The organism is Paraburkholderia sp. BCC1876, assembly GCF_902833695.1.
GTDB lineage: Bacteria > Pseudomonadota > Gammaproteobacteria > Burkholderiales > Burkholderiaceae > Paraburkholderia.
On record NZ_CADFGI010000014.1, the window covers coordinates 1 to 57,671 of the forward strand.

47 protein-coding genes (1 of these 47 running past the window's edge) are annotated in these 57,671 nt (G+C 62.6%); 32 read left to right on the plus strand and 15 right to left on the minus strand.

The genetic code is table 11. The annotated features are described in order from the left end of the window. The 3 genes from HWY05_RS33280 to HWY05_RS33290 all read right to left on the minus strand — a co-directional run. The coding region (locus tag HWY05_RS33280) for a citrate/2-methylcitrate synthase (protein ID WP_279614194.1) at nucleotides 1–377 on the minus strand (377 nt) is incomplete at its 3' end. Between the two features lie 160 nt (nucleotides 378–537). Continuing rightward, nucleotides 538–1,554, minus strand: a complete 1,017-nt coding sequence (locus tag HWY05_RS33285; RefSeq protein WP_176061027.1) for an aldolase/citrate lyase family protein — start codon at nucleotides 1,552–1,554, stop codon at nucleotides 538–540. A 209-nt stretch (nucleotides 1,555–1,763) separates the two neighbouring features. After that, the gene (locus tag HWY05_RS33290; protein ID WP_176061028.1) at nucleotides 1,764–2,747 is read right to left on the minus strand and encodes a malate dehydrogenase; all 984 of its coding nucleotides are present in this window, start codon (nucleotides 2,745–2,747) and stop codon (nucleotides 1,764–1,766) included. Between the two features lie 504 nt (nucleotides 2,748–3,251). Here HWY05_RS33290 and HWY05_RS33295 point away from each other — a divergent pair. The 10 genes from HWY05_RS33295 to HWY05_RS33340 all read left to right on the plus strand — a co-directional run bounded on the left by HWY05_RS33295 (nucleotide 3,252) and on the right by HWY05_RS33340 (nucleotide 12,642). Beyond that, nucleotides 3,252–4,052 (plus strand): GntR family transcriptional regulator, encoded by an 801-nt coding sequence (locus HWY05_RS33295; protein WP_035560980.1) that lies wholly within the window; start codon nucleotides 3,252–3,254, stop codon nucleotides 4,050–4,052. A 156-nt stretch (nucleotides 4,053–4,208) separates the two neighbouring features. Next, nucleotides 4,209–4,625, plus strand: coding sequence for a succinate dehydrogenase, cytochrome b556 subunit (gene sdhC / locus HWY05_RS33300; protein ID WP_035560982.1), 417 nt, complete (start codon nucleotides 4,209–4,211; stop codon nucleotides 4,623–4,625). A gap of 4 nt (nucleotides 4,626–4,629) precedes the next feature. Then, a complete protein-coding gene (gene sdhD, locus HWY05_RS33305; RefSeq protein WP_035560984.1) occupies nucleotides 4,630–4,998 on the plus strand; it encodes a succinate dehydrogenase, hydrophobic membrane anchor protein in 369 nt (122 codons plus the stop codon). Between the two features lie 4 nt (nucleotides 4,999–5,002). Next, nucleotides 5,003–6,778: a succinate dehydrogenase flavoprotein subunit gene (gene sdhA / locus HWY05_RS33310; protein ID WP_035560987.1), complete on the plus strand. Its 1,776-nt coding sequence runs from the start codon at nucleotides 5,003–5,005 to the stop codon at nucleotides 6,776–6,778. Nucleotides 6,779–6,802: 24 nt separating this feature from the next. Next, the gene (locus tag HWY05_RS33315) at nucleotides 6,803–7,507 is read left to right on the plus strand and encodes a succinate dehydrogenase iron-sulfur subunit (protein ID WP_035560990.1); all 705 of its coding nucleotides are present in this window, start codon (nucleotides 6,803–6,805) and stop codon (nucleotides 7,505–7,507) included. Nucleotides 7,508–7,511: 4 nt separating this feature from the next. After that, entirely contained in the window at nucleotides 7,512–7,787 is a 276-nt protein-coding gene (locus tag HWY05_RS33320) for a succinate dehydrogenase assembly factor 2 (protein ID WP_035564031.1), read from the plus strand. A gap of 72 nt (nucleotides 7,788–7,859) precedes the next feature. Next, nucleotides 7,860–9,161: a citrate synthase gene (gltA, locus tag HWY05_RS33325; RefSeq protein WP_035560993.1), complete on the plus strand. Its 1,302-nt coding sequence runs from the start codon at nucleotides 7,860–7,862 to the stop codon at nucleotides 9,159–9,161. Between the two features lie 258 nt (nucleotides 9,162–9,419). Further along, nucleotides 9,420–10,127: a hypothetical protein gene (locus HWY05_RS33330; protein WP_156126782.1), complete on the plus strand. Its 708-nt coding sequence runs from the start codon at nucleotides 9,420–9,422 to the stop codon at nucleotides 10,125–10,127. A gap of 50 nt (nucleotides 10,128–10,177) precedes the next feature. After that, the gene (locus tag HWY05_RS33335) at nucleotides 10,178–10,807 is read left to right on the plus strand and encodes a hypothetical protein (protein ID WP_176061029.1); all 630 of its coding nucleotides are present in this window, start codon (nucleotides 10,178–10,180) and stop codon (nucleotides 10,805–10,807) included. A gap of 32 nt (nucleotides 10,808–10,839) precedes the next feature. After that, on the plus strand, nucleotides 10,840–12,642 hold the full coding sequence (locus tag HWY05_RS33340; RefSeq protein ID WP_176061030.1) for an enterotoxin A family protein: 1,803 nt from the start codon (nucleotides 10,840–10,842) through the stop codon (nucleotides 12,640–12,642). 22 nt (nucleotides 12,643–12,664) lie between these two features. Here HWY05_RS33340 and HWY05_RS33345 read toward each other — a convergent pair whose 3' ends face one another. After that, nucleotides 12,665–13,759 carry an AraC family transcriptional regulator gene (locus HWY05_RS33345; protein WP_176061031.1) on the minus strand — a complete coding sequence of 365 codons (1,095 nt, stop codon included), beginning with the start codon at nucleotides 13,757–13,759 and terminating at the stop codon, nucleotides 12,665–12,667. Between the two features lie 153 nt (nucleotides 13,760–13,912). Here HWY05_RS33345 and HWY05_RS33350 point away from each other — a divergent pair, with 153 nt between their 5' ends. The 18 genes from HWY05_RS33350 to HWY05_RS33435 all read left to right on the plus strand — a co-directional run bounded on the left by HWY05_RS33350 (nucleotide 13,913) and on the right by HWY05_RS33435 (nucleotide 34,771). Continuing rightward, a complete protein-coding gene (locus tag HWY05_RS33350; RefSeq protein ID WP_176061032.1) occupies nucleotides 13,913–15,163 on the plus strand; it encodes a DUF1479 domain-containing protein in 1,251 nt (416 codons plus the stop codon). Nucleotides 15,164–15,337: 174 nt separating this feature from the next. After that, entirely contained in the window at nucleotides 15,338–16,747 is a 1,410-nt protein-coding gene (gene leuC / locus HWY05_RS33355) for a 3-isopropylmalate dehydratase large subunit (RefSeq protein WP_035561001.1), read from the plus strand. 8 nt (nucleotides 16,748–16,755) lie between these two features. Next, the gene (locus HWY05_RS33360) at nucleotides 16,756–16,911 is read left to right on the plus strand and encodes an entericidin A/B family lipoprotein (RefSeq protein WP_035561004.1); all 156 of its coding nucleotides are present in this window, start codon (nucleotides 16,756–16,758) and stop codon (nucleotides 16,909–16,911) included. An 86-nt stretch (nucleotides 16,912–16,997) separates the two neighbouring features. Further along, nucleotides 16,998–17,651: a 3-isopropylmalate dehydratase small subunit gene (leuD, locus tag HWY05_RS33365; RefSeq protein ID WP_035561007.1), complete on the plus strand. Its 654-nt coding sequence runs from the start codon at nucleotides 16,998–17,000 to the stop codon at nucleotides 17,649–17,651. A 43-nt stretch (nucleotides 17,652–17,694) separates the two neighbouring features. Further along, entirely contained in the window at nucleotides 17,695–18,762 is a 1,068-nt protein-coding gene (leuB, locus tag HWY05_RS33370; protein ID WP_035561011.1) for a 3-isopropylmalate dehydrogenase, read from the plus strand. A 364-nt stretch (nucleotides 18,763–19,126) separates the two neighbouring features. Next, the gene (gene asd / locus HWY05_RS33375) at nucleotides 19,127–20,248 is read left to right on the plus strand and encodes an aspartate-semialdehyde dehydrogenase (protein ID WP_027805102.1); all 1,122 of its coding nucleotides are present in this window, start codon (nucleotides 19,127–19,129) and stop codon (nucleotides 20,246–20,248) included. 139 nt (nucleotides 20,249–20,387) lie between these two features. Beyond that, entirely contained in the window at nucleotides 20,388–23,087 is a 2,700-nt protein-coding gene (locus HWY05_RS33380; protein WP_176061033.1) for a FimV/HubP family polar landmark protein, read from the plus strand. Beyond that, nucleotides 23,084–23,896, plus strand: a complete 813-nt coding sequence (gene truA, locus HWY05_RS33385; RefSeq protein ID WP_176061034.1) for a tRNA pseudouridine(38-40) synthase TruA — start codon at nucleotides 23,084–23,086, stop codon at nucleotides 23,894–23,896. The genes HWY05_RS33380 and truA overlap by 4 nt, the downstream gene beginning before the upstream one ends. Continuing rightward, nucleotides 23,893–24,606: a phosphoribosylanthranilate isomerase gene (locus HWY05_RS33390; RefSeq protein ID WP_176061035.1), complete on the plus strand. Its 714-nt coding sequence runs from the start codon at nucleotides 23,893–23,895 to the stop codon at nucleotides 24,604–24,606. The genes truA and HWY05_RS33390 overlap by 4 nt, the downstream gene beginning before the upstream one ends. A 60-nt stretch (nucleotides 24,607–24,666) precedes the next feature. Continuing rightward, complete coding sequence (gene trpB, locus HWY05_RS33395) at nucleotides 24,667–25,860, plus strand: tryptophan synthase subunit beta (RefSeq protein ID WP_035561023.1); 1,194 nt, start codon at nucleotides 24,667–24,669, stop codon at nucleotides 25,858–25,860. Between the two features lie 11 nt (nucleotides 25,861–25,871). Then, nucleotides 25,872–26,786 (plus strand): site-specific DNA-methyltransferase, encoded by a 915-nt coding sequence (locus HWY05_RS33400; protein ID WP_035561026.1) that lies wholly within the window; start codon nucleotides 25,872–25,874, stop codon nucleotides 26,784–26,786. A 69-nt stretch (nucleotides 26,787–26,855) separates the two neighbouring features. Beyond that, a complete protein-coding gene (gene trpA / locus HWY05_RS33405) occupies nucleotides 26,856–27,668 on the plus strand; it encodes a tryptophan synthase subunit alpha (protein WP_035561029.1) in 813 nt (270 codons plus the stop codon). 80 nt (nucleotides 27,669–27,748) lie between these two features. Then, entirely contained in the window at nucleotides 27,749–28,621 is an 873-nt protein-coding gene (gene accD / locus HWY05_RS33410; RefSeq protein WP_035561032.1) for an acetyl-CoA carboxylase, carboxyltransferase subunit beta, read from the plus strand. Between the two features lie 173 nt (nucleotides 28,622–28,794). Further along, nucleotides 28,795–30,105 (plus strand): bifunctional tetrahydrofolate synthase/dihydrofolate synthase, encoded by a 1,311-nt coding sequence (gene folC, locus HWY05_RS33415; protein WP_176061036.1) that lies wholly within the window; start codon nucleotides 28,795–28,797, stop codon nucleotides 30,103–30,105. A gap of 29 nt (nucleotides 30,106–30,134) precedes the next feature. Next, nucleotides 30,135–31,070, plus strand: a complete 936-nt coding sequence (locus tag HWY05_RS33420; protein WP_176061037.1) for an SPOR domain-containing protein — start codon at nucleotides 30,135–30,137, stop codon at nucleotides 31,068–31,070. A gap of 7 nt (nucleotides 31,071–31,077) precedes the next feature. Beyond that, nucleotides 31,078–31,572: a CvpA family protein gene (locus HWY05_RS33425; RefSeq protein ID WP_035561040.1), complete on the plus strand. Its 495-nt coding sequence runs from the start codon at nucleotides 31,078–31,080 to the stop codon at nucleotides 31,570–31,572. Nucleotides 31,573–31,704: 132 nt separating this feature from the next. Next, nucleotides 31,705–33,255, plus strand: coding sequence for an amidophosphoribosyltransferase (purF, locus tag HWY05_RS33430; RefSeq protein WP_035561042.1), 1,551 nt, complete (start codon nucleotides 31,705–31,707; stop codon nucleotides 33,253–33,255). A 325-nt stretch (nucleotides 33,256–33,580) separates the two neighbouring features. Further along, on the plus strand, nucleotides 33,581–34,771 hold the full coding sequence (locus tag HWY05_RS33435) for an O-succinylhomoserine sulfhydrylase (protein ID WP_035564035.1): 1,191 nt from the start codon (nucleotides 33,581–33,583) through the stop codon (nucleotides 34,769–34,771). Between the two features lie 58 nt (nucleotides 34,772–34,829). Here the strand turns inward: HWY05_RS33435 and HWY05_RS33440 are convergent, their stop codons facing one another. Both HWY05_RS33440 and HWY05_RS33445 read right to left on the minus strand, forming a co-directional pair. Next, a complete protein-coding gene (locus tag HWY05_RS33440; protein WP_035561045.1) occupies nucleotides 34,830–35,609 on the minus strand; it encodes an AraC family transcriptional regulator in 780 nt (259 codons plus the stop codon). A 52-nt stretch (nucleotides 35,610–35,661) separates the two neighbouring features. Continuing rightward, nucleotides 35,662–36,003, minus strand: coding sequence for an FKBP-type peptidyl-prolyl cis-trans isomerase (locus tag HWY05_RS33445; RefSeq protein ID WP_035561048.1), 342 nt, complete (start codon nucleotides 36,001–36,003; stop codon nucleotides 35,662–35,664). Between the two features lie 188 nt (nucleotides 36,004–36,191). Between HWY05_RS33445 and HWY05_RS33450 the strand changes: the two genes are divergently transcribed. The 3 genes from HWY05_RS33450 to HWY05_RS33460 all read left to right on the plus strand — a co-directional run bounded on the left by HWY05_RS33450 (nucleotide 36,192) and on the right by HWY05_RS33460 (nucleotide 39,259). Continuing rightward, nucleotides 36,192–36,998, plus strand: a complete 807-nt coding sequence (locus tag HWY05_RS33450) for a HAMP domain-containing sensor histidine kinase (RefSeq protein ID WP_176061038.1) — start codon at nucleotides 36,192–36,194, stop codon at nucleotides 36,996–36,998. Nucleotides 36,999–37,111: 113 nt separating this feature from the next. Beyond that, nucleotides 37,112–38,458 (plus strand): hemolysin family protein, encoded by a 1,347-nt coding sequence (locus HWY05_RS33455; protein ID WP_035564037.1) that lies wholly within the window; start codon nucleotides 37,112–37,114, stop codon nucleotides 38,456–38,458. A 78-nt stretch (nucleotides 38,459–38,536) separates the two neighbouring features. Further along, a complete protein-coding gene (locus HWY05_RS33460) occupies nucleotides 38,537–39,259 on the plus strand; it encodes a sulfite exporter TauE/SafE family protein (protein WP_176061039.1) in 723 nt (240 codons plus the stop codon). A gap of 10 nt (nucleotides 39,260–39,269) precedes the next feature. Here the strand turns inward: HWY05_RS33460 and HWY05_RS33465 are convergent, their stop codons facing one another. Both HWY05_RS33465 and HWY05_RS33470 read right to left on the minus strand, forming a co-directional pair. Then, entirely contained in the window at nucleotides 39,270–40,736 is a 1,467-nt protein-coding gene (locus tag HWY05_RS33465) for a membrane dipeptidase (RefSeq protein WP_176061040.1), read from the minus strand. Nucleotides 40,737–40,771: 35 nt separating this feature from the next. Continuing rightward, nucleotides 40,772–41,407, minus strand: coding sequence for a TetR/AcrR family transcriptional regulator (locus HWY05_RS33470; RefSeq protein ID WP_176061041.1), 636 nt, complete (start codon nucleotides 41,405–41,407; stop codon nucleotides 40,772–40,774). Between the two features lie 160 nt (nucleotides 41,408–41,567). Here HWY05_RS33470 and HWY05_RS33475 point away from each other — a divergent pair, with 160 nt between their 5' ends. Next, nucleotides 41,568–42,020, plus strand: coding sequence for a nuclear transport factor 2 family protein (locus HWY05_RS33475; protein ID WP_176061042.1), 453 nt, complete (start codon nucleotides 41,568–41,570; stop codon nucleotides 42,018–42,020). Nucleotides 42,021–42,135: 115 nt separating this feature from the next. On the opposite strand, the gene treY is transcribed toward HWY05_RS33475, so the two are convergent. The 7 genes from treY to HWY05_RS33510 form a co-directional block, all read right to left on the minus strand. Further along, the gene (gene treY / locus HWY05_RS33480) at nucleotides 42,136–45,006 is read right to left on the minus strand and encodes a malto-oligosyltrehalose synthase (RefSeq protein WP_176061043.1); all 2,871 of its coding nucleotides are present in this window, start codon (nucleotides 45,004–45,006) and stop codon (nucleotides 42,136–42,138) included. Continuing rightward, a complete protein-coding gene (gene malQ, locus HWY05_RS33485) occupies nucleotides 45,003–47,231 on the minus strand; it encodes a 4-alpha-glucanotransferase (RefSeq protein WP_176061044.1) in 2,229 nt (742 codons plus the stop codon). The genes treY and malQ overlap by 4 nt, the downstream gene beginning before the upstream one ends. Next, entirely contained in the window at nucleotides 47,228–49,153 is a 1,926-nt protein-coding gene (gene treZ / locus HWY05_RS33490) for a malto-oligosyltrehalose trehalohydrolase (protein WP_176061045.1), read from the minus strand. The genes malQ and treZ overlap by 4 nt, the downstream gene beginning before the upstream one ends. Before the next feature lie 119 nt (nucleotides 49,154–49,272). Next, nucleotides 49,273–51,492 (minus strand): glycogen debranching protein GlgX, encoded by a 2,220-nt coding sequence (gene glgX / locus HWY05_RS33495; RefSeq protein ID WP_176061046.1) that lies wholly within the window; start codon nucleotides 51,490–51,492, stop codon nucleotides 49,273–49,275. A 100-nt stretch (nucleotides 51,493–51,592) separates the two neighbouring features. Continuing rightward, nucleotides 51,593–53,803 carry a 1,4-alpha-glucan branching protein GlgB gene (glgB, locus tag HWY05_RS33500; protein WP_176061047.1) on the minus strand — a complete coding sequence of 737 codons (2,211 nt, stop codon included), beginning with the start codon at nucleotides 53,801–53,803 and terminating at the stop codon, nucleotides 51,593–51,595. After that, the gene (treS, locus tag HWY05_RS33505) at nucleotides 53,796–57,260 is read right to left on the minus strand and encodes a maltose alpha-D-glucosyltransferase (RefSeq protein WP_035561072.1); all 3,465 of its coding nucleotides are present in this window, start codon (nucleotides 57,258–57,260) and stop codon (nucleotides 53,796–53,798) included. The genes glgB and treS overlap by 8 nt, the downstream gene beginning before the upstream one ends. Continuing rightward, a protein-coding gene (locus tag HWY05_RS33510) for a maltotransferase domain-containing protein (RefSeq protein WP_176061048.1) crosses the window boundary here: on the minus strand, nucleotides 57,257–57,671 show its final stretch. It continues 3,038 nt past the right edge of the window; the window shows 415 of its 3,453 coding nt (coding positions 3,039–3,453); the start codon falls outside the window, past its right edge — the gene reads right to left on this strand; it ends in the stop codon at nucleotides 57,257–57,259. Before HWY05_RS33510 ends, treS begins: the two co-directional genes overlap by 4 nt.

A 57,671-nucleotide genomic window follows, 5' to 3' on the forward strand; every position in this document is an offset into this window, starting at 1 on the left:
ACGGTGCCGAGCACCGAGACGCCGGTGCGCATCACGTCCATCGGGTGGGCGGCGGCCGGAATCCATTCGAGCGCGGCTTTCACGTTCGCGGGCAGGCCGCGCATGCCTTTGAGTTTGGTCTTGTACGCGGTCAGTTCGGCTTGGGTCGGCAGCTTTTCGTGGACCAGCAGATAGGCGATCTCTTCGAATTCGCACGCGCCGGCAATGTCGAGAATGTCGTAGCCGCGGTAATGCAGGTCGTTGCCGGTCTTGCCGACCGTGCACAGGGCGGTGTTGCCCGCCGTCACGCCCGACAGCGCAACGGATTTCTTCGGCTTGAAGCCGCTCTTGGGTTCGTCGCCGCTTTGTGCACCGGCGTTTTGCGTTGTCTCGCTCATCTCCCGCAATCTCCTTTGTGCCTGCTCGTTGCTTCAGGTTGAACCGCGTGTTCGACGTGTGCTGCGTGCTGCCTGATCTGATCCTGCGAGCCGCTTGCCCGGCGCCGCATGCCAGCGTGGTTCCGCGACGCGAGGCCGACGGTATGACGTGGCGTCAAGCTCATGATGCGGCGTGCGCGTTAGCGCCCACTTCCGCGAAGAGCGGCGCGGCGTCTTGTGCGATCGCGCGGCCCGTGGCTCGCGCACGGCGCAGCACCGACCAGTAGTAGCGGTAGCTGGCGCGATCGTGCAGCGTGTCGTGATGGCGCGTCGGCCCCCATTGGGCGGACTGCGCGGCGAGCAGGATCTCGGTGGCCGTGGCGATTTCTTCGTCGCGCGGGGCGAACGCGGCGACGATCGCCTCGATCTGCGCCGGATGGATGCTCCACATGCGCGTGTAGCCGAATTCGTTGCGAGCGCGCGCGGCGTCGTTCGCCACCACGCTCATATCGCGCACTTCCGTGCTGACGTTATGCGACGGCACCTTGCCGTAAGCGTGACACGCGGCCGATATCTCCAGCTTGGCCCGCCGCACCAGCGGATGATCGAACTGACCGGGCGAGCGCATCGCAGTATCGGGAATCGCGCCGTTGTGCGCGGACACGAAATCCATCAGGCCGAAGCTCAGGGCTTCGACGCCCGGCAGCGCGGCCAGATCGAACACGCGCGTGAGCGCGCCGTGCGTCTCGACCAGCAATTGCACCGGCACCGGTTGCGCGATGCCCAGCTCGCGGCGCATCGCCTCGATGTACGCGACCATTTCGGCGGCGTCGGCGACGTGACGGATCTTGGGCAGCGTGATGTAAGCAGGCGCTCGCTTCGCGGCCCGCAGAATGAGACGGACGTCGTCGCGCCAGTGCGCGTGATCGAAGTCGTGAATCCGCACGCCGACGCGGCCAAAGTGGTCATGCTCGCTGCCCAGCAGCGACGCGACCAGCTCCGCGTGTTCCGCTTCGCGACCCACCTGAGCGCCGTCTTCGCAATCGAGCGTGATGTCGAACACCGGCCCGAGTTGCTGCTGCAACGCGAGCGATTTCAGCATCAGCTTTTCGCTGCCGGCGTAGTGATCGCAGGCAGGCAGCACAGCGGGCGGCACTTCGCCGTCAAACAGCACTTCGGCGGGTGTGAGGGCGCGCATCTTCGGCGTCAGGAGCGTGGGAAATGTTGAGAGAAAGCTGATTCGGACGCGCTCTGCTCGCTGTACAGCTTGTCATGCCGTGAAGCAGCGGCGCAAAACGCGTTCGAATCAGGTGCGAACCGCCGTGTCGGCATCATCATTCGCACGTAAAAAACCGGAACCCGCCGCGGTGTTACTACGGAGGAGTTCCGGCTCATCTGCATGGGCGCTTAGCCGAGCAGGTGTTGAACGCCTTCGCGCTCTTCCAGCAGTTCGTTCAGCGTGCCGTCCATCTTCTCGCGCGAGAACGCGTCGATTTCCAGGCCTTCCACACGCTTGTATTCGCCGTTTTCGCACGTAACCGGCACACCGTAGATGATGTCTTCCGGAATGCCGTACGAACCGTCCGACGGGATACCCATGGTGACCCACTTGCCGTTCGTGCCGAGCACCCAGTCACGCACGTGGTCGATCGCAGCGTTAGCCGCCGACGCTGCCGACGACAGGCCGCGCGCTTCGATGATCGCTGCGCCGCGCTTGCCGACGGTCGGGATGAACGTGTTGCGGTTCCATTCTTCGTCGTTGATCAGCTTGGTCAGGTCTTGACCTTCTGCCGTTGCAATGCGGAAGTCCGGGTACATGGTCGGCGAGTGATTGCCCCACACGGCCAGCTTTTCGATCGACGCGACCGGCTTGCCCGACTTGGCGGCCAGTTGCGACAGTGCGCGGTTGTGGTCTAGGCGCAGCATGGCGGTGAAGTTCTTCTTCGGCAGATCCGGCGCCGACTTCATGGCGATGTAGGCGTTCGTGTTGGCCGGGTTGCCGACCACCAGCACCTTCACGTCGCGGCTCGCGACTTCGTTCAGCGCCTTGCCCTGAACCGTGAAGATTTCAGCGTTAGCCGACAGCAGGTCTTTACGCTCCATGCCTTTCGAACGCGGGCGGGCGCCGACCAGCAGGGCCACGTCGGCATCCTTGAATGCGACCTTCGGGTCGTCCGTGATCACGACGCCCGACAGCAGCGGGAATGCGCAATCATCCAGTTCCATCACGACGCCTTTGACGGCGCCTTGCGCTTGCGGCAGGTCGAGCAGTTGCAGGACAACCGGTTGGTCCTTGCCGAGCAGGTCGCCATTGGCGATGCGGAACAGCAGGGAGTAAGCGATTTGACCTGCGGCGCCGGTGACGGCAACGCGCTTTGCGGGCTTAGCCATTGAGAAATCTCCAGGACGATGCGTTAGACGCTAGGGAAAACGCCATTCTATATGTGCGTTCAGCGAAGCGTTGTGAAACACGGCGGAATTCACTGTTCGCGGACGACCTCGTAATCGTGACGAGGCCGGGTGGCGCGCTGCGACAAGACCGCCATGCCGGAAACCTGATTCTGTTACACCGAGCGGGGGAGCGGAATAATGAGGCGCCGAGTAGCCGCTGCACGGTGCGGGCTCCTGCAAACAGCGCGTTTCGGCAAGCGTCTGACCAACGAATGGCGGGCGGATCGAAACCTGAACTGCGAGGGAACAGCATGGTGCAGAGTGGCTGCCGGTGCGTCGCGGCGCTGCCTTCAGCAGCCTCCGAAAAACCCGCAAACCCTTGCTCGACAAGGAGTGTAGGAGTCGTCAGACACAAAGTCAACATTATCTTATGTCTTATATAAGACATATCTGTTGCGGGGAAAACCCTAGACGCGGCCTAGGCCTTTATGATGAAATGCGCGCATGAATTCGAACCCGGCGAACACAACGAATCCGAGCGGCCAGGCGGCCGCGGGCGAAGGTGTGCCCGCGGCCGTTCCCGCCACGTCGCCGACTTTCAGCCCCTTGTATCAGCAGATCAAGGGCTTGATTACGCAGAGCCTGGAAAGCGGCGAATGGAAGCCGGGCGAGATCATTCCTAGTGAAGTCGAATTGGCGGCCAGATACAAGGTCAGTCAGGGCACGGTGCGCAAGGCGATCGACGAACTTGCCGCGGACAACCTGCTGGTCCGTCGCCAGGGCAAAGGTACGTTTGTTGCAACGCACAACGAAGACCGCGCCCAGTTTCGCTTCCTCAGATTACTGGCCGATGACGGCGCGGAGCATCCGCACGTCAGCCGCCTGCTGGAGTGCCGGCGTTTGCGCGCTTCGGCGGACATCGCGCGGCAACTCGATCTCAAGCCCGCCGATCCGGTGGTGTTGATCAAACGTCTGCTGCAGTTCGACGGCGAAGTCACCGTGCTCGACGAAATCTGGCTGCCCGGTGCGGTGTTTCGCGGCCTCACGCTCGAACGACTGTCGGAGTATAAAGGTCCCCTCTACGCGATGTTCGAGACGGAATTCGGCACGCGCATGATCCGCGCCACGGAGAAGATCCGTGCGGTGGCGGCGGAACCCGCCGTGGCCGATCTGCTGAATGTGCCCGCTGGTTTTCCGCTGTTATCGGTCGAGCGCGTGTCCTATACATATGGTGACCGGCCGGTTGAGGTGCGCCGTGGTTGGTATGTCACAACCGGGTATTACTATCAGAACGATCTAAGCTGAACAGGCTGGAAAAAGGCGCGGCGTCCCACACCCGCGCCTGTTTGAAGGCGTCTTTATCGCGTGTGCTGTAACGGACCTGTCGTGGTTTTCGCTGCAGCGCGATATAAAAAGGCGCTAAAATTGCGGATTAGTGTGACTACATAGTAGGGGTCTAGCATGGCTGAAGCCGTAAAAAAACCGAGGCCGGAATTCCGGAACATCGGTATCGGGCAGATTTTGACGGCATACCGTCTCCCGCTAGCGGGGCGAGTGTCGATCTTGCACCGCTTGAGCGGTGGTCTGCTTTTTGTTTTTCTTCCGTTCCTGCTGTACCTCTTTGATCAGAGCCTGACGTCCGAACTCAGTTTCGATGTCTTCAAGGGCTTCCTCTCCAACATCATCGTCAAGCTCATCACGCTCGTTCTCGCGTGGGCCTTCCTGTTCCATTTCTGCGCAGGTGTGCGTCACCTGATCATGGACACGAGCCACGGCCTCACGACCAAAGAGAAGGGCAAGCAAACCTCCATCGTCGTACTGGTCGTTTCGTCGCTCCTGACGATTGTCTTCGCGCTCAAACTCTTCGGAGCATTCTAAAAAAATGGCAAGTAATAACCGAATTGGTCCGAAGCGTCTCGTCGTCGGCGCGCATTACGGTCTGCGCGACTGGCTCGCGCAACGCATCACCGCTGCCATCATGGCGGTCTATACGGTCATCCTGCTCGCCTGGTTCTTCGGCGCGCACGATTTCTCGTACGACGGCTGGGCGTCGATCTTCGCGACGCAATGGATGAAGCTCGCCACGTTTGTCACGCTGCTCTCGCTGTTCTATCACGCGTGGGTTGGTATCCGGGACATCTGGATGGACTATGTGAAGCCCGTTGGCACGCGCCTGCTGCTTCAAGCGCTGACGATCGTCTGGCTGCTCGCGTGTGCGGGCTACGCTGCGCAGATTCTCTGGAGAGTGTAAAAGAATGGCTGCAATCAAGAATTCTCTGCCGCGTCGCCGTTTCGACGTGGTTATCGTCGGTGCAGGCGGCTCGGGAATGCGCGCCTCGCTGCAACTCGCGCGCGCCGGTCTGTCGGTTTGCGTGCTGTCCAAAGTGTTCCCGACGCGTTCGCACACGGTGGCTGCTCAAGGCGGCATCGGCGCTTCGCTCGGCAACATGAGCGAAGACAACTGGCACTATCACTTCTACGACACGATCAAGGGTTCCGACTGGCTCGGCGACCAGGACGCGATCGAGTTCATGTGCCGCGAAGCACCGAACGCTGTCTACGAACTCGAACATTTCGGCATGCCGTTCGACCGTAACGCCGACGGCACGATTTACCAACGCCCGTTCGGCGGCCACACCGCGAACTACGGCGAAAAGCCGGTGCAACGCGCTTGCGCGGCCGCCGACCGTACCGGTCACGCGCTGCTGCACACGCTGTATCAGAAGAACGTCGAAGCCAAGACGCAGTTCTTCGTCGAATGGATGGCGCTGGATCTGATCCGCGACGCCGAAGGCGACGTGCTCGGCGTGACCGCGCTGGAAATGGAAACCGGCGACGTCTACATTCTCGAAGGCAAGACCACGCTGTTCGCTACGGGCGGCGCGGGCCGGATTTTCGCGGCCTCCACGAATGCGTTCATCAACACCGGTGACGGCCTGGGCATGGCCGCGCGTTCGGGCATCGCACTGCAAGACATGGAATTCTGGCAATTCCACCCGACCGGCGTGGCCGGCGCGGGCGTGCTGATTACCGAAGGCGTGCGCGGCGAAGGCGGCATTCTGCGTAACTCGAACGGCGAGCGTTTCATGGAACGCTACGCACCGACGCTGAAGGATCTGGCGCCGCGTGACTTCGTGTCGCGTTCGATGGACCAGGAAATCAAGGAAGGCCGCGGCGTGGGTCCGAACAAGGACCACGTGCTGCTCGACCTGTCGCACATCGGCGCCGAGACGATCATGAAGCGTCTGCCGTCGATCCGCGAAATCGCAATGAAGTTCGCGAACGTCGATTGTATTAAAGAGCCGATCCCGGTCGTGCCGACCATCCACTATCAGATGGGTGGCATTCCTACGAATATTCACGGCCAGGTCGTGGGTACGTCGAAGGGCGCGGAAGATCCGGTCAACGGTTTCTACGCCGTGGGCGAATGCTCGTGCGTGTCGGTGCACGGTGCGAACCGTCTCGGCACGAACTCGCTGCTGGACCTGGTGGTGTTCGGCCGCGCGGCCGGCAACCACATCGTCAAGCACGTGAAGGAAATCAAGGAGCACAAGCCGCTGCCGGCCGACGCTGCCGATTTCGCGCTGTCGCGTCTGGCCAAGCTGGATAGCTCGTCGTCGGGTGAGTACGCGCAATCGGTCGCGAACGACATTCGCGGCACGATGCAGAAGCACGCTGGCGTGTTCCGTACGTCGGCTCTGCTGTCGGAAGGTGTGGAGCGCATTCGCGAAGTGGCTGAACGCGTCGACAACATCCATCTGAAGGACAAGTCGAAGGTGTTCAACACCGCGCGTATCGAAGCGCTGGAAGTGGCGAACCTGATCGAAGTGGCCCGCGCCACGATGGTTTCCGCCGACGCTCGCAAAGAAAGCCGTGGCGCGCACGCGCAGAACGACTTCGAACATCGCGACGACGAAAACTGGCTGCGCCATACGCTGTGGTTCAGCGAAGGCGATCGCCTCGACTACAAGCCGGTTCACATGCAACCGCTGACGGTCGAATCGGTCCCGCCGAAAGCGCGGACCTTCTAAGGCACAAGCTAAAGGAATTCAGAAATGGCAAAGCGTACATTTGAAATTTATCGCTACGACCCGGACAAGGACGCAGCGCCGCGCATGCAGTCGTACGAGATCGAAATCGACTCGCACGAACGCATGCTGCTCGACGCGCTCCTGAAGTTGAAGGAAGTCGATGAAACGTTGTCGTTCCGCCGTTCGTGCCGTGAAGGCGTGTGCGGTTCGGACGCAATGAACATCAACGGCAAGAACGGTCTGGCTTGTCTGACGAACCTGAACGATCTGCCGCAAAAGATCGTGCTGCGTCCGCTGCCGGGTCTGCCGGTGGTGCGCGACCTGATCTGCGACTTCACGCAGTTCTTCAACCAGTACCACTCGATCAAGCCGTACCTGATCAACGACACGCCGCCGCCGGAAAAGGAACGTCTGCAGTCGCCGGAAGAGCGCGACGAGCTCGACGGCCTGTACGAATGTATTCTGTGCGCTAGCTGCTCGACGTCGTGCCCGAGCTTCTGGTGGAATCCGGACAAGTTCGTCGGCCCGGCTGGCCTGTTGCAAGCCTATCGTTTCATCGCGGACAGCCGCGACGAAGCAACGGGCGAGCGCCTCGACAACCTGGAAGATCCGTACCGTCTGTTCCGTTGCCATACCATCATGAATTGCGTCGACGTGTGCCCGAAGGGCCTGAACCCGACCAAGGCGATTGGCAAGATCAAGGAATTGATGGTACGTCGCGCTGTCTAGGATGATGAACCCAGAAACACCGCATCAGTCCGACCCTCTTCGCCGCGCGCGCCTTCGCTGGCGCGCGCGGCGCGGCCTGCTGGAAAACGATCTGATCTTTGAACGTTTTTTCGGCCGATATGAGCATGACCTCAGTGATGCCGACGTGGGCGCCCTTACGCGCCTGCTCGAGCTGAGCGATAACGACCTGATGGACTTGCTGCTGGCTCGCAAGGAACCGGAAGGCGACCTCGCGGACCCGGATGTGATCCGGGTGCTGGAGCTGCTGCGCAACGCTTGAGCGCCGCTAGTCCGTTGTTCCAGGCGTGCAATTATCGAAACCCTGTTTCCATACTTCGATTGAGGATGTGCTATGACCCCGTCAGATGTTAAAGCCACGCTATCGTTCAGCGACAATTCGCCGAGCGTTGAAATGCCGATTTACAAGGGCACTCTCGGCCCGGACGTGATCGACATCCGCAAGCTGTACGGCCAGACCGGCAAGTTCACGTACGACCCGGGCTTCATGTCGACGGCGGCTTGCAATTCGGCGATCACCTACATCGACGGCGACAAGGGCGAGCTCCTGTACCGCGGCTACCCGATCGACAACCTCGCGCAAAACGCGGACTTCCTCGAAACCTGCTATCTGCTGCTGAAAGGCGAACTGCCGAACGAACAGCAGAAAGAAGAGTTCGTGAACACCGTCACGAAGCACACGATGGTGCACGAGCAAATGCACTTCTTCTTCCGTGGCTTCCGTCGCGACGCACACCCGATGGCGATTCTGGTCGCGGCTGTCGGCGCGCTGTCGGCGTTCTATCACGACTCGCTCGACATCAACAATCCGCGTCACCGTGAAGTGTCGGCCATTCGCATGATCGCGAAGCTGCCGACGCTGGTCGCGATGGCGTACAAGTACAGCATCGGCCAGCCGTTTGCGTACCCGAAGAACGACCTGTCGTACAGCGCGAACTTCATGCACATGATGTTCTCGAACCCGTGCGAAGAGTACCAGGTCAACGACGTGCTGGTGCGCGCGCTCGACCGTATCCTGATTCTGCACGCGGATCATGAACAGAATGCGTCGACCTCGACCGTGCGTCTCGCCGGTTCGTCGGGCGCGAACCCGTTCGCGTGTATCGCGGCGGGTATCGCCTGTCTGTGGGGCCCGGCGCACGGTGGTGCGAACGAAGCCGCACTGAACATGCTGGAAGAAATCGGCTCGGTCGACAACATTCCTGAGTTCATCAAGCAGGTGAAGGACAAGAACTCGGGCGTGAAGCTGATGGGCTTCGGTCACCGCGTGTACAAGAATTACGATCCGCGTGCGAAGCTGATGCGCGAAACCTGCCACGAAGTGCTGGAAGAGCTGGGCCTGCACGACGACCCGCTGTTCAAGCTGGCCATGGCGCTGGAAAAGATCGCACTGGAAGACGAATACTTCGTGTCGCGCAAGCTGTACCCGAACGTCGACTTCTACTCGGGCATCGTGCAACGCGCGCTGGGCATCCCGACGTCCATGTTCACGTGTATCTTCGCGATGGCACGTACGGTGGGCTGGATTGCGCAGTGGAACGAAATGATCGCCGATCCGGAACAGAAGATTGGCCGTCCGCGTCAACTGTTTGTTGGCGATACGGAACGCGAAGCCAAGCCGATCACGCAACGTTGATCGACTGGTTTTAGCAGGATCGAAGCCCCGGCAATTGCCGGGGCTTTTTTGTTTGTGCGTCGGAAAAGACGCGTTTTTATTTGCCTGCGGTGCAATGCCTCAGGATGGTCCCGTTATTCAACGACTCGTTGAAACCGCGCTCTTTGCGCTTCCCGTAAAGAAGCATCTCCGGAACATGATGAAAATGTCATCGGCAGATCACGGGAAAGTAGACGGGACGTACGTACTATCAATTCACGAACCGACCTCGAAGCCGGAATGAGTTGGCAAGCCGGACTTAATCGGTTTCTGACGCGTCGTGACCTGAGGCGAGCAATTGCCTGCACCAAGGAGGGCAAGATGACGACAAAAGAAAAGTTCGGATTCGCAACCATACTCAATGCGGCCCTATGCGTTCTTCTTTTCTTGATGGTTGCGCGGAATGCGAGAGCGGAAGCGCCTACCCTTAGTACGATTATCGATTTTTCGGAATATTTTGCGAAAAAGTATGATTTATCTTACTACGACGGAAATGCATGGATTCCGTTGAGAAATTCGGCAACCACGGTGTCTTCAAGGCCGCGCTTCTCGTTCGAACAATCTCCGCCTCACGTATCTTCGTACAAGTATGCAATTTACGTGAAGGAAAAGAATAATACGAACGCGGACTTTTATTTATTTATTTCGACAAACAAAGACCCGTGCATCGTGCAGATGGCAAGGTCCGGCAACCTGGCAGGCGAAGTGTTAGGGGTTGTCTACAACGTGACGACCCAATATACGGACCTCTCGATCGGTCATGTTTTCAATTCCAATGTTTCGACGTCTTATTCTGTTTGCAGTCGCGATAATACGCTTGCGGTACGGTTTTTCGATCCGCTGACTAGCGGTGTACCGATTGCAATAGGATCGTACGCGAATATGAATGAGCGGATTTCAGAAACCTATATTTTTTTAAACACCGAGGGCATCCTGTATCCACGATAGTGGTCTGATTCAATGCCAACCAGAATTGAACGTTCATTGAGGAGGGCAAGGTGAGGCTGAGACGAAAGCTGAGATTCGCGGCTGCAACACTTGTGATTCTGTCAGTGCTCGGTTTCGCGACGTCGCCGATTGCAATTGCCGCGAACGGACCCGTGCTTTACATAAACGTCAGTTTCACGCCGATCTTTGCGCAGCGATACGGGCTATCTTATTACAAGGATAGCAACTGGTCTTCATTGGCGAATTCAGGGGGCACAGTACAACTGAATCCGCGCTTTTCGTTCGAGAAACCGATCCCGGAGAAATCCATCTACAAATATGCGATTAGTCTGGCCGACAAGAATAACTCGAATATCGACCTCTATCTGTTTATTTCCACCAGCAAGAAGCCCTGCATCGTCCAGAAAACAACCGCCAGTCAATTGAATGACAGTACGTTAGGATTTTATTACGATGTGGTCGCGCAATACGTCAATCTATCGATTGAGAGAAATTTTAATTCAAATGTTTCGGTTAGCTATTCCGTTTGTAGCCGTGAAAATTCGCTTTCTCTGAGATTTTTCGACCCGATCGCCGGCGGGATACCGATCGGCATAGGATCTTATGTGATGGGCGAGCCGGACGAGCGGGTTTCTGAAACCTATATTATTTTCAATACAGAAGGAATCCTGTATCCCTAATGCTTCAGGGGCGACTCAAAATAGGTGGATATATGAGGATATCGGCGAGCGTTGGCGCTTTATGCGTGCTGCTATTTTGTGCAGTCGGAAATGTCGTTGCGCAGCCAGCGCAAATACCGGATCTGGTTTATCGGGCTGACACGCGCACGCCAAACGAAGTAAGACGCGCAGGCGGATTCGTTGCGAGGGGCGTCGACACATCGCGTCCCGGAACGATTGCCAACATGAGTCTCTTCAATCACGCAACCGGGCATGCCGGGCCGGACAATGACTATTCAGGTTACGTTGCCACGAGCAGTGATTTTATTCGGGCTTACCGCTGGTTGTGGGACCACGGGGGAGGTTTTCGGACCGGTTATGTCTACACGATCCGGCCGACGGCAAATTTCATCGACGTCAACGCCAGTCTTGGAAGGTTTCTAGACCCAGTGCTGCGTGCGGAGAATGAATGGGCCGCAATGGGACGAATCCATTGGTATCAGGTTGTCGGTTGGCGGTCCGCGGCCGAAGCTCCTTCCACGCCGATGACACCCAATCCTCAATACAATCCCAATCATATTGCTTTCACGTTACCGCCCCCGGGATCGCAACCGCAGCTTGCCCATTTCCCCGTGGGGCATGCAGCGTGGAACGAAATGCCGTGGACGGAATACACCAGTTGCGGAAGGCTATCCACACCCGCTGCGCGGCAGGCTGCAAGATCCGCGGCGGATCAATGTATCCCGTTCGAAAATGGAGCAATGGACCACGATTACTACACGGGATATCTGGCGGCTTTAAGTTCGACCGCCTGTGGCGGCCCATGCCTGGAAGGGGAGCGCAGCGCAAATCAGGAAGCGGATTTTTACGCGACGGTGAATATTATTGTGGATGGTGCAGGGCACGGATACTGTAACGGCAGTTGGGAGGAAATGCCGGAGAGCATCGCGGACATCTATAAAGAATCGCTATGCGCGCGCATGGACGTGGGCGACAAATTTCGCACTCGTGGAGGCTACTTGCTAAAAAGTGCCGATTCAAGCTGCATGATTATATATAACCGGGATACGGAGTTAACCAACGGCGAAATATGCACAACCTCAAAGCATCCGATACACATGACAAATAGTCCGGTTCCCGGATGTCCCACCGGCTATCAACTCGTGACGGCAGAAGACATTGAGAAAGATTCGAGTATCTGTTCGACGCATCTCGAGTTGCATTCCTTTGCCAGACTTGCCGGAAAAAACGTAGTGTCGGGAAGCGAGAACGTACCCTGTGTAATAACAAAAAGCACTAACCAAACCGAAACGTCTTTATGCAAGAAAATCTCTCGCGTAACGTCTGAAGTGGTGGTTTCCTCTGAATCGCCACAAGGCTCGGCGTGCTGGGGAAATTATTCGCCGGTCAACGTGAGGCAGGCAATGGCGCATCAATCGGAGTTGTGCTCCATGCTGTCTCATTCGGCGGGCGGTGTTAGAGAAATCGGCCTGGCTGACGGCTGGTTCAGCACGGTGACCTGCAATGTTTGGCAGGGAACGCTTCAGCGAAAACCGGCGCTCACGTTTTGCAATAACGGTATCGGTCAAGGGAACAAGTTTCTTTCAACCACTAAAGTGGCGAAAGGTGGAGAAACCTGTCCCGCCGGGTTCGAATTAATGCCGGAATGGGAACTGCTGGCAGATCCCCGCATCTGCTGGGAAGCCTTGCCGCCCGGATCGACGGCACGTCTGGCTAACGCCGCCTCCGTGACGGTGCCGGGTCCTAACGAAACTAATCAGAGGTGCACGACAAAAGAGTCCGACCCGTCAACGTTGACAATGGCCGTCTGCAAAGCGGTTCGGCCTGTTCACTAGACGATTCACCCGCAACCTGACCTCATTGACGAGGCATGCGCTGCGATCGACGTCCTGATCGCTCCAGCGAAGTGGGGCGCGTGTCCAGCTCAGCCGAGGTGGCATCTTTCGGCGCATGCCCGTGTGCTTCGAAGAATTGCCGATAAGCACTAGGCGTCATGCCGCGCGACGCAAGAAATTGCCGGTTGAAATGGGCGAGGCTTGGAAATCCCGCTTTCGTTGCGATCAATGAGATCGGCCACGCCGTGGCGGTCAATTGCCGCGCGGCGTAACCAATGCGCAGGCGGTTCAGATATCGTCCAACACTTTCGCCCACATGCCGCACGAAGTACCGGTGCAACGAGCGCTCCGAGAGGTTTGCCACGGAACACAGTTCGGCGATCCGCAGCGGTTCGTGAAACCGCCGGTCCAACAGATCGAGCACCCGATTCAGGCGCTCCGCTTGTGATGCACTGCCGCCGGGCGCGACAGCGGGCGTGAGGCTGGAACGTTGCCCGCTTGACGCGAGCGGAGGTGGTTGCGTTGTTTGCGCCCCGTCCATCGGCCATTGCCCCTGATTCGACCGCGCACCGCGAACGCTCGAAGGCTGCGCCGCCTGTCGATGTATCACGGGTGACGCCAGCGGCTCGGCCTCCGCATCCGAGAGGTCAGCCAGCACCTCCAGCACCGCGCCGAGCCGCACACGCGGCGACTGATCGTCCAGCAACGCATCCATGCGGCCGCGCATCAGGGCGGCGGCTTCGCTCGCGAATCGCAGCCCTGGCGCGCCACGCCTGAGCAGCGTGCGCAATGCCGCGAACTCCGGGCAGCAATCGGCGATACGCCGCACCCAATCGCCACTGAACCAGATCACGATCGCCACCTGCGGCTCGCGCGGGTCGATCGGTTCGACGGAGGCCCACGTGTGTGGCATATCCGGCGGCACCAGCACGAGATCGTCGCCGTCATATTCGGCGCTGTGATCGCCGATAAAGCGGCGGCCACGGCTATTCATGGTCAGCGTCAGTTCGTATTCCGGGTGGTGATGCCATTCGAACGGAATCTGCGCGAGTTGGCGATGATAAACGCGCACAGAACAGCCATCGGGAATGGTGACGCGTTCGTATTGAGGTTTCACGTGAGGCAACCTGGTCGCGAGAGGGAGAACACGGCGAATGTCCAAATTGTATCGATACTTGGCCGGATAGGATGCATGCGGGCTGGTAAAGGTCCTTAATCTGGCAGCGAGTCAACACACAAAAACCGATCCAGCGATTCAAGGAGACACGCCATGCCGCTCGTTATCGACAATCTTCCCGAGGCGATTCGCGCCACGAAACGTGCTTTGCGCGCCGCGTTGCCCAACTACAAGCAGGTGTTCAACGAAGTGGAAGGTGCGATCCGTCAGCAGGTCGACGCCATTCGACGCGACCGCGAGCAGGGGCGCGAAGCGATTCCAGTGTTCGACTATGCGTCGATCGTTTCCGGCGACGTCGATCCGCGCACGATCGCCAGTATCAAGACCCGCGGCGCCTGCGTGGTGCGGCGCGTGTTCGACCCGCAGCAAGCGGGCGACTGGAACGACGAAATCGCCGATTACGTCGAGCGCAACAACCTCGACGGCAAGCTCGCACATCGCGCCGAAGACAAATACTTCGGCAACCTGTCCTCCAGCAAGCCGCAGATTTACGGCGTCTACTGGTCGAAGCCGCAAACGGCCGCGCGGCAGTCCGAACAACTGACTCACACGCAGGTGTTTCTGAACCGCCTGTGGACCTCGGAAAGCGAGGGCAAGACCCACTTCGACCCTGAGCGAGTGCCGGTCTACGCGGACCGGATTCGCCGTCGACTGCCAGGATCGGAATCGCTGGGTTTGTCGCCGCACGTCGACGGCGGGTCGGTCGAGCGCTGGCTCGATCCGAATTTTCAAAAGGTCTACCGGCACGTGGTGTCGGGCAACTGGCGCGCCTACGATCCGTTCGACGCCGCGTTTCGCCCCGATGTGCAGGAGATTGCTTCGCCGGCGGTGTGTTCGATGTTCCGCACGTTTCAAGGCTGGACCGCGCTCACGCCGCAAGGCCCCGGCGACGGTACGCTGCAACTGATCCCGATCGCCAGCGCGATGGCCTACGTGGTCCTGCGCGCGTTGCAGGACGACGTGCCCGACGACGAACTGTGCGGCGCGCAACCGGCCCGCGCGCTGTCGATCCAGCCGGCGTGGCACAGCCTGCTGCTCGAGGCGGTCACGCCGATCCCTCACATGCAACCCGGCGACGCCGTGTTCTGGCACAGCGACGTCGTGCATTCCGTTGAAGACACGCATCGGGGCAGCGGCTACAGCAACGTGATGTACATCGCGTCCGCGCCGTGGTGCGCAAAAAACGACGCGTATCTTAAGCGGCAACTGCCGAGCTTCCTGCGCGGCGACAGCCCGCCGGACTTCCCCGCCGATCACTTCGAAACCGACTTCACGGGACGCGCGCAGGAGAGCGATCTGACGCCGCTGGGACGCGTGCAACTCGGATTCGACCTCGAACGCTGAGGCGAGCCGGAGCGCGGCCCCGGCTGCCGGGTGGCGTCGATACAGGTATCGTCACTACCACCCAACTCCCTGTTTTTTATCGGTTTTCTCCGTGGATGTGCGGCCCAAAGGGAAGCGCTGCGTGGCATAATCGACCGACACAGTCAGCCCGCAGTCAACTATCCCGCATACACCATGGCACAGACTCTCTACGACAAATTGTGGAACACGCACGTGATCCACACGGAAGAAGACGGTACGACGATTCTTTATATCGACCGTCATCTGCTGCACGAAGTGACCAGCCCGCAGGCATTCGAAGGCCTGAAGCTGGCTGAGCGTCCGGTGTGGCGCATCAGCGCGAATCTGGCGGTCTCCGACCACAACGTGCCCACCACCGACCGCAGCCACGGCATCGCCGATCCGGTTTCGAAGCTGCAAGTCGACACGCTGGATACGAACTGCGACGCCTACGGCATCACGCAGTTCAAGATGAACGACCTGCGTCAAGGCATCGTGCACATCATCGGGCCGGAGCAGGGTGCCACGCTGCCGGGCATGACGATCGTCTGCGGCGACTCGCACACGTCCACGCACGGTGCGTTCGGCGCGCTCGCGCACGGCATCGGCACGTCCGAAGTCGAGCACGTGCTGGCCACGCAAACGCTCTTGCAGAAGAAGAGCAAGAACATGCTGGTGAAGGTCGAAGGTCCGCTGCCGCGCGGCTGCACCGCGAAAGACATCGTGCTCGCGATCATCGGCAAGATCGGCACCGCGGGCGGCACCGGTTACGCGATCGAATTCGGCGGTTCGACAATTCGCGCGCTGTCCATGGAAGGCCGCATGACGGTCTGCAACATGGCGATCGAAGCCGGCGCGCGCGCCGGCATGGTCGCGGTAGATAACACCACGGTCGAGTACCTGAAAGGCCGTCCGTTCTCGCCGGAAGGCGTGGAATGGGATCACGCGGTCGAATACTGGAAGCAGTTCAAGACGGACGACGGCGCGCAATTCGACCGCGTGGTCGAGCTGAACGCTGCCGAGATCGTGCCGCAAGTCACCTGGGGCACGTCGCCGGAAATGGTCACGGCCGTGGACGGCCGCGTGCCGGACCCGGAACGTGAAAAAGACCCGGTCAAGCGCGACGCGATGGAACGTGCGTTGAAATACATGGCGCTCGAACCGAACGCACCGATCGAGTCGATCAAGCCGGATAAAATCTTCATCGGGTCGTGCACCAACGCGCGCATTGAAGACATTCGCGCCGCGGCTTACGTCGTCAAGAAACTCGGCCGCCGCGTCGCACCGAACATCCGCCTTGCCATGGTCGTGCCGGGTTCGGGTCTGGTGAAGGCGCAAGCGGAACGCGAAGGCCTCGACAAGGTCTTTACCGATGCCGGTTTCGAATGGCGTGAACCCGGTTGCTCGATGTGCCTCGCCATGAACGCCGACCGGCTGGATCCGGGCGAGCGTTGCGCGTCCACGTCGAATCGTAATTTTGAAGGTCGTCAGGGTGCCGGTGGCCGTACCCACCTGGTCAGCCCCGCGATGGCTGCGGCTGCGGCCATCGAAGGGCATTTCGTCGATATTCGCAAGCTTGGATAAACCGCAAGATGAAGAACATGAATCGCACCACTCTATTGCGCCGTTTCGCGCTCGGTACTCTGGCTGGGCTATTGCTCGGTCTGGCCGGCTGCAACACGGTGCACGGATTCGGCGAGGACATGTCACACCTCGGCAATTCGATCAGCAATCACGCTGATAAATGAGCGGTTTTTGATTGTTGCCGGCTTTGCGGCGAGCGGCATTCCAGCCGCCGCGCGCATTGCCCGCTTTTGAAACAGGCGCAAGCGTCATGGATAAATTCATCGTACACACCGGCGTCGTGGCGCCGCTCGATCGCGAGAACGTCGACACGGACGCGATCATTCCGAAGCAATTCCTGAAGTCGATCAAGCGCACGGGTTTCGGCCCGAACGCGTTCGACGAATGGCGTTACCTCGATCACGGCGAACCGGGCCAGGACAATTCGAAGCGTCCGCTGAATCCGGATTTCGTGCTGAACCAGGCGCGTTATCAGGGCGCCTCCGTGCTGCTGGCGCGCAAGAACTTCGGCTGCGGCAGCTCGCGTGAGCATGCGCCGTGGGCGCTCCAGCAATACGGCTTCCGCGCGATCATCGCGCCGAGCTTCGCCGATATTTTCTATAACAACTGCTTCAAGAACGGCGTGCTGCCGATCGTGCTGACGGAGCAGGAAGTCGATCATCTGTTCAACGAGACCTACGCGTTCAACGGGTTCGAGCTGACCGTCGACCTCGAGGCGCAAGTTGTGCGCACGTCGGACGGCGGCGCCGCGTATCCGTTCGAAGTCGCCGGCTTCCGCAAGTACTGCCTGCTGAACGGTTTCGACGATATCGGCCTCACGCTGCGTCACGCGGACAAGATTCGCCAGTTCGAAGCGGAACGCCTGACCAAGCAGCCGTGGCTGAATCACCGCATCGTCGGCTAACGCACGCGTTCCACTTTCTCGAAGCAAACCTCAAGGAATTCGCATGAAGATCGCAGTCTTGCCGGGCGACGGCATCGGTCCCGAAATCGTCAAGGAGGCCGTCAAGGTCCTGAACGTACTCGGCGAAAAGTTCGAACTCGAAGAAGCGCCGGTTGGCGGCGCGGGCTACGAAGCGAAGGGCCACCCGCTGCCCGATTCGACGCTGGCGCTGGCGAAGGAAGCCGACGCGATCCTGTTCGGCGCCGTCGGCGACTGGAAGTACGACAGCCTCGAACGCGCGCTGCGTCCGGAGCAGGCCATTCTGGGTCTGCGCAAGCACCTGCAACTGTTCGCGAACTTCCGTCCGGCGATCTGCTATCCGCAACTCACCGGCGCTTCGTCGTTGAAGGAAGAGATCGTGTCGGGGCTCGACATCCTGATCGTGCGCGAGCTGAACGGCGACATCTACTTCGGCGCGCCGCGCGGCGTGCGTTCGTCGCCGGATGGTTTGTTCGAAGGCGCGAAGGAAGGCTTCGACACCATGCGTTATTCGGAACCCGAAGTGCGCCGTATTGCGCACGTCGCGTTTCAGGCCGCGCAAAAGCGCCAGAAAAAGCTGACGAGCGTGGACAAGGCGAACGTGCTGGAAACGTCGCAATTCTGGCGTGACGTGATGATCGACGTCTCGAAGGAATACGCGGACGTCGAGCTGTCGCACATGTACGTCGACAACGCGGCCATGCAACTCGTGAAGGCGCCGAAAGCGTTCGACGTGGTTGTCACCGGCAACATGTTCGGCGACATTCTGTCCGACGAAGCGGCCATGCTCACGGGCTCGATCGGCATGCTGCCGTCGGCTTCGCTCGACAAGAGCAACAAGGGCTTGTACGAGCCGTCGCACGGTTCCGCGCCGGACATCGCCGGCAAGGGCGTGGCCAATCCGCTGGCGACCATTCTGTCGGCCGCCATGATGCTGCGCTATTCGCTGAACAAGGCGGAGCAGGCGGATCGCATTGAAACCGCGGTGAAGAAGGTGCTCGAACAGGGTTATCGCACGGGCGATATTCTGACGCCGGGTTGCAAGCAGGTCGGCACGGTTGAAATGGGCGACGCAGTGGTCGCGGCGCTGTAAAGCAGGCGCGGTTCAGGCAGAGATCAGGCGCGTTCAAACGCGGCCTTTAAAACGCGAATCGGCCTTGAAACAGGCCGATTCGCGCGTAATACGGACGATAGCGGCGGACTTTAGCGTCGCCGGATTCAGGTTTTCGTGTATATTGTAGCGATGGCACAAGTAGCTCAAATCTCCTCGATTTCGAAATCGCACGGCACAACGGCCCGTGTGGTTAAGCTCGCCATTACCACCAAAGCAATCACCAAAACGATTACCCCGAAAACGATCACGAAACGCTGATCGTCCGTCGTGCCCGCTCATCTTCCCCGCGCGGTCACTGCGGGCAAAGATGCGGGGAAGTTTCCAATTCGAAGGGTATGAAGTCATGAACGTAGGTCTCGTAGGTTGGCGCGGCATGGTCGGCAGCGTCCTGATGCAACGTATGCAACAGGAAGGCGATTTCGACTTGATCGAACCGGTGTTTTTCAGCACCAGCAACGCGGGCGGCAACGCGCCGTCGTTCGCCAAAAACGAGACCAAGCTCAAAGATGCGACAAGCATCGAAGACCTGAAGAAGTGCGAAGCGATCATCTCGTGCCAGGGCGGCGACTACACGAACGAAGTGTTCCCGAAGCTGCGTGCGGCGGGTTGGAACGGCTACTGGATCGACGCGGCTTCGTCGCTGCGCATGAAGGACGACGCGGTCATCATTCTCGATCCGGTCAATCTCGACGTGATCAAGAACGCGCTGGTTAAAGGCCAGAAGAATTTCATCGGCGGCAACTGCACGGTCAGCCTGATGCTGATGGCGCTGGGCGGTCTGTTCCGCGAAAACCTCGTCGACTGGATGACGGCCATGACGTATCAGGCCGCTTCGGGCGCGGGCGCGCAAAACATGCGCGAACTGCTGCAGCAAATGGGCACGCTGTACGGCGCCGCGAAGGAAGACCTGGCGGATCCGTCGTCGGCGATTCTGGACATCGACCGTCGCGTGTTGTCGGCCATGAACAGCGACCGCATGCCGACCGACAACTTCGGCGTGCCGCTCGCCGGCTCGCTGATTCCGTGGATCGACAAGGATCTCGGCAACGGTATGTCGAAAGAAGAATGGAAGGGCGGCGCCGAAACCAACAAGATTCTCGGCAAGCCGGCCATGGGCACGCCGGGTTCGATCCCGGTAGACGGCCTGTGCGTACGGATCGGTGCAATGCGCTGCCATTCGCAGGCGTTGACCATCAAGCTGAACAAAGACGTGCCGCTGGACGAAGTGAACAGCATCCTCGCGTCGGGCAACGACTGGGTGAAGGTCGTGCCGAACGAGCGCGAGGCATCCATGCGCGATCTGTCCCCGGCGGTGGTCACGGGTACGCTGACGGTTCCGGTCGGCCGAGTGCGCAAGCTTGCGATGGGCGGCGAATATCTGTCGGCTTTCACGGTCGGCGATCAGTTGCTGTGGGGCGCGGCGGAACCGCTGCGTCGCATGCTTCGCATTGTGCTCGACAAGTAAAGTAAACTACGCGCTCACGACGCGTAGAAAACTCAAGAAGCGTCGCGCTTGCGCGGCGCTTTTTTCATTGTGTGCTCCGATTATCTTGTCTCTTTCCAACCGCAAAAAAGGGCTGCGCGCTGACGCGCCAGGGGTCCCGATGAACCTTCGACTCTCATCCCTTCGGGCTATGTTCATTCATCAGGGCAGTGGCCGCTTGTCGGCTTCGGCGGCTGTGGCCGCAGTCGCCGCGGTTACGTTCGCGCTGGCTGGCGTCGGCATGAGCAGCGCGCTCGCCGCGCCCGGCGCCGCCGCGAGTGCGCCGGATGCCGCGTCCGTTTCGTATGCGAACGGCGGGCAACTCACGGTGAAGCCCGGACAGTCGTTGAACGACGTGGCGATCGCCGTCACGCAGTCGCACGATCGGGCGACGCTCGCACGCGCGTCCCGTGCGCTGTTCGATGCGAACCCGAACGCGTTCATGAGTCACGATCCGAGTCGGATGCGCCTTGGGGCGGTGCTGACGGTCCCGGCGCTGGATGCGTCGGGAGTGTTGGCAGCTTCGGCTACGGTTTCGGGGGCTTCGGGTTCATCCTCGGCTTCGGCGGCGGCTGCTTCCGCGCCGGTTGCGACGATGGCTCCGACCACTGCCACAGGTGCGGCTGCAGCGACTGGCGCGGCAAGCGCAGTCGCGCAGGCCAATGCCGCGGCGGCCGCAGCGGCCAGCGCGGCCAGTGCTGCGGCGCACGCTGCAGCACCAGCTATGGCCGTGCCGGGGACCGCCAGTGCGGTCACAGAGGCCGGCTCGGCAACGCCGGGTAGTGACGCCACGACGGCAGGCGGCGCGGTTGCGTCCGCGCCCGTGGCGGGCTCGCAGACGGCATCGCCGGCCAGCGGCGCGCATGAGTGGTCAGGGTCGATTCAGCCGTCGGCTAGCGAGTCCGCTGCGGGCGCTTCCGCGTCTGCGGCAGGTAGCGCGGCGACGGCTGCGCAAGCGGCGTCGCAACCTCGCGCGCAGGTCTCCAGCTTGCAGCAACTGCTCGCGCTGAAAAATCGCGTGCTGATGGAATTGCAGAAGCACGGCATCGGCGGCTCTCCTGCTGCGACGCGCGCTGCTTCCACGGGCGTTGTGGCGCCGGCGGGTGCGTCGTCCGCGGCAGCCGTGTCGGGGCATGGCGGCGTGGCGACTACCGTGTCGAATGACGGCGGTATTTCGCAGGTCGGCTTGAGCATCGCGGCAGCAGTCGGTGCAGCGCTGGTGGTCCTGCTGGCGGCTTTGCGCATGCGTCGACGTAAGCGCGATGCGAACGCTGCGGCCGAGGTCAGCGCAGCGAATGGCGACACAGTGGCGTCGGCTCAAGCTAATGATCCGCACGACGTTGCATCGGCACGCGAGCTGGGTTCGGCGCGAGATACATCTGACGATAGCGCCGATGTGTCGCTGTCGCATGCGGCCGCGTTGGCCGCTGCTGAACATGAGGCGGCGGAAGGCGCGGCGGCTGCGCGCGAACAGGCTGAACGCGAGGCTGCGGAACGTGACGCGGAGATTCGCCAGGCGGCGGCACGGGAAGCGGAGCGCAAGGCAGCGGAAAGTGCTGCCGCGGAGCGCGCTGAGTCGGAGCGCGTAGCGAAGGAACAGGCAGAGGCAGAGCGTGCGGCAGCGGGACAGGCTGCGGAGCGAGCCGCAGCGGATGAGCGCGTAACGGCAGAACGAGCAGCGGCCGAACACGCAGCGGCCGAACACGCAGCGGCCGAACACGCAGCATCAGAACACGCAGCATCAGAACAAGCCGCTGCCGAGCGCGCGGCAGCAGAACACGCAGCAGCAGAACGCGAAAACTTCAACAGCGCAACCACCGCCGCGAGCCTCGCCGCCGCAGCCGAGCTAGGCGCCGAAGCTTTGCCGCTGACCCCGCTCGAACCGCTCGAACCGGTCGACGAATCCTTCCAGCACGAGCCGCCCGCCCATCGTCTGCAATGGGATGACGAACCCGCGCCGAGCGCACCGGCCGCGCCGCAAACGGCATCGGCCGAAATCCAAAGCCCGCTGAACGTCCCGCCACCGGCCATCGACTTCACTCAGCAACTCGCCGAGCCGCGCGACACGCCGACGCCATTCGGCCAGCCTTACGCCGACGCATCGGCGCATCCGCTCCCCGACACAACGTTGCCCCCGGTGCCGCTGACGCATCTGGACCCGGCACACGACGCAGCAACCTATCAACCGTCCTACGAACTGCACCAACCGACCCAGGCCGCAACGCCTGACGGCGCATCAACCTTCTCAGAGCCAACACCGTTGTCGCAAGCGCAGCACACTCTCACCGCACCGACCGAATTCCCGCGCGACGCCGTCGACGCCTTCAGCGCTCTCGACATGCCGCTCCCGCCGCGTATCGAATCGCCGTTCGACGGTTTGCATGCCCCGGCGTCGTTGACCACGCAGCCGGTTGCATCGCCGGAATCGACCGCGCAGCAAGCCCTCGCGCCGCACGATCCCGACGACGTCCCGCATATCGCCGATGAAATCACCGCCGGCACCGCGGGGCATGCAGCCGTCGCGGGCTTGGGCGCCTCGGGCTTCGGCTCGATGGGTGGTCTGGGCGCCGCAGGCTTCGGCGCGCTGAAGCTCGACTTCGACCTCGAATTGCCGCCGAGCCCGGCCCAGCCGTTGCCGGCATTTACGCCGGCGGATCTGACTCGAATCGCGCGCAACAAGCTCGATCTGGCCGCCGAGTACATCGACCTCGGCGATCTGTCCGGCGCGCGCTCGCTGATCAACGAAGTGATCGAAGCGAACGATCCCGCCACGCGCACCGAGGCTCGCGCGTTGCTGTCGACGCTCGCGCCGTTGTCGTGAAGCGGATTGCTTTAGGGGTTCAGTACGACGGCTCGGCGTTTTGCGGCTGGCAGTCGCAACCGCACGGCAATACCGTGCAAGACGAGCTCGAACGGGCATTGAGCGAATTCGCGCGGACGCCGGTGCATATTACCGTCGCGGGCCGCACGGATACGGGCGTGCATGGGCTCGGCCAGGTCGCGCATTTCGACACCGAACTCGATCGCGCGGAAGTTTCATGGGTGCGCGGCACGAATGCGTTCTTGCCGAAAACCATCTCCGTGCAGTGGGCCAAGCCGATGCCGGACGAGTTTCACGCACGTTTTGCCGCGTTCGAACGGACCTATCACTACGTGCTTTACGTCCATCCGGTCCGTTCGCCGATGCTGGCGGCGCGCGTCGGCTGGGTTCACACGCCGCTCGACGTCGACGCCATGCGTGCCGGTGCCGCGCATCTGATCGGCGAGCACGACTTTTCGGCCTTCCGTTCGTCGCAATGTCAGGCGAAAACGCCGGTCAAGCACCTGTATCAGATCGACATCCGGCAGCAGGGCGATTTCGTCCACTTCCGCTTCCGGGCCAACGCGTTCCTGCATCACATGGTGCGTAACCTGATGGGGTGCCTCGTGTATATCGGCCGTGGCCGTCATCCGGCCGAATGGATGAGTGAAGTGCTGGCAAGCCGCGACCGCGACGTCGCCGCGCCGACCTTCATGCCGGACGGTTTGTATCTGGCGCAGGTGGGCTATCCTGAGCAATTCGCGGTGCCCGCGCCGCACACCGGCAGCGTGCCGTGGAGTACCGTATGGACCGAGCAAACGGAATCATGAACAGCACCGAAAACCTCGTAACCGAAGCCCAGGCCGGCGCGCCGCAAAACGCCGCGCCGCATCGCACGCGCATCAAGCTGTGCGGCCTGTCGAAGCCGGAAGACGTGAGCCACGCGATCGACCTCGGCGCCGACGCGATCGGCCTCGTGTTTTATCCGCCGAGCCCGCGCTCGGTCAGCATCGCGCAAGCGGTCGACCTGGTGCACGACGTGCCGCCATTCGTGTCGGTCGTGGGCCTGTTCGTCAACCCCACGCCGGACTGGATCCGCGAGGTCGTCAGCAATGTCGGTCTGACGTTGCTGCAGTTCCACGGCGACGAGACTGCGGCGCAGTCCGAAACGCTTGCTGGCGTTGCGGGTTTGCCTTGGTTGCGCGCGTTGCGAGTTGCAGCCGATACTCAACCGGCTGATTTGGTAAAATCAGCGCTTAACTATTCAGCCGCCAGCGGCCTTCTGTTCGACACCCATGTCGAAGGCTATGGCGGCGGCGGGAAGGTTTTCGATTGGTCACTTATTCCAGCAGAGCTCGCGCGTCGGGCCGTTTTGAGTGGTGGGTTGAACGCGCAAAACGTCAGTGATGCGATCCATCGCGTGCGCCCGTACGCGGTCGATGTCTCGAGCGGCATCGAAGTCGCGGGCGCCCGGGGCGTGAAAGATCACGCCCGGATGGCGGCATTCGTCCGCGCCGTGCGCGCGGCGGACGCCGAATGATTCCGGCCACGCGGTTTTCTCCTACGGAAATCGCGGGCCACACTGAGAAGAGTGATCACCATGTATAACTTGCCAGACGAAAGAGGCCATTTCGGCCAATATGGCGGCGTGTTCGTCGCTGAAACGCTGGTTCACGCACTTAACGAGCTGCGTGAAGCGTACGAAAAATATCAGAAAGACCCTGAATTCGTCGCCGAATATGAGCACGAACTGAAGTATTTCGTCGGTCGTCCGTCGCCGATTTATCACGCGAAGCGCTGGAGCGAAATGCTTGGCGGCGCGCAGGTTTTCCTCAAGCGTGAAGACCTGAATCACACCGGCGCGCACAAGATCAACAACGTGATCGGCCAGGCGCTGCTGGCCAAGCGTATGGGCAAACCGCGCGTGATCGCCGAAACCGGCGCCGGCCAGCACGGCGTGGCGACGGCAACCATCGCGGCGCGCTTCGGCATGGAATGTGTGGTCTATATGGGCGAGGAAGACGTGCGCCGCCAGGCCGCCAACGTCTACCGCATGAAGCTGCTCGGCGCGACGGTCGTGCCCGTCCAATCGGGCTCGCGCACGTTGAAGGACGCGCTGAACGAAGCCATGCGCGACTGGGTCACCAACGTCGAAAACACGTTCTACATTATCGGCACGGTTGCGGGTCCGCATCCTTACCCGATGATGGTGCGCGATTTCCAGCGCGTGATCGGCGACGAATGCAAGGTGCAGATGCCTGAGCTGGTCGGTCGCCAGCCGGATTCCGTGATTGCGTGCATTGGCGGCGGTTCGAATGCGATGGGTATCTTTTATCCGTACATTGACGACACTTCGGTGCAGTTGATCGGCGTAGAAGCAGCCGGCGACGGGCTCGAATCCGGTCGCCACGCAGCTTCGCTGATCGGCGGCAGCCCCGGCGTTCTGCACGGCAACCGTACGTACCTGCTGCAGGACGAAAACGGCCAGATCATCGAGACGCATTCGATCTCGGCCGGCCTCGACTACCCGGGCGTCGGTCCCGAGCATGCGTGGCTAAAAGACAGCAATCGCGCGCAATACGTCAGCATCACCGACGAAGAAGCGCTGAAAGCGTTCCACGATTGCTGTCGCATCGAAGGCATCATTCCGGCGCTGGAGTCCAGTCATGCACTGGCCTACGCCGCGAAGCTCGCGCCGACGCTGCCGAAGGACAAAGTCCTTCTGGTCAACCTGTCGGGCCGTGGCGACAAGGACATGCATACGGTCGCCGAGCGATCGGGCATTCAGTTCTGAGCGCCGCGACGATGCGTGACGAGTTCGACGAGCCGCAGCCGGCGATTGAAACCCTTGATCCGGCCGCCAAAGTAGCGGCCGCCGCGGTGCCTGAGGCGTCACTGCCGCAGGTGCCGGCCGGCATCCAGCTGTTGAACCGCGATTTTCTGACCGATGTGGCGAACATTCCCGACGGGTCGATCGACCTGATCGTGTGCGATCCGCCTTATGGGCTCGGCAAAGATTATGGCAACGACTCCGACATGCGGACCGGCGACGATTTTCTCGCCTGGACGCGTAGCTGGCTCGAGCTGGCTGTTCCCAAGCTCAAGCCGTCGGGTTCGCTGTATATCTTCTGCACGTGGCAGTACTCGCCGGAAATCTTCAGCTTCCTGAAGACAAAACTCACGATGATCAACGAAATCATCTGGGACCGGCGCGTACCGAGCATGGGCGGGACCGTGCGCCGATTTACTTCGGTGCACGACAACATCGGCTTTTTCGCGGTGTCGAAGGATTACTTCTTCGATCTCGATCCCGTCCGCATCCCGTACGATGAAGTCACGAAGAAGGCGCGTTCGCGTAAGTTGTTCGAAGGCAGTAAGTGGCTGGAGGTTGGCTATAATCCGAAGGATGTCTGGTCGGTGTCGCGACTGCATCGGCAGCATGCCGAACGCGTCGCGCATCCCACCCAGAAGCCTCTGGAAATTGTCGAGCGAATGGTGCTGGCGAGTTGTCCGAAGGGCGGGCGCGTGCTCGACCCGTTCATGGGCAGCGGCACCACCGCAGTCGCTTGCGCCCGACAGCAGCGCGAATTCGTCGGCTATGAGATCAATGAAAGTTACTGTGCGATAGCGCGTGAACGCGTCAGCATCGCTGCGAATCCGGTGCCTGTGAAGGCGCGGCCGGTTAAGGCCAAGGCCAAACGGCAGACCGAAACGCAGTGAGTTGCAGTGAGTGTCACGCAGCACGCGCCGCGTAAGCCGCGCGCAGTTGCTTAAATTCGAGAAATTTCCATGTCCCGTATCAAGAACACGTTTGCCGCGTTGTCCGCCCAAGGTAAGAAAGGCCTGATTCCTTTCATGACGGCCGGCGACCCGGACCCGGCCCGCACGGTCGAATTCATGCACGCGCTCGCTGCCGGCGGCGCGGATGTGATCGAACTCGGTGTGCCGTTTTCCGACCCGATGGCCGACGGCCCCGTGATCCAGCAATCGTCCGAGCGCGCGTTGGCGCACGGCGTGTCGCTGCGCCACGTGATCGCGGACGTCAAGCGCTTCCGCGAAACCGACGACAAGACGCCCGTCGTGCTGATGGGCTACGCCAATCCGATCGAACGTATGGGTATCGAAGCGTTCGCTAAAGCCGCGCAGGACGCCGGCGTGGACGGCGTGCTGGTGGTCGATTACCCGCCGGAAGAGTGCGCTAACTTCGCTGAAAAAATGCGATCCGCTGCGATCGATCCGATCTTTTTGCTGGCGCCCACGTCCACGGACGAGCGCATCGCTGAGGTCGGCAAAATTGCCAGCGGCTACGTCTATTATGTGTCGTTGAAAGGGGTGACCGGCTCCGCGAATCTGGACGTTTCCAGCATCGCGGGTAAAATCCCGGCCATCAAGTCGCGCGTACCCCTGCCGGTGGGCGTCGGTTTCGGCATCCGCGACGCGCAAACCGCGCGTTCGGTGGCCGAAGTGTCCGATGCCGTCGTGATCGGCAGCCGTATCGTGCAATTGCTCGAACAGGCGCCGCCGGAGACCGCGGCTGAAACGCTCACGCGTTTCATCGCCGAAGTGCGCGAGGCGCTAGATAGCGTCGCGACTGCCCGATAACAGTTATTTTTGTCGTCTGTAGTGTGAGCGGCGGGTTTATCCCGCCGTTTGCGCAACCGCCGACCCCAGAAGGATTCAATATGAGCTGGCTCGATAAGCTGCTGCCGCCGAAAATCAAACAAACCGACCCGAAGAACCGTAAGGGGATTCCGGAAGGCCTGTGGATCAAGTGCCCGTCGTGCGAAGCCGTGCTGTACCGCAACGACGTCGAGGCCAATCTGCACGTTTGCCCGAAGTGCGACCATCACATGCGCATCGGCGCGCGTGAGCGGCTCGACGGCCTGCTCGATCCGGAAGGCCGCTACGAAATCGGTCAGGAAATCGTTCCGGTCGACGCGTTGAAGTTCAAGGACAGCCGCAAGTACCCGGATCGCCTGAAAGAGGCGATGGACGACACCGACGAAACCGACGCCATGGTCGTAATGGGCGGCGCGATCCACACGCTGCCGGTGGTCGTAGCCTGCTTCGAGTTCTCGTTCATGGGCGGCTCGATGGGTTCGGTGGTCGGCGAGCGCTTTGCGCGCGGCGCGCAGAACGCGCTCGAACAGAAAGTGCCGTTCATCTGCTTCACCGCTTCGGGCGGCGCGCGCATGCAGGAAAGCCTGCTGTCGCTGATGCAAATGGCGAAAACCACGGCCATGCTGACCAGGCTGGCCGAAGCCAAGCTGCCGTTTATTTCCGTGCTGACCGATCCGACCATGGGCGGCGTGTCGGCGAGTTTCGCGTTCCTCGGCGACGTGGTGATCGCCGAGCCGAAGGCGCTGATCGGCTTTGCCGGCCCGCGCGTGATCGAACAAACGGTGCGCGAAAAGCTGCCGGAAGGCTTCCAGCGCGCTGAGTTCCTGCTGACGAAGGGCGCGGTGGACATGATTGTCGACCGTCGCAAGCTGCGTGAGGAAATCGCCCAGTTGATGGCGCTGTTGAGCCACCAGCCGGCGGATGCCGTCGCGTAAGCAGACGTTAAGCAGTAGACAAGACAGCCCGCGCTACATTGAACGCAGCGCCGGTAGCCGTCAAAAAAAGCAGGCAAAAATAACGCGCCGCGTGAGTGATCAAGCGGCGCGTTGTCATTTCCAGGATAATCACGGCGCACCACCGCCTAACCGATTCACTCGCGATTCATTCGATGACGACATTCCCCACCCTCGACGCGTGGCTCACGCACCTTGAATCCGCGCATCCGGTCGGCATCGACATGGGTTTAGACCGCATCTCGCAGGTACGCGACGCGATGCAACTGTCGTTTGCGTGCCCGATCATCACGGTCGGCGGCACGAACGGCAAGGGCTCCACATGCGCGATCCTCGAATCGATTCTGCTGCGCGCCGGCTTCACGGTGGGCTGTCACACGTCGCCGCATCTGCTGACGTTCAACGAGCGCGCGCGCCTGAACGGCGAAATGGCGACCGACGCCGACCTGCTGGCGCACTTCGAAGTCGTCGAAACCGCGCGGCTGAGTCTCGCCGAACCGGTCACGCTGACCTACTTCGAATTCACGACGCTGGCGATCATGAGCCTGTTCGCCTCGCGCGGTTTTGACGCGGTGATCTTCGAAGTCGGCCTGGGCGGTCGTCTCGACGCGGTGAATATTCTCGATACCGACTGCGCGATCATCACCAGCATCGACATTGATCACACGGAATATCTCGGCGACACACGCGAGAAAATCGGCTTCGAAAAGGCCGGCATTTTCCGTCCGGGCAAGCCGGCGATTTGCGCCGACCCGGTGCCGCCGCAGTCGCTGATCGATCATGCCGAGAAGATCGGCGCGGAACTGTGGCTCTTCGGCCGCGATTTCCGCTACGAAGGGCAGGCGGGCAGCGAGCGTCAGCAGTGGAGTTACGTCGGTCCGACCATGCGGCGTTCGTCGCTCGCCTATCCGGCGTTGCGCGGCGCGAACCAGTTGATCAATACGTCGGCGGCGCTCGCCGGACTCGAAGCGCTGCGTGACCGTTTGCCGGTGTCGGCGCAGGATATCCGCCTGGGTCTCGCCAACGTCGAGCTGCCGGGTCGTTTCCAGGTGCTGCCTGGCAAGCCGGCTATCGTGCTGGATGTCGGCCACAATCCGCACGCGGCCGCCGTGCTGACGCAGAACCTCGGCAATATGGGCTTCTTCCCGTACACGTACGCGGTGTTCGGCGCGATGCGCGACAAGGATATTGCCGGCGTATTGGCGCATCTGAAGGGCGAAATCGACCATTGGTGCGTGACCGATTTGCCGCTCGCGCGGGCCGCCACGGCGGAACAGCTCGAAGCGGCGCTACGCGAGCGGGGCGTGGACGAAGCCGCCGACAGCAGCGTGACGCGCTACGCCACACCGGCCGAGGCTTACCAAGACGCGCTAAAACGGGCGTCAGAGAATGATAGAATCGTGGTTTTCGGCAGTTTCTATACGGTAGCCGGAGTTATGGCCTACCGTAAATCGCAGCAACACTGAACGGGCGCCAGGCTCGAACCAAGCGATTCATGGGAATTTTCTCGTTCGGCAAGAAAGACGACGCGCCCACTCGGCGCGGCGCAAATACTAGTTCCACCCGGGCCGCCCGTGGCGAGCGCGTGGAGCGGCGAACCCGCCGCACGGAGCGCCCCGTCGACGCCGACGCCATGCTGCTCGACCCTACGCTGCCGGAAAAGCAGCGTGCGCGGCGCCGCCTCGTCGGTGCGATCGCGCTGGTCGTCGCGGCGGTCGTCATCCTGCCCATGGTGCTGGACTCGCATCCCAAGCCCGTCACCGACGACATCGCGATCGACATCCCCAACCGTCCCGCGCCGAAGCTCGCCAAGGCTGACGAAGACACGCAGGCCGGCGTAGCACCCGACAACCCCACGCCTGACGCGGCACTTGCCGCTTCGAGTCTTGCGCCGACAACGGCCGCGAAGCCAGGCCAGTCCGGCAGCACGCAAGCACAAAGCACGAGCACTGGCACCAGCACGACGACAGGCGCCGCAACGCCCGCAGCCAAACCGGCGGCGAAACCGCAGGCACCGGCCGTCGCGATGAACACCGCACCGACCACGGCGCCGACAGCGCCTGCAAAACCCGCCAAACCGCCGGTCACGCACAACGCCGCGGCCACCGCCGCGCCGAGCGCAACCGACGACACGAACACCACCGCAGCCAGCGCGGACGCGAATTCCGGCACGCCGGCATCGCCGCCGGGCAGCCGCTTCGCGGTTCAACTGGGCGCATTCGCCAACGACGCCAACGCGCGAAATTGGGCGGCCAAGTTGAAAGCGGCGGGAGTGCCCGCATATACCGAACATCGGAAGCAGGCTGACGGTTCCACGCTCACGTTGCTGCGAGCTGGCCCGTTTGCCGATCGTGCCGCGGCCAGCGCCGCGATTGCGAAAGTTCGCGAGGCCGGCTTGACGTCGGGCGCGAACAGCAGCGCCGCACAGTAAGCGAGCGATGTTCACCGCCTTCGACTACGCTGTAATGGCGGTGATCGGTTTGTCGGCCTTGCGCGGCACATGGCGCGGGTTTTTGTCTGAGATATTCGGGTTGATCGGCTGGATCGCGGCGTTTTTCATTGCGTGCCGCTTTGTCGGTTATGTCGTGCCGTTTATCCCGTCCACGTGGCCGGGTGGCGCGTTGACCCAGTGGCTGCTGGCCTTTGCGCTGGTGGTGATCGGTGTGGTGCTGGTGGCGAGCGTGCTGAATGCCCTCCTGAGCCGCATCGTGCAGGCAACCGGCTTGAGCGGCGTGGACCGCTCGCTCGGTTTGATGTTCGGCCTCGTGCGCGGGGTCATTCTGGTGCTGATTCTGGTCGCCCTCGCTGGCTTGACCGAACTGCCCCAACAGGAATTCTGGCGCAACGCCTTGCTTCGGCCCTACGCGGTCGAGGGCGTGCACGTAATGAAACCGCTGCTTCCCGAGACACTTGCTGCCTACGTCCGCGTGTGACGATCAGGCGAGTGTTTCAAGGGACGCGGCAGGACTCCGGCGCAAACCGGTTGCCGCTACGTACCAGCAGGTCACAGCGCGTACGCAGTCACCGGCCGCCACGACGAATTTCGTACCTTTGAAGGACATGCCATGTGCGGCATCGTAGGCGTAGTTTCCCATTCCCCGGTCAATCAGCTGATCTATGACAGCCTGCTGCTTCTGCAGCATCGCGGTCAGGACGCCGCCGGCATCGCAACCGCGAACGGCAGCAATTTCCACATGCACAAGGCCAACGGCATGGTGCGCGACGTGTTCCGCACGCGCAACATGCGCAGCCTGCCCGGCACGACCGGTATCGGCCAGGTGCGTTACCCGACGGCCGGTTCCGCGTCGAGCGAAGAAGAAGCCCAGCCGTTCTACGTGAACGCGCCGTTCGGCATCATCCTCGCGCACAACGGCAACCTGACCAACTGGCAGCAACTGAAAGACGAGATGTTCCGCGTCGATCGCCGCCACATCAATACGAATTCCGACACCGAGGTCATGCTCAACGTGCTCGCGCACGAATTGCAGCTGTCCAGCTCGGGCCTGCAACTCGATCCGGCCGCGCTGTTCAAGGCGGTGTCGGGCGTGCATCGCCGGGTGCGGGGTTCGTACGCGATCGTGTCGCTGATCGCCGGTTACGGGCTGCTGGGTTTCCGCGACCCGTTCGGCATCCGCCCGCTGTGCCTCGGCAAGCAGGAAACGCCGGAAGGCGTCGAATGGATCCTGGCGTCGGAGTCGGTGGCGATTGAAGGTATCGGCTTCGAATTCGTGCGCGATATCGCACCGGGCGAGGCGATTTTCATCGATATCGAAGGCAATCTGCATTCGCAGCAATGCGCGACGAATCCGAGCCTGAACCCGTGCATTTTCGAACTCGTGTATCTCGCGCGTCCGGACTCGGTGCTCGACGGCGTGCCGGTCTACAACGTGCGTCTGCGCATGGGCGACTACCTCGCCGAGAAGATCAAGCGCGAACTGCCCGACGTGCCGATCGACGTGGTGATGCCGATTCCCGATTCGTCGCGTCCGGCTGCCATGCAGGTCGCGAAGAAACTGGGCGTGGAATATCGCGAAGGCTTCTTCAAGAACCGTTACGTCGGCCGCACCTTCATCATGCCGGGCCAGGCGGTGCGCAAGAAGTCGGTGCGCCAGAAGCTGAACGCCATGGGTATCGAGTTCAAGGGCAAGAACGTGCTGATCGTCGACGATTCGATCGTGCGCGGCACCACCTCGCATGAAATCGTGCAGATGGCGCGCGACGCCGGCGCGAACAAGGTGATCTTCGCTTCGGCGGCACCGCCGGTGAAATTCCCGAACGTCTACGGTATCGATATGCCGACGCGCGGTGAGCTCGTCGCTCACGGCCGCACGGACGACGAAGTCGCGCGCATGATCGGCGCGGACCACCTCGTGTATCAGGACGTCGACGCACTGAAGCAGGCCGTGCGCGACATCAACCCGGCACTGCGGGAATTCGAAGCGTCGTGCTTCGACGGCAACTACGTGACCGGCGACATCACGACCGAGTATCTGGACCGCATCGAAAGGGCGCGTCTCGCGCCGTCCTCGCAATCGGATCGCGACGCCGCGAGCGACGCGATCGACGGCGGCGCGCCGGCGCGTTCGCAATTGCATCTGCAGTTGTCGGTGGGCTAAAGGTAGCCCGCGAGCCTGACGTGAACGTGAAACTGAACGACAGCGCTCATGGCGTGGCGCGCTGCACGCCACGCCGCGAGCGTGTTAGGATCATGGCTTGCGTCGATTTGATCTCAGCTTGCGGACGCGGGGTAACCCGAAACAGCTAAAGCGAAAGGTGGAAAACGCCGCATTCATCCGCCTCCGCTCCAGCTTTCCCCGCACATGAAGCCCGCTTATGCCGACGCAAAAGCGGGCTTTTTTGTTGCTGCCGTTTGGCGCTGCGCTCTCCTTTCACACGAAGCGCGCCGAACGCAGCCATGGAACATTGGAAACCAGAACCAACATGGACGACTCCCTGAACTTCGACACGCTGGCAGTCCGCTCGGGCACGGCGCGCAGCGACTTCAACGAACATTCGGAAGCGATTTTCCTGACCTCGAGCTTTGTGTTCGCGAGCGCCGCGGACGCTGCCGAGAAATTCAGGAATTCCGAAGACAACTACACCTATTCGCGCTTCACGAACCCGACCGTCACGATGTTCCAGGACCGCCTGGCCGCGCTCGAAGGCGGCGAAGCGTGCATGGCCACAGCGTCCGGCATGGCCGCGATCATGTCCGTCGTGATGTGCGCGCTGCAGGCCGGCGACCACCTCGTGAGCTCGCAGGCGTTGTTCGGCTCGACACTCGGCATGTTCTCGCAGATTTTCACCAAGTTCGGCATTACGACCACGTTCGTCGATTCGACCGATCTGGACGCGTGGAAAAACGCCGTGCGTCCCGAGACGAAGATGTTCTTCCTCGAAACGCCGTCGAATCCGCTGACGGAAGTGTCCGACATCGAAGCGATCAGCAAGATCGCCAAGGCCGCGAACGCGCTATTCGTGGTGGACAACTGCTTCTGCAGCCCGGCGTTGCAACAGCCGCTGAAGCTCGGCGCGGATGTGGTGATGCATTCGGCCACCAAGTTCCTTGACGGTCAGGGGCGCGTGTTGGGCGGCGCGCTGGTCGGCTCGAAGCAGTTCATCATGGAAAAGGTGTTCCCGTTCGTGCGTAGCACCGGGCCGACCCTGTCCGCGTTCAACGCGTGGGTGCTGCTCAAGGGCATGGAAACGCTGTCGCTGCGCGTCGACAAGCAGTCGGCGAATGCGCTGGAAATCGCGCGCTGGCTGGAGACGCATCCGGCCGTGAATCGCGTGTTCTATCCGGGGCTGGAATCGCACCCGCAGCACGCGCTGGCCATGCGTCAACAGAAGGCGGGCGGCGCGATTCTGTCGTTCGAACTGAAGGGCGACACGCCGGAGCAGATGCGCGCGAATGCATGGCGTGTGATCGATAGCACGAAGATCTGTTCGATCACCGGCAATCTTGGCGATACACGGACCACGATCACGCATCCGGCAACCACCACGCATGGTCGCGTGACGCCGGAAGCGCGCGCGGCAGCAGGCATTAGCGAAGGCTTGATCCGGCTGGCGGTGGGTCTGGAAAACGCCGCGGATATTCGCGGCGATCTGGAACGCGGTCTGGCGGGTTAAGCGGGATTTAAAGCAGGCAATGCGGGCCGCGAACTCAACGCGGCTCGCGCGGCAATGCTCAGTGGCGCAGCGCGCGCCATTGGCCAGGCGCCAGTCCGAAACGCCGCGTGAATGCGTGCGTGAAAGCGCTCTGATCGCCGAAGCCGATATCCAACGCGATATCGGTCAATGAGCGACGCGGATCCGCGAGCAACGTGAGCGACGTATCGAGCCGCAAGCGCTGCAAATAGCGATGCGGCGTCTCACCGAACGCGTCGATAAAAAGCTGATGAAAGCGCCGCATGCCAAAGCCGCAATGCGCGGCGAGGTCGGCAATGCGCAGCGGTTCCGACAAATGCGCGCGCAACCAACGGTCGATACGCGTGAAGTCGAGACCCGCGCCAGGCGCGAGCGCACCTGCCGTGGTGCCGGAGTCGGCCACCAACGCAGCGCCCAGACGGGCCGCTGCATCCCAATGAAAACGACGGGCGTCCAGATCGTCGCTCTGAGCGCCGCCGGTAGCGTGCGCTGCAATCCGATGCACGAGCTGCGTTAGCGACGCATCGACCGTTACGGCCCGCGCGCGGTCGAACAAACGTTCCGGCACGGCCAGCGAAGTTGCCGGCAGATCCAGCACCAACTGCCGGTTCTCGCCGATACCCGCGTAGTCGTGCCGCGCACCCGCCGGAATGAGCCACGCGGAGCCGGCGTCGATCTGTTGCGCGACGCCGTTCACCGCCATCACCATCGCGCCGTCCAGGCCGAGCACGACCTGATGAAAGTCATGCACGTCCGACGCTTCGACCGCGCCGTAACGGCGCAGCGAAACGCAAGGGATGGTGGCGGTAGCGTGGTTCATCGTTAAAGCGCGGTCACCGGCAAACAGGCCGGCAACTTGAAACGCAAAAAACTTAGACGCCGAGCAATTCGACTTCGAACACGAGCGTCGCGTTCGGCGGAATCACGCCGCCCGCGCCACGCACGCCGTAGCCGAGTTGCGGCGGAATCGTCAGCTTGCGCGTGCCGCCGACCTTCATGCCTTGCACGCCTTCGTCCCAACCCTTGATGACCATGCCGCCGCCCAGCACGAATGCGAACGGGTCGTTGCGGTCCTTGCTCGAGTCGAACTTCTGACCATCGGTCAGCCAGCCGGTGTAGTGCACGCTGACGCTCTTGCCGGCAACCGCTTCGGCGCCGGTGCCTTCCACGATGTCTTCGTACTTCAGGCCGGATTCGGTAGTGACAGTCGACATGTAACGCTCCTCAGTTCAAAAACGTAAAAACCGACATTGTAGGCGTGTTGGCGATGCATCGCCGAGGATTGCCGCGTGGCACGCGGATTGCGTGGAAATTGGCCGTCCGGCCAGGCGGGTCGCGCCGGATGCCATGCCTATAATGGGGCTTCTTTCAATCATCATGCACTGCCTGAGAGGGCTCGATCGTGACAACGTCTTCAACCGGAACCACCGGCGCGCAGCCGGCGCCTTCCGGCTTCGCCGTCTCCGAGCGTACCGCGCATCTTTGCGCCGAAACCGCGCTGTTCATGCGTGACCACGTGCTGTCGCTGGTGTCGCACGATTTGCGCGGTCCGCTGAACGCGATCCATAGCTGGGCTTACGTGCTCGAGCGCAAGCTCGACGCGAACGACCCCAACGCGCAGCGCGCCGTCACCGGCATTCGCAATGGCGTGGACCAGCAGGTGAAGCTGCTCGAAACGATCGTGGATGCCACGCGCGCCGAAACCAGGTCGCTGGCGCTCGCGTATGCGTCGTTCCCGCTGCATCCGTTGCTCGACGAAACTGTCGAAGACGTGCGCACGGGTTTGGCTCGCTCGCGCCAGGTCGAGATCGCGCTCGACTCGCAACTCGGCACCGAGCAACTCAACGGCGACCGCGCACGCCTCGTCGCCGCGCTGTGGCTGATGCTGACGTTCACCGTCGAAGCCAGCGCCGAAGGCGCTACCGTCACGCTGGCCACGCGTGCGGACGCGACCGCATGGCATGCCACCGTCACCTACGACAACAACCTCGCTGCATTGAGCGATCCGGCCGTGCCGCATCTGCTCGAAGCGTTCGCTCGCAAGCAGGCCGGCGAGCCGCGCGAAGCCAAACGCATTGCGTGGGTGTTCGCACTGTGCAAGCGCGTCGCGGAAGCGCATGGCGGCAGTTTCGAGCAGATCGACGCCAGCGAGAGCGAAGCGGCCAGACTTGCACTACGCATACCGCTAAGTGCGACCGCGCCGAAGTGAGCGCTTTACGTCGGCACACGGTTGCGCGCGCTTAACGGCGATCAACGGCGTTTGACTTTTCACCGAGCTTTCACCCTCTATACTGACAACTTTTGTTGCCGGAGCCCTTCGCTTTGATCCAGGTTGTCGCCCTCATTGGCGCGTTGTTTCTCGTTGCCCTCAACGGTTTCTTTGTTGCGGCTGAATTCGGTCTGGTCAAACTGCGGGCCACGCGCGTGCAGAGTCTCGCCGCGAAACACGGCATGCGCGGCCGTTTGCTGGCCAAGGTGCACGGACGTCTCGACGCTTACCTCTCCGCCTGTCAGCTCGGCATTACGCTAGCGTCGCTCGGTCTCGGCTGGATCGGCGAGCCCGCGTTCGCGCAACTGCTCACGCCGGTCTTCAACCTGCTCGGCGTGGAGTCTGAGAAACTGATTCACGGCGTTTCGCTGTTCTTCGCGTTTTCGTGTATTTCGTTCCTGCATATCGTGGTGGGCGAACTGGCGCCGAAGTCGCTGGCTATTCGCGAGGCGGAGAAGGTGTCGCTGTGGGCCGCCACGCCGCTGTACGGCTTCTACTGGGCCATGTATCCGGCCATCTGGGTGCTCAACTCGAGCGCCAACGCGGTGCTGAAGCTGGCCGGCCTCGACGCCGACCATGGTCACGACTCGCACTATTCGACCGACGAACTCAAGCTGATCCTGCGTGGCCGCCGCGCCAATGTGGCGAGCGAGTTGGGCGCGGCGGACGGCGGCGCGTACAGCCAGGACGAATGGAACACGATCGCGCATTCGCTGGATTTTTCGCGCATGACGGTGTCGGACCTCATGCGTCCTGCTTATGAAATGGTTGGCTTGCGGCGCGATCTGCCGTTGCGCGACAACATGCAGGTGGTGGCGCGGCATCGCTTCAGCCGCTACCCGCTGTTCGAAGACGCAGCCGGTGAACGCGTGGCCGGCATGATCCACTTGAAGGATCTGCTGCTGGCGCGTCACGCGGGCAGCACGCTCGAGGATCTGTCGAAATACGCGCGGCCCGTGCAGTACGTGAAGCCGGACATGCCCGCACTGGAACTGTTTCGCCGCTTCCGCAAAGGCGCGCCGCATTTCGCGCTGGTCGGCCATAAAAATGCGAAGCCGATCGGCTTCCTGACGCTCGACAATCTGCTCGGCGCGTTGGTCGGTCAGATTCATGACGAATTCCGTCAGGGCGACGCCGACTGGACGCGCATGGACGACGGCACGTTAATGGGCAAGGGCAGCTTGCCGGTGGTGTCGCTGGAGCGGGCGTTGGGTATCGATATCGACGAGGGCAAGGCCGAATCGGTCGGCGGTCTCGTGATTCAGGCGCTCAACGATCTGCCCACAGAAGGCCAGCGCGTGGAATTCGACCGCTTCGACGTGGTCGTCAAGAAGATGAAAGGGCCGCGCATCGTGCTCGTGCGCGTGTACCCGAAGACCTTCGACGATGAAGGTGGCTGAAAGCCTTTTCCGCTGAATCCGGCAAAGCGCATGGCCCGACTGCTCGCGTAGAATTGTCGTCCACATCGAGGGGGCGACATGGGGTATCTGCTGGTTCTGTGCGTGGGCTTGCTGGCAGGCTTGCTGAGCGGCGTGATCGGCACCGGTTCATCCATGCTGCTAATGCCCGTGCTCGTGATGCTGTACGGTCCGCAACAGGCGGTGCCGATCATGGCGATCGCCGCGATCATGGGCAACTTCGGCAAGGTGCTCGCGTGGTGGCGCGAGATCGATTGGCGCGCTTGCGGGGCCTACTGCGTGACCGCCGTGCCGGGCGCGGCGCTTGGTGTGCGGACGCTGCTGGCACTGCCGCCGCACGCGGTTGAAATCGCGCTGGGGCTGTTCTTTGTCGCGATGGTGCCCACGCGCCGCTGGCTCGCGCGGCGGGCCGTCAAATTCTCTCTGTGGCACCTTTCGCTGATCGGCGGCGTGGTGGGTTTTCTCACCGGCATCGTGGTGTCGACCGGGCCGATTACCGTGCCCGTGTTCATGTCTTACGGCCTCGTCAAAGGCGCGTTTCTCGCAACGGAAGCCGCCGGCTCATTAACCGTGTATGCCGCGAAAGTCGCGGTGTTCAATCACTTCGGCGCGTTGCCTTTGCGCGTGGTGATCGACGGCCTGATCACCGGTTCCGCGTTGATGACCGGCTCGTTCGCGGCGCGGAGCATCGTGGTGCGGATGAGTCCCGCCACCTTCAAGCTGGTGGTCGACGGTTTGATGTTGTCCTCGGGGTTGTCGTTGCTGTGGGCGGCAGGGCGTTAGGCCACACCGATTATCCAACCGAAGCCTCAAACACTCGCCGGTAATTCCCACCCAGAATCGCGCTCACTTCTTCCTGCGTGAACCCCGCGACAAGCAACGCGCTCGCCAGCTCCGGCAACTGTTCGTAGCTGCGAAACACCGGCGGCGAGATAAACCCGAGCATGTCGCTCCCCAGTCCAACATGCTCCACGCCGACCACATCCGCCATGCGCTTGATGCCTTCGGCCATTGCGTGGATATCCTTGAACGACCCTGAGCTCGGCCACACGCCGATCACGCCGCCCGTGCCGGCGATCACGCGCGCGTGATCCGGCGTGATAAGCCGGCTGCGCGACGAAGGGTGCGTGGCCAACGCCGAATGCGACAGCACGAGCGGCTTGGTGGACGTAGCGGCGGCGCGCTTAACCAGGTCGTAAGTGCCGTGCGCGACATCCACGACGATGCCCAGCGCATTGCAACGCCGTACCACTTCCGCGCCGGCATCGGTCAGGCCGCCATGCACCGGCGGCTCGGTCTGAATATCGCCCAGCTCGTTCACGCGATAGTGCGTAAGTTGCAAATGCCGCAACTGATGCTGCGCATACGCCTCGTCGACGCGATCCACCTGGCCTTCGAGAAAATCCCCACCCTCTGCGGAAATGATCGCGCACGGCCCGAGCGAACCCTTCGCCGCGAGCGACGCCGCATTCGTCACCACCTGCATCTGCTCACGCTCGATCAATTGATGCGCGCGCTGAAATTCGGCTTGACCGAGCGCATACAACTCGCCCGGCTGCGGATCGCGCCACGCCTCGAAACGCTTGCGGTTTTCCGCGACGCGCGTGACGGTCGTATCCGTGACGATCGCGAGGCAGATCACGTTCATGCCGCCTTTGCGCATCGGCGCGGCGAGCGGCAGAAACGGCCGACGCGCACCGATCGCCGGATCGCGCGACACGGTCACGCGTCCGGCGTGGCTGTGCATGTCGATGGTGAGCGTGCCGGACGGCGCTTGCCATGACGGCGCGCGGTGACTGCCGCTGTCGGCCTGCGTGACCGGGTCGTCTTGCGCGTGCTGGGGATCGGTATAGCCCGCGAAACGGCCAGGCGCGCACGCTGCGAGTCCGAGCGCGGCGCCGGAGGAAAGAAACGCGCGCCGGCTGAAGGTGCGCGGCACAGAAGGTAGACGATCAAGCGCGGCCGCTTCCACCAATCGATAGCGCCAACCCGCGGGGTCGTCGACCAGACGCAGCAGCCGGCCGCGTAACGTCAGCGCTTCGGCTTGCGGCGCGAGCGGCGCTGCCGTGTAGACCTCGATCGACGCCGCCGGATTGCGCGGCACACAACCCCCGCAGCAGGGTTCATCGGCGCAGAGCAGAAAGTAATCGACCGATTCGGCTTGCGGATCCAGCGGAATCATCCAACCCGTAATGTCGACGGTCGTGTCATGCAGCGTGTCGGCATTGCCATCGCGAATCGTCGGCCAGTCGAGGGTCATTGGCATTCCTTCATCGGCATTCCTGTTGGGGCGATTTACTTGCGAGCCGACGCGCTCCGGCTTTTATCGGGCGTCAGCGTACCGACCATGCTTTCAACGAGCTTCAACGCTTCGGCCTTCAGCGCGACGGGGTCGTCCGCGTTGTCGAGCAACTGCGCCGCCTCGCACACCATGCTGCCGATCATGCGCGCGGCAAGGTAAGCATTGGCGCGGGCTTTTTCATTATGACCCGCCGGACCGACCAGCGCGTCGATCAGCAGCCCGTAGACGTGCGCTTCTTCGATCTCGCGGCAGCGCGCTGTGCCGAGCACGGCGGGCGCGGTCTCGATAACGAGCTGCCGGTAAGCGGGCTCGCAACAGACTTCCAGAAACTCGCGAATGCCCGCGCTAATACGCTTCGCCTTAGGCGCGGCTCCGGCAGCGGCCTGTACTTTGGACGCGGCCTGTTCCTGCAACGCGCCCACCAGCGCATCGAAGAGTTCGGCTTTATCGGCGAAGTGGTGATAGAACGCGCCGCGAGTTACGCGTGCGCTGCGCGCGATGGCCTCGATACCCACCTGCTGATAGCCCTGCGACGCGAATAGCTCGCCGGCCGCGCAAATCAACGCCTGACGCGTGGCGTCCGCGTATTCCTCGCGGCGGGATTTGAGAGGGACACCTGCGCTCGGCATAGGACGGATTTTTATCCCTTGATTTTTCACATTCTGATTGTAGTATACATACACGTTGTATGTGAAAGTCTTGATGTATGTCGAGTTTGACTTTGCTTGCAGCGTGGAACGACGGACGCACAACCCGTAGGTAGGCAATCCCATCAGGAGCAGACCCGAAATGACTCAGGCAGAGCAGCAATATCTTTTACCCACTGAAGAGCAGCTTTCCAATGCGCGCATCGCCGTGCAACGGTTCGCGGCGGAATGGCAAAACCCGGTCGCGGATAACTTGAGAAGTTTGATGCACGAGGACACGCGTAACCTGATTCCGCCCATGACGGAACCGGCCGATCGGGAAGGCGTGGTCGAGCATTTTCGCCAGGTGCTGACGCAACTGCCGGACTTGAAAGTCGACGTCCTGCAGTGGGCGCCGACCGGCGATGCTGTGATGATCGAATGGCAGGCGTCGGCCACCGTCGCAGGCCAGCCGCTGACCTGGCAGGGCGTCGACCGTTTCAACCTGCGCGGCGACCGGATGTACAAGGGGCAGGTGTATTGGGACACGCGACGTGTCGCCGAGCAGGTGGCCGAAGCGGTCAAGCGCGCTCAGCAGAATGGCTCGGCGGGTTAAGAAGGCATCGCGCTGAATGACGCGAGTAAGTCACTAAATCAGTAAGCCAGCAAAAAAGGCGGTTAAAGCTCGTGTGCTTTAACCGCCTTTCATTCGCCAGGAGAAAGAGACGCGATCAACTGCGCGGCACGCCATCTTCCACCAGTACCGCTATCGGCATTGCACCGAGCGCGTCGCGCACATACAGCAAGCCATTTTCATCGACCTTCGGCGCCGCGGGACTCAGCCAATCGAACAACGCGCGCGCCGACAGATCGGACGGCATTTCAATCGCCGTGTCCGCCCATTTCTGCGGATCGACCATCGGCAGATCGCTGGCGTCATCGTCATCGTTATCGAGCAAGCCGGAGGCCAACCGGCTCGCGATCACCACCGCCCACGCATTGCCATGCCGTCGCGCGAACGCAATCACATTCGCGGCATGCGCGCCGCGCACGGTAAGCGGCAGGTACTCGCTCTGACTCAGCAACTCCGGCAAATGCGTGCGCAACGCCAGCACGCGTTGCACGACCGCGAGCTTCACGCGTCCGTCGCGCCAGGTCGGCAGGAAATCCGACGGCGGCGTCTGCACGAGCCACGCTTCACGCTGAGCGAAATCCACCGGCCGGCGATTGTCCGGATCGACCAGACTGAAGTCCCACAACTCGGTGCCCTGGTACAGATCGGGAATCCCCGGCGACGCCAGCCGCAACACCGTCTGTTGCAGACTATTGAGTGCACCGGCGCGGCCAATTCGCGCGACGAACGCCGACAGTTCTTTCAGAAAGTCGTCGCGTCGCTGCGGCGCGAGGATATCGAACAGGAAATCGCGGCAGCCGGCTTCATACGCTTCGTCGGGTGCGAGCCAGTTGGTTTGCAGCTTCGCTTCGCGCAACGCTTTTAATTGCCATTGCGCGACACGTTCGGCCAGTTCCTTGACGCCCGCTGCGTCGTCCGGTTTCAACTCCGGCGGCCAGCAGCCCGCCAGCGTCTGATACAGCATCGCTTCGGCGGCGGGGCCCGGCGACCAGTCGTCGTGCGTGTCCTGACCGACGCTGCCGATCGGCTTGCCGTCGAGCGTACGGCGATGCGGCGCGTTCAACGTCGACCACGCGCGCAACGTCGCGCTCCAGTCCGCCGCGATTTCGCTCAACACCGCGAGACGGGCGCGCACGTCTTCGCCGCGTTTGTGATCGTGCGTGGCGGTGGCGAGCAACGCGTGAGGAAAGCGCTGCGCGCGTTCCAGATTGGCGGCATGGAACTGCTCGACCGACAGCGCGAATTCACCCGGGTCCGCGCCGACTTCGTTACGCGATAACAACCGGCCGTAGCGATAGCACGCCGTATCTTCGACCGCCTTCGCGGCGACCGGCGCGGTCAGTTGCGAAAACAGCGTTTGCGCGGTGCGCCGCGACGAACCGGCGTGGCTGGGCGGCGCGTTGTTCTGACCTGGCTGCGGCGGCGCGCTGGGGCGTCCGCTCGGCGCTTCTTCCGCGCTACCGCCGAGCCACGCGTTCACGCGATCGAGTACGACGAGGTCCGCGCGCGACAGCGATTGTTTTGCGCCTTCGAGCGCCTGGTCGAAATAGACGTTGTCGGCGGCGCTGCGCAAGCCGTTCTGCGGATAGACGCGATACACCGGAAAATGCACGACCAGTTCGGTCAGCACGCGCCGCAACGAGGTGAATGTGAAATCACGCGTGGTCAGCGAATCGCGCGCAATACGATGCAACGCGCGCGCTGCCCGATCCAGTTCCGCCGACAGGTTCTCCGCGAGAATCTTGCGGCGCGCGATCAACGCTTCGTCCGCGAAACGCGGGCTGCGGCCGGTGAGTTCGGCCCATGTCTGCGCGAGCGGTTCCGCGCCGGCGGGATCGTGCAGCAACGCGCCCACGTCGTTCATGAAGTCGTAGCCGGTCGTGCCATCCACGGGCCAATCGTCGCGCAGCGGTTCGCCGCGGGCGAGAATTTTTTCGACCACCACATACGGCGCGGTGTCGCGCAATTCCGTGAGCCGCTGCCGCAATCGCTGCGCGTATTCGCGTGGCTCGGCGAGCCCGTCCACGTGATCGATCCGCAGTCCGTCCACCACGCCTTCCTGGTAGAGACGGAAAATCAGCGCATGCACCGCGTCGAACACTTCGGGCCGCTCCACGCGTACGCCGGCGAGTGTGGAGATGTCGAAGAAGCGCCGCCAGTTGACTTCGTCGGATGCGGTGCGCCACCACGCAAGCCGAAAATGCTGCCGCTCGATCAGCCGATGCAAACGGTCACGCGTCACCGGATCGCCAGGCGCATACGCCTCCAGCGCGGCATCAATCGCCGAACTGCCTTGTCGCGCGACGAACTCGCGCAACATCTCGCGCCCTTCGGCGGCACGCGGATGATCGGTGGGTTGCGTCGTCAGCCCGTTGAAGCGTTCGGCGAGCGCGTTAAGATCGGCGCGCTCCGCGCCTTGCAGGATCGACGCGTAATCGATCGGGCACACGGGGAACACATGCGGACCGTAGCCGATATAAAAACGCCCGTTCTCCGCGTCAAAATGCAGCGCGATGCGACCTGCCGCGAGTTCTTCGCCATACGGCGCGCCGAGCGTCGGCGCCAGCACCTTGCCGCGCAATGCCGGATCCGGCGAATGCCAGTCGACGTCGAAATGACGCGCGTAAGCGCTGTGCCGGCCCCATTCGAGAATATCGAGCCACCACGCGTTACTGGCGCCGCCCACGCCCATATGGTTCGGCACCATATCGACGAGCAACCCCATGTCGTGCGCGCGGAGCTTCTCGACGAGACGTTTGAGGCCCGCCTCGCCGCCGCATTCGGCGCTGACCTGGGTGTAGTCGACGGTGTCGTAGCCGTGCATCGATCCGGGTTCGGCGGTGGTGATCGGCGACGCGTACACGTGGCTGATGCCGAGCGCGGCGAAATAGTCGACGTGCTTCGCGGCGTCGTCGAAGGTGAAGCCTCGGTGAAACTGGAGGCGAAGCGTGGAGCGCGGGACGGTCATGGCGTATCAGGCTCCGCGGAAGCGTTGGAAGAAGGAACGGCGGCGCGCGCGGCGCGGCGTTCGCGATCGACGGCAAGCAGGCGGTCGCAGAAAGCGTCGTCCCTGAACAGTTCGTCGATCGGCAGATTCACGCGACGACGCCAGTTCGGGTGTTCGTCGATCGAGCCGGGCAGATTCGGCTGCTCGACTTGCCCGAGCAGGTCTTCGAGCGGAAACGTCACCAGCGGACCCGGTGTGGCGCAGACGAACGCCAGCGCTTCATCCACCGGGGCATCGTCGGGCGGCGGCGCTTCCACACCCCGCGCGGCCACGCCGGCCGACTGGAACGCGCGCCACATGTCGGCGCGATCGTTCGCGCGTTCTTCCTGCGCGAGCTGTACCGGATCGCGGCCGTCGGGGCGCGCCATCGTCTGGCCGATCTGGTTGCGCCACACAATGTCACTGCCGCGCCACCAACCGGCCACGGTGGGCAGATCGTGGGTGGTGGTGGTGCCGACGGCATTGCGGTCCCACTCGTGCGGCGGCTTGAACCCTTTGCCGCCGTGCGCGCCCTCGAACCACAACACGCGAATGCCCGCGAGACCATGTTCGTCGAGCCGCTCGCGAAAACCGGGCGGCACGGTGCCGAGATCTTCGCCGATCACGATCGAGCGAAACCGCCACGATTCGAGCGCGATGAGGCGCAGCAGGTCTTCGAGCGGGTAGCGCAGATACGCGCCGTTGCGCGCGCTTTCGCCTTCGGGCACGAGCCACAGCCGACGCAAGCCGAGAATGTGATCGATCCGGATGCCGCCCGCATGCGCGAACGCTGCGCGCAACATGTCGATGAACGCGGAGAAGCCCTGCGTGCGCATGGCGCGCGGCGAGAAGGTAGTGAGTCCCCATGCCTGGCCGGCCTGGTTGAACAGGTCCGGCGGCGCGCCGACCGACACGCCTTGCAGCATGTCGTCGCGATACGACCAGGCGTGACTGCCGGCGCTATCGCAGCCCACCGCGAGATCGGCGATCAGGCCGACGGCCATGCCGGCATCGCGCGCGGCGTGTTGGGCGTGCGATAAACCTTTTGCGGCCAGCCATTGCAGAAACAGATGGAAATCGACTTCGTGGCGATTCGCTTCGGCGAAGGCTTCAACCTCGGCGCTGCGCGGATCGCGCAACGCTTCCGGCCAGTGGCGCCAATGACCGTTGCCGCCTTCCTGCGAGAGCTGCGCGGCTTGCAGCGCTTCGAAACGCGCATGGTCTTCGAGCGCGCGGCCGGCGCGTTCGCAGAAGCCGTGGAATTCCAACGCGCGCGGCGTTTCGTGCGCGCGGTCCTGCTCGCAGAAATGCTCGTACAGTGAGCGCAACACCTTCAGCTTCAGGACGACCGCGTTCGGCCAGTCGATCAGCGGTAAGTCTTCCAATGCCGACCAGCTTTGGGTGCCTTGCGCGGCTTCGAGCGCGCTGCGTGCCGCGTCCGCGCCGAATACGGCGGCGGGATCGATATGCGTGACGTTCAACCACAAGCGCGACGACGGCGAATACGGACTGAAGCGATCCGGCTCCGCGCTGAACATCGCGTGAGTCGGGCTGACGGCGAGCGCATGCGCGCCGCGCCGCGCGCTTTCGATGGCGAGTTGCGCGAGTGCCGAATAATCGCCGATGCCGCCGTCGCCGACGCGTCGCAAGCCGTACAGTTGCGCGGCGATGCCCCACAACGGCGGCGCGTGCGCGGCGCTGTCTTTCGCTTTGTCGCTGTCGCTGTCGGCGCTGTCGTTCAGCGTGCGCCACGCATCCGCCACCGTGTAGCTGCGTGCCGGCGCCACCGCCAGCGTCATGCGTTGCTCGTTGAGCACGAGCGTGTGATAGCCGGGTTCGTCGATGGGCGCGAGCAGCGCTTCTTCGCCTTTAGGCGCCGTAAAGCGCCCGTCGATGATCGAACCGCTTTCGAGTTCGATCCGATAATGACTGCCCGAGCGGATCGCCGCGGCGGGCAACGCGATGCCGCGTCCCACTTCGGCGGTCATCAGCGGCGGCAGCTTGCGGCCCGACAATTCGGCCTCCAGCGCGGCGGCGCTCTGGCGGATTTGCGTCGCGTTGCCGCACGGCAAACCCATGCGTTCGAGCAGCACGGCCAACGTGCTTTCGGGCACATGCTGGGTTGTGTGGTGCGCGTCCTGCCACTCCACCTCGAAACCGGCGCGCGTGGCGAGGGTGACGATCGTATCGTTGCGTCGAGTGCTCACGCGTGGCGCTCCTGTTGGCTGGCAATGCGGGCGTCGTGGCCGGTTGCATAGTCGCAGACGTCGCCGGTCAACCACGCGACAAACGTATTCGACGGCAACACCTGGGTGTCGATCTGCTCGCGCACGCGCGGCGGCGTTTCGAAAACGATCTTGCCGGCGGGCACTTCGCCGAGCGCCACGCTTTCCTTCGACAAATTCAACGCGATCGACAAGGTCTCGCCATCGCACAGTTTCCAGCGCGCCACGAGCGCGTTGGCGTCGCCGCCGTTCGCGCCGCTCAGCACGGTCGCGCCGAGCGCCTTGCCATGCTTCAGGCGCGGCGTGATCAGCTTGGCGCGCACGGCCAGCGCGGATTTGTAGAAGTGCATCCAGTCGAGCCGGTCTTTCGCATCGTCGCTACTCGACGCGGAGGACGATGCATCAGGCGCGGGCGGCGAAGAGGCCGCGAACGTTTTCGCGTCGTTCGGATCGGGAATCTGCGCACGCCGCTTTTCGTCGCTGAAGGCGGAAAAGCGCGCGAATTCGCGGCGGCGTCCTTCGCGGACCGCATCGGCGAGGTCGCCGGTGTAGTCGGTGAAAAACAGGAACGGTTGCGTCGAGCCGTATTCCTCGTCCATGAACAGCAGCGGGATTTGCGGCGACAGCAGCAGCAAACCGGTGGCGGCGCGCAATGCGTCGTCCGAGGTTAGTTTGCGCAGACGCTCGCCGAACGCGCGGTTTCCGATCTGATCGTGGTTCTGCAGAAACATCACGAACGACGTGGGCGGCAAATGCCCGCTCGATTCGCCGCGCGGCTTGCCGTCGTGAATCGGCGAAGGATCGCCCTGATACGCGAAGCCTTCCGACAACACGCGCGCAAGCCGCCGAATCGGCTGATCTTCATACGCGTGGTAATAGCCTTCCGTTTCGCCGGTCAGCAGCACGTGCAGCGTGTTGTGCGCGTCGTCGTTCCATTGCGCGTCGAAGTGCGCTTCGAGCAGCGTCGCGCTGTTGTGCTCGTTCTCCAGCACCAGATGCACATAGCGGCCGTGCTGCACTTTGGCGCGGATATGGTCGGACAATTCGCGCAGCCATGCGTGGTTGTCGATCGCATGCACCGCGTCGAAACGCAGTCCGTCGATGCGATATTCGTTGAGCCAGTAGACGGCGTTGTCGGTAAAGAAGTCGCTCACTTCGCTGCGCTCGAAGTCGATAGCGGGGCCCCACGGCGTATGCGTGCCCTCGCGGAAAAACGGGCGCGCGTATTGGTGCAGATAATTGCCGTCCGGGCCGAAGTGGTTGTAGACCACGTCGAGAAATACCATCAGGCCGAGACCATGCGCGGCGTCCACCAGCGCCTTGAGTTCTTCGGGACGGCCGTACGCGGAATCGGGGGCATACGGCAGTACGCCGTCATAGCCCCAGTTGTGCCGGCCGGGAAAGTCGTTCAACGGCATCAACTCGATAGCCGTCACGCCGAGCGCGGCCAGCGCCGGCAGACGCTGCTGCACGCCCGCATAGCCGCCCATCGCGCCCACATGCAGTTCGTACAGCACGGTCTCTTCCCAGGGCCGTCCATGCCAGTGCGTGTGTTCCCAACGGTAGGCGCGCGGGTCGATGACTTCGCTCGGGCCATGCACGTCTTGCGGCTGAAAGCGCGACGCCGGATCGGGTACGGCGTGCTCACCGTCGAGCCGGAAACGGTACAGCGTGCCCGCGCCGCTCTCGACGGTCGCTTCGAACCAGCCGTTGCCGGTGGCCGTCATGGCGTGCGCGCCTTGCGCGGGGCCGTTTTCGACGTCGACCTGAACGTGCTCGCACGACGGCGCCCAGAACCGGAAGCGCGTGCGCGGTTTGGCCCCCGCGGCGCCCAGCAACTGGGCGCCGAACGGCAGGCAATGCGCGTGATGATGCGCGTGAGGATCAATCGGACTTTGAGACATGATTCTTCCTCATTCGAATGTGCTGTCGAGCCGCGTTTTACGCGTGAATCGCGTTGGCGATCTCACGCGCTACAACCCGGCCGCTCTGCATGCGGTTCATCCCGTGACGCCGTTTCCGCCTACGTGGTCGGCGACGTATCGCTACGCGGCGGATGCGCGCCCGGATCGGGCGGCAGCGCCGTCAACAGCCGCGGCCCGTGTTGCGCGCCGGCTTTCCAGCCGGCTTGCCAATCGGCTTCGCCCACCGGTTGCGCGGCCAGCATCACGAGGCTATGCGCGGCGACTTCGACCTCCGGCGCCGCCAGCCGGTACGGCCCGCTTTCCGGCTCGGCTGTGTCTAGCAGCACGTGCCATTCCAGATGCGGTGCGGGCGGCGTAAAGCGCAGCGTCTCCTGATTCGCGTTGAGCATCATCAACAATACTTCCGTTTCGCCATTCAGGCCTGGACCGGCGCGCCGCAGCGTGAATGCGCGGCCTTCAGGGTCCTGCCACGCTTCGATGGTGAGCGGATCGCCGTGCTCGTCGAACCAGCCGACGTCGAACAGACCCGGCAGCACTTCGCGGTCGCCGAACAGAAAGCGCGTCTCGCGCAGCAACGGATGCTGTTTCCGTAACGCGATCACGCGCGCGACGAACTCGGCCATGTGCTGCCCGTCGGGCGTTTGCGCGCGCTCCCAGTCGATCCACGAGATCTCGTTGTCCTGGCAGTACGCGTTGTTGTTGCCGTTCTGGGTGCGCAGCGATTCGTCGCCGGCCAGCAGCATCGGCGTGCCGAGGGCGATCAGCAGCGTGGCGACCAGCGAGCGGGTCACGCGTTTGCGCGTAGCGAGTATCGCGGCGTCGTCGCTCGGACCTTCCACGCCCCAATTGCGGCTGCAATTTTCGTTGTGGCCGTCGTTGTTGCCTTCGCGATTGACTTCGTTGTGCTTCTGCTCGTAAGCGGTGACGTCGGCTAACGTAAAACCGTCGTGCGACGTGACGAAATTGACCGATGCCCATGGCTTGCGGAAGCGCCGGTTGAACAGATCGGCCGAGCCGGTCAGGCGCGCGGCGAGATCGGGACGCAAGCCGGCGTCGCCGCGCCAGAAACGGCGCACGGTGTCGCGGAAACGATCGTTCCATTCGGCGAAACCCGGCGGATGATTGCCGAGCTGATAGCCGCCAGGACCAATGTCCCACGGCTCGGAAATCAGCTTGCGTTGCGACAGGATCGGGTCCTGGCGCAACGCGTCGAAGAAACCGGAACCGGGATCGAAACCGTGCTGCTCACGCCCGAGCGTGACGCCGAGATCGAAACGGAAACCGTCGATATTGAACGCCGTGGACCAGTAGCGCAGCGAATCCATCACCATCTGCAGCACACGCGGATGCGGCAGATTCAAGGTGTTGCCGCAACCGGTGTCGTTGATGTGGTGACGTTCGTCGCCGGGAATCAGGCGGTAGTAGCTTGCGTTGTCGAGGCCGCGCCACGACACGGTGGGGCCCGCCTCGTTGCCTTCGCAGGTGTGGTTATAGACCACGTCGAGAATCACTTCGATGCCGGCCGCGTGCAACTGGCGCACGGCAATGCGCATTTCGTCGAGCCGGTGCGTGCTCAGATACGAGGGCTCCGGCGCGAAAAACGCCGCCGTGTTGTAGCCCCAGTAGTTGCGCAGCCCGCGCTCCACCAGAAAGCGATCGTTGAGAAACGCGTGCACGGGCAGCAGTTCGACCGCAGTCACGCCGAGCTTCAGCAGATGCTCGATAAACTCCGGCGACGCCAGCGCGGCGAACGTGCCGCGCTCATGCTGACGCAGATCGGCGCGCAGCATCGACGCGCCGCGCACATGCGTTTCGTAGATCACGGTCTCGCCCCACGGCACGTTGGGGCGCTTGTCGTGCGACCAGTCGAACGCTTCGTCGATCACCACGCACTTGGGCATGGCCGGCGCCGAATCGCGCCGGTCGATGGAAAGGTCCGCTCGATTCGAATGCACGCGATAGCTGAACAGCGCGTCCGACCAGCGAAACTGGCCGACCAGCTTGCGCGCATACGGATCGAGCAGCAGCTTGTGCGGATTGAAGCGGTGCCCATGCTGCGGCTGATACGGCCCATGCGCGCGAAATCCATAGGCCGTACCGGGATGCGCGTTCGGCAGATACCCGTGCCAGACCTCGTCGGTGCATTCGGGCAGCGTGAAGCGGCGGATTTCCTTGCGGCCGGTTGGATCGAACAGGCAAAGCTCGATTTTTTGCGCGTTCGCCGAGAACACCGCAAAGTTGACGCCGAGACCGTCCCAGCTAGCGCCGAGCGGGTAGGGCGAGCCGGGCAGAAGCCGGTCGGGCATTGCATGCGACATGATTCCCCTTCCTTTGTTCTGATTGTTGAACGCTCGCTTGGGTCTTCATGCAACGAGCGCGCGGTTTGTCACGCCGCGCGCTCGCTCTACAACAACTTCGTCAATCCGCGCGCAGCACGATCGTCGCGAGCGGCGGCAGCGTGAGCGCCGCCGAATGCGGCCAGCCATGGCTCGACACGGCGTCGGTTTGAATCAGGCCACCGTTGCCCATGTTCGAGCCGCCGTACACGGCGGCATCCGTATTCAGCACTTCGACCCAGCGTCCGCCGCGCGGCATGCCGAGCCGGTAGCCGACGCGCGGCACCGGCGTCATGTTGCAGACCACGACCACTTCGCGGCCCGCGCCATCGGTGCGGCGATAGGCGTACACGCTGTTGCCGTTGTCGTCGCCGACCAGCCATTCGAAGCCGCCCGGTTCGCAGTCGAGCAGGTAAAGCGCGGGTTCGTCGTGGTACAGACGGTTCAGATCGCGCACCAGCATCTGCACGCCGTGGTGGTTCGAATCGTCGAGCAGATGCCAATGCGGCGACGTGTCGTGATTGAACTCCGCCATCTGGCCGAATTCGCCGCCCATGAACAGCAGCTTCTTGCCCGGATGCGTCCACATGAAACCGAAATACGCGCGCAGGTTGGCGAACTTCTGCCAGGTGTCGCCGGGCATCTTGCCGAGCAGCGAGCCTTTGCCGTGCACCACCTCGTCGTGCGACAGCGGCAGCACGAAGCGCTCCGAATACGCGTACACCATGCCGAACGTCATCATGTGATGATGGTATTGGCGGTAGACAGGGTTTTCTTCCACGTAGTGCAGCGTGTCGTGCATCCAGCCCATGTTCCATTTGAACTGGAAGCCAAGGCCGCCGTCTTCGACCTTGGCCGTGACGCCCGGCCATGCGGTCGATTCCTCGGCGATCGTGATCGCGCCCGGCACACCCGGCACATAGCCGACTTCGTGATTGAGCCGCTTCAGGAACGCGATCGATTCGAGGTTCTCGCGGCCGCCATAAATGTTCGGCACCCACTGGTCGGCGGCGCGCGAATAGTCGCGGTACAGCATCGAGGCGACCGCATCCACACGCAGAGCGTCGACGTGATAGCGCTTCAGCCATGCCAGCCCCGAGGCGATCAGGAACGCGCTCACCTCGTTGCGGCCGAGGTTGTAGATCATCGTGTTCCAGTCCTGGTGATAGCCTTCGCGCGGATCGGCGTGCTCGTAGAGCGGCGTGCCGTCGAAGTCGACCAGACCGTGCGCGTCGTTCGGAAAGTGCGCGGGCACCCAGTCGAGAATCACGCCGAGACCGGCCTCGTGCGCCTTGTCGACGAAGCCGGCGAATTGCTCCGGCTTGCCGAAGCGCGCCGACGGCGCGAACTGCCCGAGCGGCTGATAGCCCCATGATCCGCCGAACGGATGCTCGGCAATCGGCATGAACTCGACGTGCGTGAAGCCCATGCTTTTCACGTACGGGATCAGCCGGTCGGCGAGTTCTTCCCAGGTGAGGCCGCGTTGGCCTTCTTCGGCGACACGCAGCCAGGATTCGGCGTGCACTTCGTAGATCGAGATCGGCGCGCGCGGCGTTTGCTTCGCGGCACGCGACTGAACCCACTCGTGATCGCTCCACGGAAACTGTTCGATCTCGTCGACATGCGCGACCACCGACGCCGTGCCCGGCGGCTTCTCGGTTTGCATCGCGCACGGGTCGGCCTTCAAGGGCAGCGGGTGCCCATCGCGCGACAAAAGCTCGTACTTGTAGCGTGTTCCGGCTCCGACGCGCGGCACGAACAGCTCCCACACGCCGGCCTGATGACGCAGCCGCATCGGATGACGGCGGCCGTCCCACGCATTGAAGTCGCCCACTACGGAGACGCGCCGCGCGTTCGGCGCCCACACGGCAAAACGCACGCCGGGCACGCCGTCCACTTCCATGGGACGCGAGCCGAGCAGTTCGAGCACCGCGTACGGATCGCCGCCGGCGAGACGGCCGAGCGGTTCATCGCCGAGCACGGCGCCGAACGAATACGTGTCCTCAATTTCCTGCACGACGCCATGCCAGTCGATCCGCAAGCGGTACGGCGCCGCGGACGTGACGCGGCCGGCGAACAGCCCCGGCCTCAGTTGTTCGAGCTCGCCGAGCGTCGCGCCGTCGGCGCGCGCGATCACGGTGACGTGCGATGCGTTCGGCAACAGCGCGCGCACCACCGGACCCGCGTCCGTCTGATGCAGCCCGAGCTGCGAGAAAGGATCGGGGTGACGCGCTTCGACGAGCGCGTCGATGTCGAGCGGTTGGAGGCCTGCGGCCGGATCATGCTCACTCATAGTCGCCCTCGGCCGGGTTAGGCGGTGTGGCGGCGCCGGGCGCCTGGGTTGAGGAATCGTGTGACGGTGCGCCAGTATCGCCGAGTAGACGATTGGCGAGCGCGGCGAGGCCGCGCACCGGCAGACCGAGCCACGTAGGGCGGTTGGCCGCTTCGTAGCGGATCTCGTAAGCGGCCTTTTCGATCAGGAACAGATCGAGCAGTGCCTGTTCGGCTTCGGGCGCGACCAGTGGTGTCGCGGCATCCGCCGCGGCGGCGCGATACGCCGTCAGGAACGTGTCGGTGGCATGCGCGCGGAAGCGGTCGAACAGCGCCAGCTTACGATCGGCGGTTTGCTGCGGCGCGCTCTCCATCGTGGACTGCGCGGCCGCGCTCGCATACGACAACGAACGCATCAAGCCGGCCACGTCGCGCAACGGGCTCGACTTCTGCCGACGCTCGTCGAGCGAACGCGCCGGCTCGCCTTCGAAGTCGATCAGAAACGCGTCGCCCTGCGCCACCAGCACCTGGCCTAAGTGGAAGTCGCCGTGAATGCGGGTGCGCAGCGCGCCCGTTTCGACGGAAACCAGTTTGTCGACGACCTCGACGAGTGCAGCGCGACGGTCAACCAGGCTTTGGGCGAGCGCATGGGTTTCCGGGTCGCTCATCTGCTCGATGCGCGGCACGAGCAAGTCGAGCGCGCCGGCGAGCATCGCCTGCGTGCCGTCGACCCAGGCCTTCACCTGTTCGGCGCTCGCGGGTTCGGGCGAGAACGCGGGGTCGTCGGTCGGCGAGGCGAGCGCGACATGCAACTCACCGAGCCGCTTGCCGATAATGCCCGCCAACGCGCTATAGCCTTCCATCAGATTGATTTCGTTGCCGCGGTCCGGTGTGGACTGCGCGTCGGTATCCACGGCGATCGCAAGTTCGTCGACCGAACGGCGCAGGAAGTCGAGCGACCAGTTCCACGCGTCGCCCTGATTGTCGATAAAGCCTTGCAGGATCGCCAACGTATGCGGCACGCCTTCGGGATCGACGCGCACCACTTCACCATACAACGGTGCGGTGTTCGCGTAGCCGAGCTGGGTCAAGTAACGGCTGATTTCCGCTTCCGGATGAATGCCGCTGACAAGCCGACGCACCAGCTTCAGCACCACGGCGTCGGCGATGATCAGCGAACTGTTGCTCTGTTCGGCCGCGAGCCAGCGAATGTCCGGCCGCTCGCCGAGCCCTGAGAGTTCGTCGAAGCGTTCGGTCGGCAGGAACTTGATTTCGCTCTTCTGCACGGTCGGCACCACTGCGCGTTCGCGCAGCTTGCGCATCACGCCGTGGGCGAAGATCGGCAGCGCGAATGCATCGGTCAAATGGCCGACGTTGCGGCCACGCCGCACGCGTGCCAATGCCAACTGCATGAACAGCGGTGTCGTTGTCTCGCCGCCCCAGGTGATCGCGATCGGCACGACGTAGCGTTCGGTGTGATCGCCCACGTCCGCTTCGATTTCGGTGAACGCGAAGCCGCCGTTCGGAATCGTCGTCAACGCGGCAAGCCGCACCGCATGCATCTTCTGATCCTTCGACGCAAACCAGCGGCGCCGGCTCAGCCACGACGGCAGCACTTCGGATTCGAGCAGGCGCACGTTTTCCGGCGTCGGACCGGCCTGGCCTTCGCGGATCACGATCGTCACGAATTCCGGCAGCGGTTCCGAATGCGCTTGCGCCCAGGTCGGACGCTGGCCACCCGGGCACAGCATGAACCACAGGAAGCCGTACGGCGGGAACGTCAGCAGATAGGTGAGCTGGCCGATGGCCGGGAACACCGAATCGGCGGTCATTTCGATCGGCACGGAGCCGTTGAACTCGGACAGGTCGAGTTCCACCGCTTGCGGCGCGCGCGACAGATTCGCCACGCACAAGATCGGAGGCTCGCCCGGCGTTTCACGCAGATACGCAAGGATCTTGCGATTCTCCGGCTTGAGAAAGCGGATCGTGCCGCGCCCGAAGGTTTGCTTCGCGCGCCGCGTGGCCAGCATGCGGCGCGTCCAGTTCAGCAGCGAATGCGGGTCGCGGCTTTGCGCTTCGACGTTGACCGCGTCGAAGCCGTACAGCGAACCCATGACCGGCGGCAGCACCAGTTGTTCGGGATCGGCGCGCGAGAAACCGCCGTTACGATCCGACGACCACTGCATCGGCGTGCGCACGCCGTCGCGGTCGCCGAGGTGGATGTTGTCGCCCATGCCGAGTTCGTCGCCGTAATAGATCACGGGCGTGCCAGGCATGGACAGCAGTAGCGAATTGATCAACTCGATACGACGGCGGTCCCGCTCCATCAGCGGCGCGAGACGGCGGCGAATGCCGAGATTCAGACGCGCACGGCGGTCGCTCGCGTAGGTGTTCCACAAGTAATCGCGCTCGGAGTCCGTGACCATTTCGAGCGTCAGTTCGTCGTGATTGCGCAGGAAAATCGCCCACTGGTTCGTCTCGGCGAGGTCCGGCGTTTGCCGCATGATGTCGGTGATCGGGAAGCGGTCTTCGCTCGCAATCGACATGTAGATGCGCGGCATCAGCGGGAAGTGGAACGCCATGTGGCATTCGTCTTCGTCGCCGAAATATTCCTTCACGTCTTCCGGCCATTGATTCGCTTCGGCGAGCAGCATCCGGTTCGGATACTCGGCGTCGATGGTGGCGCGGATCTTCTTCAGAATCGCGTGCGTTTCCGGCAGGTTTTCGTTGTTGGTGCCTTCGCGTTCGACCAGATACGGCACCGCGTCGAGCCGCAGCCCGTCGATCCCCATGTCGAGCCAGAAGCGCATGACCTGCAACACCTCTTTCAGCACGGCCGGATTGTCGAAATTCAGATCCGGCTGGTGCGAGTAGAAACGGTGCCAGTAATACGCGCCGGCTACCGGATCATGCGACCAGTTGGACGGCTCCGAGTCGATGAAGATGATGCGCGTTTCCTGATACTTCTGATCGGTATCGGACCACACGTAGTAGTTGCGATGATTCGAACCCGGCTTCGCGCGGCGCGCGCGCTGAAACCAGGGGTGTTGATCCGACGTGTGGTTGATCACCAGTTCGGTAATCACGCGAATGCCGCGTGCGTGCGCTTCCTGAATGAAGCGCTTCACGTCGGAGAGCTGGCCGTAGTCCGGATGCACATTGCGGTAATCGGCAATGTCGTAGCCGTCGTCGCGCCGTGGCGACGGATAGAACGGCAGCAGCCAGATCGCGTTCACGCCGAGTTCGGCGATGTAGTCGAGCTTGGCGATCAGGCCGGGGAAATCGCCCACGCCGTCGTTGTTCGCGTCGAAGAACGACTTGATGTGTACCTGATAGATGATCGCGTCTTTGTACCAGAGCGGATCGTCGCTCAACGCGGCGGGTTTGCCGCGCCGATGCGAACGGGCTTTCGCCGCGCTGCCGGCGGCGGCGTTGCCATGAGCTTGCGATGTGGCTTGGGCTGAATCGTCACGCTTCATATCGCACCTTCCGTTTGGGTTGGATTGCCAGCGTCTGCGTGATGGGCGCTGTCGGAGTCGCTGTCGGCTTCATCGGGGCGTTCGGCGGGCAGGCCGCCGAGCGGCGCGATCCGCCAGATCGAGAACGGCTGACCGGAGCCGAGCTGAACGTGCTGCCAGCGGCCATGCCATTCGAAGCGCGCGCCGGTCATCTGATCGGTGACTTCAAGCGCGCCGTGGTCGTGCAGATGCCAGTGCTGGAACGTCTCCCACGACAACTCGACGTCCGCGCCCTGTTCGTTGAACGGATCGAGATTGATGGCGACGACGATCACGTTGTCGCGCGCCTCGGTGGCTTTCTCGAAGAACAGAATGTTGTCGTTGTGGGCGGTGAGGAACGTGAGGCCGAGATGCGTTTGCAGCGCCGGGTTC

Excerpts from the sequence above, each read along its gene's own strand:
- accD (WP_035561032.1), top strand. The coding sequence starts at position 27,749 with ATGAGCTGGCTCGATAAGCTGCTGCCGCCGAAAATCAAACAAACCGAC.
- HWY05_RS33435 (WP_035564035.1), top strand. The coding sequence starts at position 33,581 with ATGGACGACTCCCTGAACTTCGACACGCTGGCAGTCCGCTCGGGCACG.
- treY (WP_176061043.1), bottom strand. The coding sequence starts at position 45,006 with ATGACCGTCCCGCGCTCCACGCTTCGCCTCCAGTTTCACCGAGGCTTC.
- HWY05_RS33425 (WP_035561040.1), top strand. The coding sequence starts at position 31,078 with ATGTTCACCGCCTTCGACTACGCTGTAATGGCGGTGATCGGTTTGTCG.
- HWY05_RS33380 (WP_176061033.1), top strand. The coding sequence starts at position 20,388 with ATGAACCTTCGACTCTCATCCCTTCGGGCTATGTTCATTCATCAGGGC.
- glgX (WP_176061046.1), bottom strand. The coding sequence starts at position 51,492 with ATGTCGCATGCAATGCCCGACCGGCTTCTGCCCGGCTCGCCCTACCCG.
- leuC (WP_035561001.1), top strand. The coding sequence starts at position 15,338 with ATGGCACAGACTCTCTACGACAAATTGTGGAACACGCACGTGATCCAC.
- HWY05_RS33465 (WP_176061040.1), bottom strand. The coding sequence starts at position 40,736 with ATGACCCTCGACTGGCCGACGATTCGCGATGGCAATGCCGACACGCTG.
- HWY05_RS33390 (WP_176061035.1), top strand. The coding sequence starts at position 23,893 with ATGAACAGCACCGAAAACCTCGTAACCGAAGCCCAGGCCGGCGCGCCG.
- HWY05_RS33400 (WP_035561026.1), top strand. The coding sequence starts at position 25,872 with ATGCGTGACGAGTTCGACGAGCCGCAGCCGGCGATTGAAACCCTTGAT.
- asd (WP_027805102.1), top strand. The coding sequence starts at position 19,127 with ATGAACGTAGGTCTCGTAGGTTGGCGCGGCATGGTCGGCAGCGTCCTG.
- HWY05_RS33340 (WP_176061030.1), top strand. The coding sequence starts at position 10,840 with ATGAGGATATCGGCGAGCGTTGGCGCTTTATGCGTGCTGCTATTTTGT.
- HWY05_RS33420 (WP_176061037.1), top strand. The coding sequence starts at position 30,135 with ATGGGAATTTTCTCGTTCGGCAAGAAAGACGACGCGCCCACTCGGCGC.
- HWY05_RS33330 (WP_156126782.1), top strand. The coding sequence starts at position 9,420 with ATGAGTTGGCAAGCCGGACTTAATCGGTTTCTGACGCGTCGTGACCTG.
- HWY05_RS33320 (WP_035564031.1), top strand. The coding sequence starts at position 7,512 with ATGAACCCAGAAACACCGCATCAGTCCGACCCTCTTCGCCGCGCGCGC.
- trpB (WP_035561023.1), top strand. The coding sequence starts at position 24,667 with ATGTATAACTTGCCAGACGAAAGAGGCCATTTCGGCCAATATGGCGGC.
- HWY05_RS33440 (WP_035561045.1), bottom strand. The coding sequence starts at position 35,609 with ATGAACCACGCTACCGCCACCATCCCTTGCGTTTCGCTGCGCCGTTAC.
- HWY05_RS33475 (WP_176061042.1), top strand. The coding sequence starts at position 41,568 with ATGACTCAGGCAGAGCAGCAATATCTTTTACCCACTGAAGAGCAGCTT.
- HWY05_RS33360 (WP_035561004.1), top strand. The coding sequence starts at position 16,756 with ATGAAGAACATGAATCGCACCACTCTATTGCGCCGTTTCGCGCTCGGT.
- HWY05_RS33315 (WP_035560990.1), top strand. The coding sequence starts at position 6,803 with ATGGCAAAGCGTACATTTGAAATTTATCGCTACGACCCGGACAAGGAC.
- leuB (WP_035561011.1), top strand. The coding sequence starts at position 17,695 with ATGAAGATCGCAGTCTTGCCGGGCGACGGCATCGGTCCCGAAATCGTC.
- HWY05_RS33285 (WP_176061027.1), bottom strand. The coding sequence starts at position 1,554 with ATGCGCGCCCTCACACCCGCCGAAGTGCTGTTTGACGGCGAAGTGCCG.
- trpA (WP_035561029.1), top strand. The coding sequence starts at position 26,856 with ATGTCCCGTATCAAGAACACGTTTGCCGCGTTGTCCGCCCAAGGTAAG.
- purF (WP_035561042.1), top strand. The coding sequence starts at position 31,705 with ATGTGCGGCATCGTAGGCGTAGTTTCCCATTCCCCGGTCAATCAGCTG.
- glgB (WP_176061047.1), bottom strand. The coding sequence starts at position 53,803 with ATGAGTGAGCATGATCCGGCCGCAGGCCTCCAACCGCTCGACATCGAC.
- HWY05_RS33290 (WP_176061028.1), bottom strand. The coding sequence starts at position 2,747 with ATGGCTAAGCCCGCAAAGCGCGTTGCCGTCACCGGCGCCGCAGGTCAA.
- sdhA (WP_035560987.1), top strand. The coding sequence starts at position 5,003 with ATGGCTGCAATCAAGAATTCTCTGCCGCGTCGCCGTTTCGACGTGGTT.
- HWY05_RS33350 (WP_176061032.1), top strand. The coding sequence starts at position 13,913 with ATGCCGCTCGTTATCGACAATCTTCCCGAGGCGATTCGCGCCACGAAA.
- folC (WP_176061036.1), top strand. The coding sequence starts at position 28,795 with ATGACGACATTCCCCACCCTCGACGCGTGGCTCACGCACCTTGAATCC.
- treS (WP_035561072.1), bottom strand. The coding sequence starts at position 57,260 with ATGAAGCGTGACGATTCAGCCCAAGCCACATCGCAAGCTCATGGCAAC.
- HWY05_RS33460 (WP_176061039.1), top strand. The coding sequence starts at position 38,537 with ATGGGGTATCTGCTGGTTCTGTGCGTGGGCTTGCTGGCAGGCTTGCTG.
- HWY05_RS33470 (WP_176061041.1), bottom strand. The coding sequence starts at position 41,407 with ATGCCGAGCGCAGGTGTCCCTCTCAAATCCCGCCGCGAGGAATACGCG.
- gltA (WP_035560993.1), top strand. The coding sequence starts at position 7,860 with ATGACCCCGTCAGATGTTAAAGCCACGCTATCGTTCAGCGACAATTCG.
- HWY05_RS33295 (WP_035560980.1), top strand. The coding sequence starts at position 3,252 with ATGAATTCGAACCCGGCGAACACAACGAATCCGAGCGGCCAGGCGGCC.
- leuD (WP_035561007.1), top strand. The coding sequence starts at position 16,998 with ATGGATAAATTCATCGTACACACCGGCGTCGTGGCGCCGCTCGATCGC.
- HWY05_RS33445 (WP_035561048.1), bottom strand. The coding sequence starts at position 36,003 with ATGTCGACTGTCACTACCGAATCCGGCCTGAAGTACGAAGACATCGTG.
- sdhC (WP_035560982.1), top strand. The coding sequence starts at position 4,209 with ATGGCTGAAGCCGTAAAAAAACCGAGGCCGGAATTCCGGAACATCGGT.
- sdhD (WP_035560984.1), top strand. The coding sequence starts at position 4,630 with ATGGCAAGTAATAACCGAATTGGTCCGAAGCGTCTCGTCGTCGGCGCG.
- treZ (WP_176061045.1), bottom strand. The coding sequence starts at position 49,153 with ATGTCTCAAAGTCCGATTGATCCTCACGCGCATCATCACGCGCATTGC.